Raw genomic sequence first — 57671 nt, 5'->3', positions numbered from 1 at the left:
GGGACCCGGATGGGGAATGGGACTAGGAGGTGGGTTTTGGTTGTTGATCATTTTACTAATAATAGTGGGCATCGGTATTTACTTTATTATGAAAAACAATAATAATAACAATTTTAGTCAATCACAGAAAGATTCCAGTGCAGACGCAATGGAAATCGCCAAGAACCGGCTTGCTAAAGGTGAGATTACTACTGAAGAATTTGAAGAAATCAAGAAAAAGCTTTTATAATAAAGGAAGAAAACCGCGATTTGGGTTACCTGGCCAAATCGCGGTTTTTCTATGATCACAAGCATGAAGGTGTCTTCTTATTGTTAAAAAATAAAGGGGATCATGAAATCGAATTTCATCCAATCAATCGGACTGCTTCACACTAAGCACAGTAATGGTCATTAAGATAATGACCATCCCAAGAAATTGAATAAGCGTCAGATCGACTCCAAGAAGCAAAACCCCCAGCAAGGAAGCTGTGACCGGTTCAACCATCGCCACCATCGAAGCCGTTGCGGCAGTCGTCGATCGGATGCCGATTACATATAAGATAAATGAGATGCCTGCTCCTATGATGCCTAACAGTAAAAACCAGCCGATATCAGCAGAAGACAGCACAGCCGCCGATTCCTTGTAGTCTAAAAGAATGGACAGGACAAGGCAAAACGATAAAAAAGCAATTGTTAAGGTGAGCTGCGGCTTTCCGTGCTCCGAAGCTTTTTTAAAAGAGAAGATAAACAGGGCATAGGAAAGGGCAGAAGCAAGTCCTGTAACAGCCCCTAAAAAACTTACTGAAATGGAGTCAAGGTTATATGCGCCTGTCAGCAGGACAATCCCCAAAAGAACTCCCGCAATGCTTCCCCATTTAAACCAAGTAGAACGCTCCAGGCGCAATAGAAAAGAAGTTAATAGAACAAATATAGGGGCGGTGTACATTAAAGTCGCTGCTACGGCAACACTTGAAGCCTGGATGCTCAAAAAATAAAAAGTGAAGTTGCCGGCAACTCCTATCCCTGCAAGTAAAGACCATAGGAACAAGGGGCGAGAGGCCGCCCAATTTTTTTTGAAGTGAAGAAAGAACCAGATGAAAAAAACCAGCAGCCCGATCGCACCCCGGTAAAATGAAATCACGATAGGGCTCCAGCCTTTAGTCATGAGGATATCGGCAATCACTCCGCTGATTCCCCAGCTTATAGCCGCAAGCATGACTAATAGTACGCCTGTATGCTTCATCCAAATCCTCCCTTCACCTAGTTGCTGGGTAACGAGGTTGTTTGGAGTATAAGAAACTCCAGATCTTTCATGATACTTTTGTAATTCCTTTAATTTCTTATGGCTAAACTCGTTGGTTTGTTTTATTCATGAATAAGTTAAAGGGAAGCATTGTATAATGAATATTCAGATTATTATCTTGTGACATTTGAATAATTGAGGGAAACAATGAAAAAAAGGGGGAGAACGAGAATGGGCAGATTGGGCGGGAAAGTGGCTATTATCACTGGAGGGGCCAGAGGGATGGGGGCAGCACATGCGAAAAGGTTTTTAGAAGAAGGCGCAAAAGTCATGATCACTGACATCCTGGAAAACGAAGGCACAGCAATGGCCAGTGAGCTTGGCGGCAACATCAGGTTCCTGAAGCATGATGTCACGAAGGCTTCAGAATGGGAAAAGGTGGTTGCTGAGACGGAATCGACATTTGGACCGGTCAGCGTGTTGGTGAATAATGCAGGGATTGCTTTGCTCAACTCAATCGATAAAATGACAGAAGCACAATATCGAAGAGTCATTGATATCAACCAGGTTTCGGTATTTCTGGGGATGAAGTCCGTGCATCCGTCAATGAGCAAAGAGGGAAGTGGATCCATCATTAATATTTCTTCCGTCAGCGGGTTAAAAGGGAACATGGACTCAATCGCTTATAGCGCCTCAAAGTTTGCGGTAAGAGGCATGACGAAAAGTGCCGCAATTGAGTTTGCGCCAGAGGGAATCCGTGTGAATTCCGTTCATCCGGGACTTATCGAAACGCCGATGGTCAGGAGGAGCCGAGTCAGTAAGCTGGCCAAGGCAATTCCTTTGCAGCGTACAGCACAGCCGCTGGAAGTGAGCAATTTGGTCGTCTACTTAGCTTCAGATGAATCGGGCTATGCCACCGGGGCTGAGTTTGTGATTGATGGCGGCTTGACCGCGAAATTATAAACTGGAGACTGACTCTTTTATAAAAATGCTAAACGATTCCAATCATATACGACAATCTGAAATCCATATAAAAACAACCGCCGTTCCAAAAGGAAGGCGGTTGTTTTGGGTGTTAATCATCCCAGCCAAGTTCAATAATGGGATTGGCTGACAGCCTTAAAGCCCCGCTTCATCCCGGATGTCTTCCTCCGTGATGCTGCCTTGGGGTCCAGACCCTTTTACTGCCTCCAGATTGACTCCCAAATCTTTGGCGAGCCTCCGGAGCCTCGGCGAAACACGCACGAAACTGCTGGCTTCCTGTTTCTTAGGCTCTGTCTCTTTGGGCGTTTCCTGTGCGGGCGCTTCATCTTGGCCGGCTGCTCCTTTGCCGGGCACCCCGTCTGGATCGATGGTTGCCAGCACATCGCCAATTCTTGCGGAGTCGCCTCGTTTCACGGTAATTTCCTGGATGGTTCCGCTGCTTTCAGCAGTTATTTCAGAAACGGCTTTTTCCGTTTGGACTTCCACCAATGCTTGTCCTTTTTCCACGAAATCGCCAACTGACACAAACCAGAGAACCATCAGGCTTTCATCTACATCCTCATCCAACTTCGGCAATCGGACCTCAATCATTCCAGCACCTCCAGGGGCATTAAGCTTTATCCATCATCTTTTTCACTTGCTCATAGATTTTATTCGGCCCCGGAATCACGAAGTCTTCCAAGACGCCGCTGTAGGGAATCGGCACATCGGGAATAGCCAGCCGGCTGATCGGTGCTTCCATTTCGAAGAAGGCTTCTTCTGCGACAATCGCCGAGACTTCCGCTGTCATTCCGTAGGACAGGTAATCTTCATCGACCACGAGGAGGCGATGGGTTTTCTTGACGGACTCAATAATGGTGTCTTTATCGATCGGTGCCAGTGACCGCAAATCGATGACTTCCGCTTCGATGCCGTCTTTGGCCAGCCGCTCCGCCGCTTCGACCGCGTAATGGGTCATCATCTGGATGCCGACGATCGTCACGTCTTTTCCTTCCCGGACGACTTTTGCTTTATTCAACGGAACGGTATAGGATTCCTCAGGAACGTTGTCGACGGCGACATCCAACTGCTCCATCCAGCCCAGTCCTTGGAGTGACTTATGGAACATGAAGACAACGGGATTGTCATCGCGGATCGCTGACACCATCATCCCTTTCAAGTCATAGGGATTGGACGGCGCGACGACTTTCATGCCCGGCATATGGGCAAAGGTCGCATAAAGTGTCTGCGAATGCTGGGCAGCATCCCGGTAGCCGCCGCCGACCGAGGTCATCAGCACCATCGGCAGTTTGACGTTGCCGCCCGACATATAAGGGATCTTCGCCATGTGGTTATAGATCTGGTCCATGCAGACGCCAAAAAAGTCGACGAACATCAATTCTGCAATGGGCCGCATGCCTTCCGCGGCAGCGCCAATGGCAGCACCGATAAAGGCCGTTTCGGAAATCGGGGTATCCAATACTCGCTCCGGTCCGAACTTCTCAATCAATCCTTGCGTCGAACCAAAGATGCCTCCATATTTCCCGATATCCTCTCCCAATACAAAGACATTCGGATCGCGTTCCATTTCCTGTGAAATTGCTTCTGCCATCGCTTTATTGCCGGTCAACATCCGTTTTTTTGCTGTTTCCACAATAGATCGGCTCCTTTCCTGTTTTATGAATGGAAGACATCTTTCAATGCAGATTCCGGATCCGGATAGCTGCTGTCTCTTGCGAACTGGTAGGCTTCATCCACTTCTTGTTTGGCGCGCTTTTCCATGGTTTCCAGATCAGCTTCGCTGATGTTCTCGGATTCTGCCAACATCTTTCTGAGTTTATTGATCGGATCCAGCTGGCGAAGCCCGGGCACTTCCGTCTGGTCCCGGTATAATTCGGGATCTCCCTGGAAATGGCCCAGGTAGCGGTAGGTTTCGATTTCAATGATGGTCGGTCCTTGTCCGTTGCGTGCTCTGGCAACCGCTTCTTCGGCTGCTTTATACATGGCGATCGGGTCATTGTCTTTCACATAGGCGCCGGCAATGCCGTAAGCAGAAGCCCGTAAATCATTCGATTCGACGGAAGTGGACGCTTTTTTCGCCACAGAAATGCCGTATGAATTGTCTTCCACGACGACAATAAGCGGCAGATTCCAGACCGCTGCAAGATTCAACGATTCGTGGAAAGCACCGGCGTTTGCGGCACCTTCTCCGATAAAGGCCACAGCCACCCAGTCTTTTCCTTTCATTTTGCTGGTCATGGCCGCTCCGACTGCATGGGGGATGCCGGCACCGACAATGCCGCCGCAAGAGAATTTCACTTCCGGGTCGAACAGGTGCATATGTCCACCTTTCCCTTTGCCGAGCCCGGTTTCTTTTCCGAAAATTTCAGCGGTCATCTTCTTCAAATCGACGCCTTTGGCAATGGCATGGTGGTGGGGGCGGTGGGGAGCCGTCACCGTATCGTCTTTCGTCAAATGCACACAGATGCCCACTGCTGCCGGTTCTTGTCCTGTAGCCAAATGCATTTCACCCGGCACAGTCCCAGCCCCGATATTGAATACCGGCGTTTTGCCTTCCATATACGCTTCCGCCATCTGGTCTTCGTAGTAGCGGATCTTCACCATTTGTTCGTACATCCATTCCATCTTTTCCAAAGAAACTGCGGGTTGCTTTTCTTCAAACATAGTCACTGCGTTTCCTCCTTTCAACTAGATAAAGACTTGCTTCCAATGGCAGGCGGCATTTTTAAATGTATAGAAACATCTTCATGATAACACCTTTTTCTTAATTTATGTCAATATTCAGTTTATTTAATAGGGTGATGGAGGATTTGATTTTTATTTGATTGAATATAGCTGTTAGCGTAAGCGTGGAAGAATCAGTTCCAGGCTTTTTTATAGATTTTTTTGATTAAACAGAAATTTGCAAAAACTAATTTGGTGATGTGTTAATATGAAATGGGAGTAATAAATGCACTCATTTCTTGGAAATATATATAAAGAAATAAAGAGAATCGATGGCCGCCCTATGCCTGGCCATGTATTTTACCCAATGCATTTAACCTGGCCTTAACTCTGTTTGATTATCATAGTTTTAGAATCGATTCAACCTGCTAAATTTAGGTTTGCAGCTATTAAAGGAGGAAATACGAAATGACAGTTATGCCGACCTCGTTATTGTCTGATATTTTTTTCTTGCCGGAATGGGGCAAGTCTTATGCGAAACAGGAGATGGGGGAAAATGAGGTTTTTGAGTTTGTAACGGACTACGGCCATGTCTATTACCAATTTGTTGTGCGGCCGATTCCGATTGACTTAGGAGATATCACCTATTACGATACCATCACCCCTTTTGGCCCAGGCGGACCGGTGATCCTCAGCTGTGCTGAGGGCAGGAGAAAAGAGCTTGCGGCGTCATTCGATAGAGCGTTCCAAAAATACTGCATAGACAATTGGATCGTTTCTGAATACATCCGCTTCAATGAATGGGTGAAGAATGCCGAAGACTTTGAGGACATCTACGGCATCGACAACCGCGGAATCTCACTGTACATCGACTTGGGCGTAGACGATTATTTCATGGAAGAATTCAAATCTAGTACACGCCAACAAGTCCGGCGGGCCTTAAAAAACAATGTGGAAATTGAGTATGATTACACGGGTTCCACAATTGACGAGTTTCACCGGCTCTATGAGATCATGGCGAAACGGAATGACATCCCGGATCATTACCGTTTCTCAAAAGAGCTGCTGGCGGAATCGTTCACTTTGCTGAAAGGCAAGCAATTCATCGTCTACGCGAAATACGAAGGCCAATATATTTCAGGCTCTCTGTTTGTGCACCATGGGAATCTGCTGCATTACCACCTGGCAGCGAATGATCCTGAATTTTTCCATCTGGCGGGCAATAGCCTGTTGCTGAATGAAGGCTGCCGCTGGGGAGTCGAGCATGGCAAGAAACAATTGCATCTTGGCGGAGCCAATGGGGACGTGCTGTACCGCTTCAAGCGCGGGTTTACAAAAACCGAGCCGCTCGACATCCTGACTGGCAAGAAAATCCGCAACGAAACAATCTACAAGCTTCTGTCGGATAATCAGTTGAGCAGAGGCGCCATTGAAGATCCCCGATATTTTCCGCTCTACCGCGGTTGATGCAAGCAAAAGGCAGAAACGATGAAAATCGCTTCTGCCTTTTGGGATTTATGAAACTTTTTATTGAAATCGCGCCGCTGTGAATGGAGGGAATTACGTTAGACAAAAGGAATGCTTGGATCATCCAGTAATGGAAAGATTGCCATGCGTGACAGACTATATCTTTTACACTTAACAGATGAAGCATCATTTGAGTACAGGAACCAAGGGGCATTTCAAGAGGCTTGTACGGTGTAACACAACTATACGTGAAGGAGTTGGTTGGCTGTGAAAAAGAAACTATTGCCGGGTCTTATCGGAGGTATTATAGGTTTCGTAGCCGGAGTTATTGGGGGTGGATACCTGGGCTTAGTCGTGGGCGGAACTTTTTTAGGCGGCTTCGAAATCCATAAATATACCGGACTTGAAGGATATGAGTTAGCGGCATATATTGGAGCTGTAATTGGTGCCCTTGCTATGGCGGCAGTAGGAGCTAAACTTGCATGGAGGATGGCTGAGAAGAAGGGCAAGGAACTTTAGTATCAAAGGAAATACCCATCCGGCGACGCTTTAGAGTTGAAGAAACCAGCCTATCATCGCTTGGGCATCCCTAGGAATTCATTTCCATAAGAGACGAACTTCTCTTACTTTGTTTTCCAACCCATGAGCAAGCCATGCGATAACGAAAAGCAGCAGCGCCAGGCTGGTAATCAGCACAATAAAATTTGGCATACTTTTCGTATACAGATCATTGATATTCGCCACCATCAGCCATTGCGGAAAAGACGGATTGACGAAGCTTTGGTAAACGGCGACTACGTTATTAGCGCTGTGCAGTAAAATCGGCATCAGTAAATTGTCGGTTTTCAAATACAGGAGCGAAGCCACCACGGCGAACAGGAAGGCGCCAAAAAAGTTGATATGAAAAATGCCGAAAATCAGACTCGACAAGCCGATTCCTTTCCAGAAGCCGAATCCCGCCACCAGCCAATTGAGGATCAGCCCGCGGAACACGAACTCTTCCGCAATCGGCGCGATGACCGCCAAAATAAAGGCAATCGCCACCAAGTACCATACCGCGTCTGGAATCGGCTGTGGCATAAGCGCCAACTCTACCGCAGTGGGGGCGATAGACATGAGTCCCCGCAACTGCAGCCAGTAGATGGTCATGGAAAATGATGTCACCAGCACGGTGAGTCCAAGGACTGGCAGCAGCCAGCGCACAGTGCCATGAAAGAAGAAGACTTGGCGCAGTTTTACGCCGCGTCTTTTGAAATGGTAGTGGACGAACGGCACCGGCAAGGCAATATAGAAAACCAACAGCATGGCAACATCGAGAAGGAGCACGTTTTGTGTGGCCTGCAGCAGGATGAAAATGGACACGATAGATGCGCCCAACATCCAGCCGAACACACTTGATGATTTCTTTTCCTCAGACATCCCCCAGCACCGCCTTTCCTTTTAGACTTAATGAGGCCCCTGTGTAAAACACAATTCAAGATATGCGGGAATGCTGCATGCGAAAACCAGCAAAATCAACGGTTTAAAGGATTTCTATTGTATTTATATGGTGAGCAGTAAATAGTCATAATTGAGCGGAGCACAGGGACCAAATGGGAACTGCTGGTTAACTGTGAAATGATGTAAATAATATACCCACAATACCAATCCTGCGACGCTGTGGAATTCAAGCAAACAGGCCAGCCTCTCTTGTCGATTCCTGGGGATTCATTTCCAAACGCTGTGGCTTTCTTCCAGCTTATTTTCCATCCCCCGAGCCATCCGCGCAATGACAAACAGCAGCAGCACCAAGCTGCTGATCAGCACAATGAAGTTCGGCAGGCTTTTCGTATACAAGTCATTGATACTCGTCACCATCAGCGATTGCGGAAAAGACGAGTTGACGAAACTTTGGTAAACGGCGATGGTGTTATTGGCAATATGCAGCAAAATTGGCACCAGCAAATTGCCGGTTTTCAAATACAACAGCGACGCCACCACGGCAAACAGGAAGGCACCGAAAAAGTTGATGTGGAAGATGCCGAAAATCGCACTCGCTAAGCCGAGGCCATTCCAAAAGCCGAATTTTGCCATCAGCCGATTCAGGATCAGCCCGCGGAACACGAACTCTTCTGCGATCGGCGCGATGACCGCTATAATGAATCCGGTCGCAACCAAGTATCATAAGGCATCGGGGAGCGGCTGCGGCGTGAACACGAACTCGACGGCAGCGGGGGAGATGGACATGAGCGCCCGCAACAGCAGCCAAATCATGCTGATGGAAAATGCCATCAGCAGTGCGGTGAGCCCGAAGACCGGCAGCAGCCAGCGTGCGGTGCCGCGAAAGAAGAAGACTTGGCGCAGTTTTACGCCGCGTTTTTTGAAATGGTAACTGAGAACCCACGCCGGCAAGACGATGTAAAACATCAGCTGCAGCGCAATATCGATGACAAGCACGTTTTCCGTGGCCTGCAACAGGATGAAAACCGACACGATGGACGCGCCAAACATCGAGCCAAATACAAACCGTGACCTCATTTCCTCGAACATGCTCAGCGCCGCCTTTCGTTATAGACTGATCACAGAACTGAGAGGGGCTGTTTTATTCACTCATATTTAGATTTCGCTGCCTCGGGACCCATCCATACCTCGTCGATAAAAAGAGTGATTTCTTCAGCAAGGTTTTTGGGGTCTTCCCAGTACAGCATATGGCCAAGTTGCGGAAAAATGGTGAGGCGGGCATCAGAAATGGCGTTCGCGAGTTCTTCCTGCTCCTTGCGTGATGTGATGGTGTCCTGTCCGCCGCAGATTATGAGGGTGACGGCTTTCACTTGCTGCAGCTGATCTGGAAATTTTTCTTTCAGCAAGGCTTCGCTGGTTTTTTTCCAGACGCGTGCCGGCACTTTTTGGGATTCACGGTTCACCATGTCCAGGAAATCAGAAGAAACCGGCTTAGCGAAAAGGCCTTCAGTGAAACTCTTGATAAAATCCAGGCTGATGGGATCGGTTAACTGGGACAACGTGGATTCCTGCACTTTGACGATATCGGGTTTGTCGCCGAGCGCGGAAGGCGCACCGACCAGAATGAGCCCGAGAACCCGCTTTGGATGATGGATTGCGAATTTCCTTGCAGTAAAACCGCCGCTCGATGCCCCTAAGATAAAGGCTTTTTGAATAGCTGCTGCATTCATGAACTGCAGTAAATCCGTTTCGAAATCCCGTGTCCTGTATGAGGTTTCAGGCAGATCGTTGCCATCATGCCCGCGCTGGGTAAAAGCGAGGGCACGGATTCGGCCAGGGAAATGGCGAAGCAGCAGCTCGAATGTCCGGCAGGAATCCCCGATGCCGTGCAGCAAAATGAGCGGGATGCCGAGCGGGTCACCAGCTTCTATATACGAAAACTCCCTGTTATCCGAAAATCGTATTCCTTTGAGTTTCATTTCCAATAGGGTCCTCTCCTTTCACTCCACAACAATGCGGCCATTATTTGAAACAAGATTGATCAGCACGCTGCCGCTTCCGAAACTGACTTCTCCGGAATCTTGTCCGTACACATCAATGCTTCCGTTATCAACGCGCGCCTCGATGCGGGCATTGGTTGGTTCGTTTTCGGTATGGATTTCAATACGCCCATTATTTGTTTCAAAGTCGATCGGAAAATCCAGCGTATCGGCAGTCAAATCGATGCGGCCATTATTGGCCTTCGCCTGTAATTCGCCTGACACGTCCGTGAACATGATCCGGCCGTTCGACGCGCGGACGGTCATGTCAGCTTCCATGTTTGTCAGCTTAATGCGGCCATTGGCTGTTTCGACATCGACCTTGTCGCTTTCGACCGCTTCCACTTCGATGCGGCCATTATTCGCTTTAAGCGACAGTTCAGCGGCTTGGATATCTTTTGCATCAATGGCGCCGTTAATGCTGTCTGCGACAAGCGACGCAAGCCCGTTTGCGGGAACATAGACTTGCAGGGTGGAAGAGCGGTTAATGCCGAACACGAAAAATCCGGATCGGTCTTCGACTTCAATGGCCAAGCGGCCGCCTGACACATCTGTTTCCAACGTGAAATCATCGCTATTGCCTGTCAGCACGATGCGGGAAGAGCCGTCATCACTCGGCAGAAAATCCACGCGGGAATTTTCCACGGTGATTTCCATGCTTTCAATTTCCTCATTGAAAGTCTTTTCTTCCAAAACCTCCTGCTGTGCCGGATCTGAGCTGTAGAGGGCATATAAGACAGCAACCACACCGATTAGGAATAGTGCCGTTACGATGATCAAAATCCTCACAAATATTTTCATAGCTGGATTCTCCTTTCGTCGCTAAACATTCCACTCCAGTATAAGGTCGTATATTCCATCGGAAGTTTCAATCACCCAGCCGCGCCACTGCACGCCAGAAATGGTAGAGTACGCCGTCATACCACAGCAATGCCTCTACTTTTTTCAGCACCAGATCCAGCTCGTCGCTGGATTTTGCGGCACGTACAAAATATTCGTCGCGGCGGATTTTACGGTGGTTGGCCATGGCTGCTGATGCATCGCTGAGTTCTGCCAGCAATACCGGCATCGCCTCATCATCGGAAATGCGTTGTTCGGCATTTTTCATCAATGGCATCCAACGTTCGGCAAGCCCTGGATGGAGCCGGTTTGCGCCTTTGGCAGCCGGTTCACTGAGCACCTGCAGCAGCCGGTCGATATGGTCGAGTGCATGCAGAATTTGTACATGGCGGTTGAAAACGTCAGGCGACATCGTCTCGATTTTTGCAAGAAACGTCCGCACCTGCATCGCTGCATTATGCAATAAAGCAATCTCTTCCGGGGTGGCATCGCCGCCAGCAAGCACCTTGTGGGCCAGTCCGAAAAGTTTTGCCAGGATCAGCTGGATGGTGCGGTGCACCGCTTCGACGGCGACTTCCGGGATACCTGCCACTGACGCATCCAAATGATGCAGCAGGGGGTCGCCTTTTTCAGGCAGCAGCCATTCCAGCAACCGAACGAACCATGGCATCACCGCTGCAAATGCCAGCACGCCAAGCACATTGAACAATGTGTGGAAAATTGCGATGCCGACAGCTGCGTCAAATGTGCCGAAGAGGGCCGTGCTTAGGCTGCGCGTCGCCCACAACAAAAGGGGAGCGAGCAGCACAGCGAGAAACGCCGTACCCAGATTGAACAGCACGTGTGTCAGCCCGGCCCGTTTTGCCGCTGTGCCTGCGCCGATTGCGGCCAGTGCCGCGGTTAATGTGGTACCGATGTTCTGGCCGATAACCAGATAGGCGGCTTGTTCAAAACCGATGATGCCAGAGAACAGCGCCGCCAATGTCGTTGCCACAGCGACGGAAGATGATTGCATAATGACAGTCATGATGGCACCGACAGCAATCAGCAAAAAGATGTTCGTCAGTCCTTCGAGTGATGCCACTGCCTGCAGATCCGCCATGCCTGTCTGCAGCACCCCGACGCCAAGGAACAACATGCCGAACCCGACAAAGGCCTTGGCGTATGCGGTCTTGTGCTTTGGGAGGACCATCTGTGCCAGCACCCCAATTCCGACGATCGGCAGCGCCCACGCCATTAGGTCCACCTTGAAACCGATGAGCGACACCAGCCAGCCGGTACTCGTGCTGCCGATATTGGCTCCCATGATGACGCCAATCGATTGCCGGAAAGGCAGCAAGCCTGCGCTGACAAAGCCAATCGTCAGCAGCGTCACTGCCGTCGACGACTGGATGATCGCCGTGATCAAAGCGCCGGAAAATATGGCGCGGCCGGTTCTGCCGGCAATGCGGTTCATCCAGTCTTTGATAAACTCACCTGCCAGCTCTTTCAATGCTCCGGTCATCATCTGCATGCCAAGCAGAAACAAGCCGATGCCCCCGATGAGCGCCGCAGCCATCTCCATGGTCTTCGCCTCCCACCGTTCTCTTTTCTTAAGTGTAAAGCAAATCATTGATAAAATAACGTTTTTTGACTGAATATTCTTTCTTTTATGTATAAATTGCGTCCTATTGCATGGGATAGATAAGCAGAAACCGCCACATGACTCCGAGTTTCATCCAAAAAATATTCCGGCATGTTCTAAACCAGACTTTCTTTTAGAGGTGAACGGATAGGAGATGAGCCACATATCTCAGGCGCATAAAAAACAGCCGCTCTCTACGATGGAATCCATCAGAGCGGCTGTTATAAATTGATGATTGTAAGGGTTCATCAGTTGGTTTTTAAAAAGGAACTCTCATCCATTCACTTCATGCTGTAGGTGTCAGAAGTTTCACAAACAGCCTTCAAGTTGTTCAAGGTCTGCTCCATGGAGTTATCCATCAGTTTTTTGATGATGAGCGTATTCGCTACTTTCCCAATCAATTTTCCTGGCAGTTCATAATTCATGTCGAGAGAGATTTCTACGCCTTCTCCTTCAGGAACGTATGTCCAGAATTGTTGGGAAGTGATCGCCCCTTTGACGGTGCCTTTCCATGAATAGCTGTCTCCATTTTTGGACGTATCGAGCACTTCGACTTTAATTGGAAAATGCATCCCCAGCATGGTGTATTTCAGGTCTACAACAGTCCCGGTTTCTCCTTTGCCGACTAAATTTTCGGGCTCTGAAAGGCCCACATACCATTGAAACCAGTTAGTCGGATCGATTGCGAAATGATAAACCTCGTCAATCGGCCGATCAATATAAATACTCTTTTTGATATTCCACATACCATGTTCCTCCTCAGTGGGTGAACGAATAGCTTTTGATCCGGGTACGGGATTGTGATTTTCGGATCCGGTTCTTAGCTCAAGCTTCAGTGGCACCGGGAAAACCTTTGCTCTTTGGGACAGGCAGTGAGACAGGTCTGTTTTCTCTCCAACTGATGGCAATAAGCTTTACAACCATCAACCTTACCCTTTTATACAAGATCGCATCTCCACAAATAGCAGACTTTCTTGCTTTGGCTCTGTCTGTTTTTTTATGTTTTTGCATTCATTAGCCTGTGGAACATTAGATTTTTTGGTAGGCTAAGATTCTCTGTTCTTTAATATGCACTACTATTATATAGGAAGTCTAATCAAATATCAAGTTATTTTCTTAAAATTCAGTTTTTTTGAAGAGCCTTTAACAGAAGATAAAGTTATCCGTGTAAAATGGTGATTTCCTTACTAAAGATTTCTTTTGGGGCAATTCCAGTCCCTATCCGGTCGCAGGGAACGTCTTGGGTAGCTGGGAAATTGTGAAATAGAGTAAGATGGGACTAGCAAGCTGTATCCGGAAGTAACAATTCCAAAAGTATATGAATTACTATCTTTTCTCACGAAAGTAAAATTCAAAGAAGGTTTATTCAACTATAGAAGGAGGCTAACCATGAATATTGGAATCATAGGCACGGGAAATATTGCTGCGTATTTATTGGAACAGGTGAACATCAATCATATGGCCGGCGGAAGAATTACCGCCGTATTCGGGCGCAACCGGGAAGTGGGCCCCCGTTTAGGTGAGCAGTTTGACGCCGATTTTTATACGGATATCCAGGAATTCCTGAAGACGCCGCTCGATATCGTCGTGGAGGCAGCTACTGTGGAAGCGGCTGCCGTTTATCTGCAGGATGTCGTCGCCCATAAGAAAGACCTTGTTGTCGGCAGCATCGGTGTGTTCAAAGATGCGGATTTCTTGAATAAAGTCAAAAATCAGGCGGAATCTGCAGGCACGCAGATTTTCCTGCCGTCCGGTGCCATCGGTGGATTGGACGTCTTGAAGTCAGCGAAAGCGGCTGGCGGCTTGGAACGGGTGCAGCTGACAACCAGAAAATCACCGGCGTCACTCGGGATCGAAGCACACGAAGAAATGGTAATCTTTGAAGGTTCCGCATCCGAGGCAGTCGGACAATTCCCGAAGAACGTCAACGTGGCGATGACGTTGGCGCTTGCGGGAATCGGTATGGAGAAAACAACCGTGCGCATCATCGTCGATCCAGCGGTTGAACGGAATACCCATACCATCGTAGCGGAAGGGAGTTTCGGAAAGCTGCAGCTGCAGGTCGAAAACAATCCGATGCCGAGCAACCCGAAGACGAGCCTGCTCGCCGCAATGAGTATTCTGGCCGTGCTGCAGAACAAAGATGGGGCTTTGAGGATCGGGAACTGAGTTTTCAATGAAACAGGATTGATAATTGGTTTGGCGGCTTTCTCCATTTAGGCAAAGACTTAAAGCAGAACTAGAGCAGCCACATACAAAAATAACCGCCATTCCTTTGTTGGGAATGGCGGTTATTTCTATTCTCCGTATTGATTTTTTACCAGTTCGAATAAATCAGCTTTTCTCAGATACTGTTCAGGGGCCAGGAAAGTCACGGTCACGACGCCGGGGTGGCGGCCAATTTCAATAGCTCCGGTGATGGTGGAGCGGTTCATGATTTCCGGAACCGTCACACCGAAAAGATCTGCGGCGCGCTGGAGTCCATTTTCCGTGGCGTCATTCAAGTTCGGTCCGGAGCCGATAAAGGATACCGGATAGGATTTCTCGATTTTGGTGACGTTCCAGGTGTCTGCGATTTGTTGTGCAGATTGTTTTTCTTCCGCAGTGAAAGGCTTGGCTGTATAAGGAAGATCTTCAACATTCGGCAGCAAGATCGGCCCTTTGATCGTCAAGCCTTTGAGAACATGGACCTGCAGATGGGCAATGCCCGAAACATCAGCCGTGTGCCCGGCGATTTCACCATCGCCTTGCATGGCGTGCATATCGCCGAGGTAAATGCCGCCACCGGCAACTTTCACCGGACAAATCAATACAGCACCGGCGCGCACCCGGTTGACATCCAAGTGGCCGTCTGTCCGGTGGGTCTCCAATTCTTCCTGTGTGCTCTTGTAATCATGGGCAGCACCGACCAGGAAGGAACCAAAGTCACCTGCATTATGGGAATCTGGCGTCGGACGGGATGGAGTTGTCCCCAACTGGCCAAGAAACGGCCGCATGCGGGCCATCGTGCCGACCAGGTCGTGCGGCGCAAAGGTCACCACCGGATTCTGTACTGAAGCTTCCGGGGTTTTCATAAAAGCACGCCCATCACGAGCAATCGTCTCGGCAGCTTCCTGCGGCAAGGTCAGGCCGACATCGCCTTTTTCACCGAAGAAGATGGTATAGCCGTTGGTGAAGACAAAAGGTGTCGCGTCTGCTCCGCAATTCGCACAGCGTATCGCTTCCATGCCGATGCCTTTAATGACGGTTTCGGGATTCTTGGTGCCGCATTCCGGACATTTGGCGGCTACGTAACCGTCGCCATCTGCACGGTCTTCAATCATTTTATCGTTGCCGGAAGCGGTGGCCTGGGAAGTCACGGTAACGGATTGGATCCGGATGGCGATGGCATCTCCCGGTTCCGCTCCTTCTACGTAAACCGGCTTTGTCACTTCATGTCCGCCTTTGATGCTTGGGGTGATCATAGGTCCCCAGCAACCAGGAGCCGTATTGGCGATAATCGTTCCGCCGTCTTTCACGGGCCCCAGCATTTCTTTCCCGGGATCCAAGATGCCATCTACAAAATGATTAACGAATAATGTCTCAACTGCTGTTTTATTCACAAATATCCTCCTCATTTCCTGAAATTTTCTGACTACTTGAATTATAGTCTGTTGAAAACAGCTTTAATAGTTTTTAGCTCCGGATGGATAAATCGGTCTGAGGGACGTTCTGTGACCGCATCTTCTTAAGATATTCGGAAATAATGATTTATTTAATGATTTATTTAGTCTGCCGAGTAAGGCGCGGGAACCTAAGGAAACAAAGGGTTTTCTTAGGTTTTTTTATTCAGAACCACCGGGTGCATTCAGCTGAATTTGTCTAATTCTGCTGAAATTTTGAGGAAAATCGTGTATAATTGATTGTTGACTCAGAAAAATAAAGTGACACGGAAGTGGAAGCGGACGGTTTTGGCTGACAAAATACCGCTCGTTCCCAGAATGAAAAAGCTTAGGAATAGGCCAGTTTGACAAGGTTTTAAAAACAACTAGTTAAGTGGAAGACGGTCCAGGTCAGTTAGCAGATTTGAACAGTTTAATGGGTTAAATGCGATTGCTTCATAAAAAAATAAGAGTTATATTGGTTTTTGCATGTTTACATATGTTGTCCAATGGAAGTAAACCCGCCGCTAATAATTTTAGACGGGAGCTATACATTAAGATGAAAAAAGTTTCAGGAGTATTTTTTAGTTCAGTGTCTATCATGTTGGTACTTGTTTTGTTCGGTATCACCATGCCCGATACGCTGGAAAAAGTAACCGGCAATATGCAGGCGTTTATCACCACGCATTTTGGCTGGTATTATTTATTGGTTGTCACGTTTTTTGTAGCAGTTTGTGCGTATTTCTTATTCAGCCCAGTTGGCCGGATCAGACTTGGAAAACAGGATGAAAAGCCTGAGTTTTCACGCCCGACTTGGGTTGCGATGATTTTCAGTGCCGGTGTCGGCATTGGATTGATTTTTTACGGAACGGCTGAACCACTTAGCCATTTTGCGATTAGTTCACCAACAGGCATCACGGGAACCGACGAGGCAGCAAAAGACGCCATGCGGTACACGTTTTTCCATTGGGGCATCCACGCATGGGCCATTTATGGGATTGTCGGACTGACCGTTGCTTACTTTACATTCAGAAAAGGCGAGCTCGGGTTAATCAGCAAGACATTGCGTCCGCTGCTGGGCGATCGGGTTGACGGCCTTCTCGGAAAAGCGATCGATGTCATTGCGGTTGTTTCAACAGTCATTGGAGTGGCCACCACACTTGGGTTCGGTACCGCGCAAATCAACGGCGGCTTGACTTACCTGTTTGGCATTCCAGCGAGTTTCTTGATGCAGCTCGTCATCGTTCTTGTGCTGACGGTTTTGTTTTTGGTTTCAGCATCAACCGGCCTAAGCAAAGGGATCAAGATTTTAAGCAACGCCAATATGGGGTTGACGGCTGTCCTGTTCATTTGTGTGCTGATCTTCGGACCGACTTTGTTGATAATGAACTTGTTCACTGACACTCTCGGTGCTTATGTCCAGACATTCGTCAATATGAGTTTCCGTTTGGCTCCATTTAATGAACAAGGCCGCGAATGGATCAATGGCTGGACCATCTTTTACTGGTCTTGGTGGATTGCCTGGTCGCCGTTTGTCGGTATTTTCATTGCCCGAGTTTCAAGAGGCAGAACCATCCGGGAATTTGTCGTTTACGTCTTGTTGATTCCTTCGCTTATCGGGTTTATTTGGTTCTCGACACTTGGGACTGCGGCGATTTCAGGAGAAAATACAGGTGCTGTGGCACTTTCCGCATTACCGCTGGAAGCCTCGCTCTTCGGATTGCTGGAGCAGTATCCATTCAGTTTAGCCTTGTCGATTTTGACCATTCTGATCATCATCACTTTCTTCGTCACATCTGCCGATTCAGGCACGTATGTTCTTGGGATGATGACATCGAATGGGTCACTTTTCCCAAGCGTACGGATAAAAATGATCTGGGGCTTTTTCCTATCCACTACAGCGCTGGTCCTTCTTTATTCAGGCGGACTGCAGGCGCTGCAGAATACCATGATTATCGTGGCATTTCCATTTTCCCTGGTGATTGTTTTGATGACTTTCAGTTTAATTAAAGCGGTCAACCTGGAAGCGAAAGAAATGGGCATTGGCGTGCTTAAAAAGACAGAAGCCAAAAAAGCAGTAAGAGCTCGATAAGACAGGATCGACGTTGAATTATCCACTCTCCTAACAGACATACTTTCGAGATAAACGTTTTTTCTTTTCTGCTCCTTCATTTTTCGCCAGTGTATTTAAAAGGCGGCACCAACAACTCGATGAGTTGTCGGTGCCGCCTTTTTTTGATACACACAGTTTGGATATTCTTCGTGTATGCAATTACTAATGATTTGTCCATTTACTAGCTGACAGTGTGTCTATTAAAGAAACCTGCAGAATCATCGAACGGGTAAAGGCTTGTCAATTAAAGCCTTACATCGCTATAGCTATTACTTGCCCTCATAGGTGGCCCTCATTCCAGAAGAGCGGGCTAACAGCTGAAGCAATTGGTCCACCACTCTTTTTCTCGTATCGAAGTCGAAGGGTTCACCGCATGACCGTCCCATTTTAAAGGGGACATGGAGTGTGCGCGGAGCACCGACTTTTTCCGTGATTTCCGGAAACAAGGTGACCATGGCTGTTGGAATGTTTGAAGCTTCTAAAGCCCGGGCATACAGCCCCAGCACATTATGGCAGGATCCTCAGCCAGGCACCAATAGCGCAGCATCGATTCCTTCGTTGTGGAACAGCTTAACCACTTCAGGGATAAAGTCCTTCTCGGCTATAGTCGTGTCCAAAATCCCGCCGTTCAATCCGATGTGGATCCCCGAAACCTGCCCGATTACGCCTTCCGCGGCTGCGTCTTTCAACTGTTGGAGCGGAAAGACGATGGACGGATCGGTTTTGGCGAACTTCGTATCGAAATAGAGATGCGTCACCGTCAACTCCTGTTCCGTGACGTCTGCCGGTATGATCCGGAACGAAGGATCGCCAGCCGGGTTGTCGACATCAAATGGCTTGTCCGACTCTAAGTGGACACCCGCGGTCGAAACCAGTGCCACTTTGCACTGTTCCAACGGTTTTGGCAAAAAGGCTTCGGGCAAGTTTTTGTTTTCCTTCATATGGCTCATGGTGAATTTTTGGTAAGCCTTCGTGAAGTTACTGGAAAACGTCCGCGACAGCTTCGATTTGAGTTTTGTCTTCATTTTCATGATCTGCTATTCCTCCAGTCCAAGTAGGATAGTGGATAGTATTCGCTGGCGATGTGAAAATTCCTGTATGGATTTCTTTTATTCTAGCTGAAATTTAATAGAATCAGCTGCCATGCCCAGCAGGGACAAAAAGTTTATGGAGAAATGAAAAAACCATAAAAAAGTTGCCGATAGCCAACTGGTGATATGTTACTATTGGTTTATAGTTTTTAGGTCTTATTGTTCAGTGTAAGCAGATTGAGAAAAAATAACCGGAAGGAGCGTCTTTATGCCAAAATTAGCCGAAAACCTGAAATTGCTTAGAGAAAAGAACAAGTTAACCCAGCAAGTGGTGGCGCAGCATTTGAACATAACAAAACCGGCCTACAGTAAGTTGGAGACCACGGGTGCTGAACCAACGCTCAAATTATTGATGAAAATAGCCGACTTATATAATGTCTCTATGGATGAGTTGGTTGGCAGACAATTTACGCCTAATGGCAAAGTGATTGATCAGCTTCTCATGAAGAAAGAAATGACGAAAGAAATCAATATGATGGTTAAGCAAATGGCTAATGAATTTATTCAAAGCAAAGAAGCGGATATCGTTAAGCGATTGAAACTCAAATTCGATTTGAATTAACTATAAAAAATAGAAGAACAAATGATTATACGGAAGATAACAGGAAATAGAGTGGCAGAAAAGGAGTGACTCTGACAGGTGGAGTTCAATTACAATTTAACTGAAAAGGCATATCTGGAATTTAATGAATACTACGCAAAAAACTCGAAGACAGTGAAGAAATCGTTAACAATTCAACGAATAACAGTTCCGATAGTTTATCTGTTGCTGGCATTTTTTTTATCATTTATATTGGATATTCCGCTTCCATTTTTATTAATTCCGTTGCTTATCCTTGGGATTTTGTGGGCCATATTTTATCCCGCTTATTTCTATCGCCTGATCCGGCGTAATGCCCAGAAGATGGTTCGTGAAGGCAAGGGTGAAGGAATATTGGGAGATCATACAATGATTTTTACCGAAGAAGGTCTTAGGGAGATCAGTTCTACGGGTGAAAAATCCCAATCATGGTCTGGTATTGAAAAAATAGGCGAAGACCCGTCTAATTTTTATTTGTTCAACAGCGGAATGTCTGCGTATATTGTTTCAAAACAACATATGGCTGACGTGGAAGGCGTGAGAAATTTCCTGCTTAGCAAGACCGGGAAATCAGTTTAATCCTACTGCCGGCAATAGCCTGTTTTAAAAAGCCGTAATCCTGTGCAGAGTACTGAAGGCAGTTTCTATGGATATAGCTGCATAAATGGAATAAGATTTTAATCCGAACAGCCGGTCACGTCTTCGTGTGCCCGGCTGTTTTGTTTTGTTTAATCAAGCCCTTCAATGTGGACATTCAGACAATTCTGCTTCTATAATAATATGTGTATAAAAATTATACAAAAACTATATAAAAAAAGTTTTTAAAACTTTCAGCTGGGGAATTCTAAAAACATGACTAGGTTTTGAAATGTTTAACAGATCTGATTAAATGCACATATTTTAGAGAAGAAGGGCGGTACATATATGAGGAATGCGACTAAATCCGTAATCGTGATCGGTGGAGGACTCGGCGGCTTGTCTGCGGCGATTTCCCTTGCGCAAAAGGGGTACGCGGTTTCTTTATACGAGAAAAATGACCATATCGGCGGAAAAGTGAATCGCCTGGAGCAGGACGGTTTTGGTTTTGACTTGGGCCCGTCTATTTTGACGATGCCTCACATTTTCGATAAATTGTTCCAAGGAAGCGGCAAGCGGATGGCGGATTATGTGCCCATCAAGCGGCTGGAGCGGGAATGGCGTTCCTTCTTTCCGGACGGCACAGTGCTGGATTTATACCATGACCTGGATCTGATGGAGCGGGCAAATCCTGCGCTTTCCCGCAAGGACATGTCAGAGTACTACGCGTTATTGAAATACGCGCGGCGGATCTACAAGACGACGGAGCACAGCTATTTAAAAGAAGGCTTTGAATCGCCGAAAGAGGCCGTTGCACAAAACGGAATCTTTGCAACCTTGGTTGGGTTCGACTTGACCTCGACCATGTACAGCGCGATTTCCAAACGCATCAGCAATCCGCATTTGCGTGACATGCTGTCCTATTATGTGAAATACGTCGGTTCTTCTCCTTACAGTGCACCTGCAGTCCTCAATATGATGATTTATATGCAGCATGCGCAAGGCTGCTGGTATGTAGAAGGCGGGACGCATAAACTGGCGGAAGGCCTGGAGCGGCTGGCAAGAGAAGAAGGCGTTCAAATCCATACCGGCATGGGTGTGGTCCGGGCGCATACGAATGAAAACAAACAGATTGCGGGCATTGAACTCGAAGACGGTTCATTCAAGACCGCCGATTATTACGTGTCCAACATGGAAGTCATTCCATTCTATAAAAAAATGGTGGATGCCGATGAGAAGTATGTCACGAAATTGGTGAAGAAGTATGAGCCATCAAGTTCGGGCCTCGTGCTGCATCTTGGGGTCAAGAAAACCTATCCATTCCTGAATCACCACAACTTCTTCTTTTCGGAGAATTTACATGAACAGATGGACAAAGTGTTTGAGAAGCATGAGTTGCCGGACGATCCGACCATCTACCTGGTCAATGTCAATAAAACGGATCCAACCCAGGCACCGGCAGGACACGAAAACATCAAAATTTTGCCGCATATTCCGTATATCCAGGACAAGCCGTTTACGCCAGAAGAGTACCGGCAGTTTGAAGAACGGGTGCTCGACAAGCTGGAACGCATGGGCTTGGAAGGGTTGCGGGAAAATATCGTGACCCGTGATGTCTGGACGCCGCATGACATTGAACGCACTTACGGATCCGACCGCGGAGCGATTTACGGCACCGTTTCCGATAAGAAAAGAAACGGCGGCTTTAAACACAAGAAACAAAGCGAACTTTACGACAACCTTTACTTTGTCGGGGGTACCGTCAATCCCGGCGGCGGCATGCCGATGGTGACGCTCAGCGGCCAGCAAGTGAGTGATAAGATTGTGAAACGCGATCAAGCGAAGAAGTAATAGCTAAAAAAATCATTAGTAAAAAGCGCCAGCTCTGAAATCATCCGATTTCAGAGCTGGCGCTTTTGTGGTTAAGGTGAAAAATAAGCATACATGGATCAACGGAGTCCGTATCGAACTACTGTGTAAAAACGACCTGTTTTTTCAACGGAGTGCAGGGTATTTCAAGCGGACGAGGCGGTACAGATTCTGTACGATGGCTTTGCCGACGGCGTAAATAGGGATGACAAGAATCATGCCGATAATGCCAGCAAAGCTTCCCCCAATATATAGAAGGAAAATGATGGTTACCGGGTGCACCTCGAGTTTATGGCCCATGACATTCGGCGATATGAGGTTGCTTTCCAATTGCTGGATGATCAAGATGGCAACGGCCGTCCAGAATGCCAGAAGCGGATCTTGGAAAAAAGCCACAACCAGCACCGGTATAGCCCCGATGAATGGCCCTAGAAATGGAATCAGGTTGGTGAACATGGAAACGAGTGCCAGGATGACGGCGTATTCCAAACCGAGCAGCATATAGGCGATCAGGCTGAGCACACCGACAAACAGGCTGACAATCGCCTGGCCCTGAATATAGGCACTCAAGTTTTCATCCATATCCTGCAGGATTTTCCGTCCTTCCTCACGGGAATCCTGAGGAAGGATTTTCAGGACGCGGTCTGGCAGGCGTTCCCCGTCTTTCAGCAGAAAAAACAAGACGAACGGCACGATGACCAGTTTGGCTATTGTGCCCATAAAACTGGCCAGAAAACTGATGATTCCAGCACCAAGCCCAGTAAAGGCAGCAGAGAAATTATCCGCCAGCGTGGATGGCTGGAGTGCCGGCATGACGTTTTGTTCTTCAATATATTGCCACCAGTCACTTTGCAGAGCCCAATTGATCCAACTTTGCACACGCCCGACAATAAAGGGGAAATTATTGACTAATGTCGTTATCTGACTCACCAATAACGGACCAAGCCAGCTGCCGAGGAGGAAGATGGCGATGGTGAAAAGAAAGAAAATCGACAGGATTGCCGTTACCCGCCCCATCCGTTTTTCCAGCAAACCGACGAGCGGCCGGAATATATAATAGAGGATTCCCCCAACGATGACAGTGGGGGCGATTGTTGAGAAAATGACACGGAACGGATAAAGAAGAAATGGCATACGGGCAGCCAGATACAGAATGATCAGAATGAGAACGACACTGTACAGGAATAAAAACCATTTGGTATTCGGCATGCGCAGCCCTCCAGTTTCCAGCTGCTGGATTTCGCAAGAGCAGCCTTTAGTCCCTTATTGCCCGTAAGCTGCCGCATTAAACACGGATTGGCTTTTGTGTAATTTGCACTTAACCAAAAAGAGTTCCTGTGCTGTCTATTCGAATTCTGTCATTGCGTGTCGGCTCATTTACTCCTGTCGACCTCTGGCAAAAGAATACGAGCCCAGTTGGTAGCTCCAATTTTCATCAACTTTTCTGCTGCTTCTCCCGGACTGGAGTTGAAGCCTTCCCTGACCCAGGAACTTAAATACCCGATGGTGCCGTAGCTGGCGAAAATCGCATAATCCTGATCTTGAAACGCCTGGAACAGGCAGATGGTCAGTCGATTGGATAAATGATAGGTGGCATTGGCATCTGAAAATTCGCGGCTGTAGAACGACCTGTACATGAATACATGTCGGCAAATACACGCTGTGACAGGAGCCGGCCACATTTGATCCGTATAAAACGACAGGAATTGATCATTTAACGTTTTTCTTACGTCTTCCATCAATTCGTACTTGTCCATAAAATGAAGGTAAAAAGTTGAACGGGAAACTTTTGCCTGCAGCACAATATCCTTCACAGTCAACTCCTCGAAACTCTTGCCGTAAAGCAGGTTCAGAAACGCTTCTATCATTGTTTCTTTAGCTGTTGCCATATGTGGCTCCTGACTGGACATTTCAATGGAAAATGTCTCGTGATTTTTTTGTGAATACGCTTACACTTAGTATAATAAATGATTGGGGGAATAGCTCATGACAAATGATGTTTACGTAATCACAGGTGGATCGGGTGGAATGGGAAAAGCGGCAGCTGAACTGGTCGGCAAAAAAGGAATAGTGCTGCTGGCGGATATTTCAGAAGAGCGCTTGATGCAGACAAAAGAAGAACTTGCCGGCAAAGGCATTACGGATGTTCATTTTCAAACAGTGGACATCACGTCAAAAGAAGATGTTGCAAGCCTTGCACAAAAGACTGCAGAATTGGGTACGTTAAAAGGTTTGGTGCACACAGCTGGATTGTCACCGACAATGGCTGATTCCAAACGCATCACAGCAGTCAATCTGGTCGGTACGGGATTAATCTTAGAAGCATTTCTCCCACTCGCAACGGCCGGTACATCTGCGGTTATGGTTTCTTCGATGAGTGCTTATATGGTGCCGCGTGAAGGTCCCTTCATCGATGTTTTAAAACAGCCGCTGGCAGAAAATACGGTGGAGACGATGGAACAATTCACACGCGGTGATTCAGGGGCCGCCTACAGCATGTCAAAGCTGGGCGTCATCTTGAATGTTGAAGATCAGGCATGGGCATGGGGCGAAAAGGGTGCCCGGCTGAATTCACTTTCGCCAGGAACGATTAATACCCCAATGGGCCGCCAGGAAGCTTCCCAGCAACAGCAGATGAAAGTCCTGCTCGATTACACACCGCTTCGCCGTGAAGGGGAGCCATCGGAAATTGCTTCCGCGCTGGAGTTCCTCTTGAGCGATGCCGCTTCGTATATCACGGGAATCGATCTTCGTGTTGATGGCGGAACAATCGCTAACTTTCCACGTATGAGAGCGGCTATGTCGTAAGGTGACCGCCTTTAATTAGTTGCAGAGTGTTTTTTTAGTCATTATGGTGAAAAAATTTAAGGAGTCCCCAAAGGCGGAGCTATCGCTTTTGGGGACTCTTTTGTCAAAGCGAAAGACTCACTTCTTTTGATTGCCAAGGCAAAAACCACCTGTATGGAAAGGGAGTTTGTTTTCATTAATAAATAAAAATTTAAAATGTTTATTTCAAAATAATAAAAAAAGAGCGAAAACTTAGTCTAGTCATTGCACAAAGTATGAAAGTATTGATACAATACTGGTAACGCTTACAAACTGAGAGGAGGAGAGAGCAGTAAAGTGATTCTGCTTTCGCCAGAGAAATGAAGAATTCTAAGCTTTTGTACATCGTTGGGATTACCTTAGTAGCAACATTGGGAGGTCTTTTGTTCGGTTATGACACGGCCGTCATCTCTGGTGCAGAAAGCTCGCTGCAGACCTATTTTACAGATAGCCTGGGACTCAGTTCCTTTATCCACGGGTTGACGGTTTCCAGCGCGCTGATCGGCTGTATCATTGGTGGAGTTTTATCAGGATATATTTCTGCAAGCATTGGACGCAAATACGCATTGATTATAGCGGCATTTTTATTCCTTGTATCTGCGCTTGGCTCTGCTTATCCGGAATTCTTATTTTTTACACCAGGTGAGCCGTCTATTGCCTTGCTGGCAATGTTCAACTTTTACCGGATCATCGGTGGAATCGGGGTAGGATTGGCTTCAGCCGTCGCTCCGATGTACATCGGAGAAATCGCTCCTCCAAAATTGAGAGGGCGCCTCGTTTCCTTGAATCAATTCGCCATCATTTTCGGCATGCTGGTTGTTTACTTTGTGAACTGGGGAATCGCAAAAGGCCAGACATTGGAATGGATCAATGACCTGGGCTGGAGATACATGTTCGCATCTGAAACGATTCCGGCTCTCCTGTTTCTCCTGCTGCTGTTTTTCGTTCCGGAAACGCCGAGATATCTCGTGTCTCAGCACAAAGACGACAAAGCAATGGGTGTGTTGCTGAAAACCTACGATACGACCATGGCAAAAGCCACTTTATATGAAATAAAAAATTCCTTTGACGACAAGAAGGAAAGACTCTTTGCTTACGGGCGGGGGATTATCGTAATTGGAATTCTGCTGTCTGTATTCCAGCAATTTGTCGGCATCAACGTAGCGCTGTATTATGCGCCGCGAATCTTTGAAAGCATGGGCGCCGGGCGCGATACTTCGCTATTCCAAACCATCGTCATGGGCTTAGTCAATGTCATCTTCACCGTTATCGCGATTTTGACCGTAGACAAAGTCGGCCGCAAGCCGCTGTTGATCATCGGTTCAATCGGAATGACCGTGGGGATGTTCGGAGTGGCGGGCTTAGCGTACTTTGAACAGATCGGCACCGCCACTTTGGTCTTTATCATCATTTACACAGCTTCGTTCATGATGTCTTGGGGGCCGGTCGTCTGGGTGTTGCTGTCTGAAATCTTCCCGAACAAAATCAGAGGGCAGGCATTGGCGCTTGCCGTTGCATTCCAATGGGCTGCCAACTATTTCGTTTCATCGACGTATCCATCAATGATGGAAGTAAGCGGCGCGATGACTTACGGAATCTATGGCCTCATGAGTATCCTTTCCGCCCTGTTTGTCTGGAAGTTCATTCCTGAAACAAAAGGCAAATCGTTGGAAGAACTTGAAATGCTTTTGAAAAAATCACAAAACGCAAAAGCAGCAATAGAAAAATAAAAAGGCAACGAGCCGCTCTGGCCAGGAATGATCTGGATGGAGTGGCTCGTTTTTTTATCACAGTAGAAACAATGCAGTTGAAATAAGAACGGTTTAAGTTGAACTACAGAAATCAGCTCTTATCCAATGCTCCAGCCGATTTGGGCAGAGCAAAAACGAGTGCTCCTGCGCAAGCCCTGGGCAGTTGTCTCGACAACTGCATGACCCACATCCTATAGGCCCGAAAGCGGAGTTGATTTTTGGAATATCAGGAGGCAAAAATCATTAGAGCAAGTAATATTTTGGATTCTTAGCCCGCTTCAAACACTTTGCTGTAGAAGGGCGTTTAGAAAACCTGGTTATCTCTCTTGTTCAGAATAATATGTCAGCAGAGTTGATTTTGAAAAAGCTGTAGACTATACTCTTACTAAACCGGTTTATCAAATAGAAGGACGATTTAGGGGAGATCATAAGTATGGCAGAGAACTATAAGATTTTTACATTGGGAGATGCATTGATTACGTTCAATCCATCGGAAACGGGGCCGCTTCGCTACGTTCCGGCCTTTACGCGGAAAGTGGGAGGGGCCGAACTGAACTTTGCGATTGGCAGTGCACGTCTTGGCATGGACACAAAATGGGTAAGCAGGCTGGGCGGAGACGAATTCGGCCGTGTTATTTACAATTTTGCCCGAGGTGAAGGCATCGACATGTCAGATGTCAGCTTTGTAGAAAATTACCCCACATCGCTCAATTTCAAAGAAATTCGGGAAGATGGTTCAGGGAAAACGTTCTACTACCGCTACCAATCACCAATTCTGACAATGACAGCGGAAGATATTACGAAAGAGATGTTCGAAGGGATTGATCTTATCCATTTGACGGGTGTCTTCCTGGCAATTGATCCGAAAAATTTGTCCATCGTTAAACAAGTGCTGAAAATAGCTGTTGAGCAAGGCATCCGTGTTTCATTTGATCCGAACATCCGCTTGAAATTGTGGACATTGGATCAGGCAAAAGCAGCGTACAAGGAAATTCTGCCTTCAGTGGATATCCTGTTGACGGGGTTGGATGAGATAGAAATGCTTAATGGCACAGCATCAGACCAAGATTTAGAAGACTTTGCTGCGCATTATGGCATCAGCCAGCTTGTCATCAAAGACGGTGGAAATGGTTCGAGAGTATTGCAAGACGGACAATGGCATTCGAAAGCTGCCTTCAAAGTGACAGTAGTGGATACCGTAGGTGCTGGGGATGGCTTTGATGCAGGGTATATTTATGCTGTTCTTCATGGCTATACACTTGAAGACGCACTGGAATTTGCCAACGGTGTCGGAGCATTGGTGACGACTGTGTCCGGGGACAATGAAGGACTGCCGTATCTCCAAGAGGTTCTGGCATTGGTCCGAAAAGAAAAGCAGATCGAACGTTAAAGGGGGAAGCAAGTTATGTTGAAGCATGAAATTTTATCAACCATCACAGAAACAAAAGTCGTCGCGGTCATTCGCGGAAGCAGTGCAGAAGAAGCCATTGAATTATCAAAAGCTGCGGTTGAAGGGGGGATTCGTGTGATCGAATTGACGTATACAACTCCTAATGTGCAAAAAGCATTTGAAGCTTTGCAGGGTGAAGACGTGTTGCTTGGAGCCGGTTCTGTATTGGATGCCGAAACTGCACGCCATGCTATTTTGGCAGGAGCCAAATTTATCGTCAGCCCCCATTTTGAGGAAACCATTGCGCCCATCTGCAACCGATACGGCATCCCATATTTGCCAGGCTGCATGACGATCCGGGAGATGGTCAAAGCCTTGGAGGCGGGATGTGACGTTATCAAATTATTCCCGGCGAATAATTTCACGCCTTCATTCATTAAATCAGTCAATGGGCCGCTTCCGCACGTGCGGATTATGCCGACAGGCGGCATCAATCTGGACAATATCCAGGAATGGGTGGCAAATGGAGCTGTTGCAGCAGGAATTGGCAGCGACTTGAACAAAGCCCATGCAGCAGGCGGATATAATGCGGCAGTGGAATTGAGCCGGAAATACGTGCAGAAAATCAAACAATAAAGGAGCATCATTCATGAATATGACATTTCGCTGGTATGGCCAAGGCAACGACACGGTCACACTCGGACACATCAAACAAATTCCAGGTGTTAAAGGAATTGTCTGGGCACTTCACGATAAACCTGCTGGAGAAGTTTGGTCAAAAGAAGAAATCGCACAAGAAGTGGCCTATATCAAATCGCACGGCTTTCACGCGGATGTCGTGGAAAGCGTCAACGTCCATGAATCCATCAAGTTGGGCAACGCTGATAGCGCCGGCTATATAGAGAATTATAAGGAGTCCATACGGAATTTAGCGGAAGCAGGTGTTAAAGTCATCTGCTATAATTTCATGCCGATTTTTGACTGGACAAGGACAGAAATGTTTCATCCATTGGAAGATGGATCAACGGCATTATTTTTTGAAAATGCCAAAGTGCAAAATGCCGACCCGAAAGAATTGATTCGCACCGTCAGTGAAGCATCGGATTTAACTTTACCAGGTTGGGAACCGGAAAAAATGGAACGCATCACGGAATTGTTTGAAGCTTACAAAGAAATCGATGAAGCAAAGTTATGGGCAAACTTGGAAATTTTCTTGAAAGAGATTTTGCCAGTAGCCGAAAAAGCCGGCATTAAAATGGCTATCCATCCGGATGATCCGCCATTCTCAATTTTTGGCTTGCCGCGCATCATCACAGGCGAACACAGTTATGAAAAACTTATTGAAATTTCGGATTCGCCATCAAATGCGTTTACGATGTGCACAGGTTCAATGGGCGCCAGCAAATCGAACGACATGGTGGCAGTTGCCAAGAAATATGCCAGCCGTTCGCCTTTTGCGCATATCCGCAACGTGAAAATCTACGATAACGGCGATTTCACCGAAACCTCTCATTACACGCAAGACGGTTCAATTGATATTAAAGGCGTCGTCAAGGAATTGCATGACCAAAACTTCTCAGGATACGTGCGTCCAGATCACGGGCGCCATATTTGGGGCGAAGTGTGCCGTCCAGGCTATGGTTTATATGACCGGGCACTGGGAATCATGTATTTGCTTGGGCTATGGGATGCGTACGAAACACAAAAAAACGCCAGTGCCCAAGACCTCTAATTTATTTACTCGGGAGTTTGATCAACGATGAAAAATGTAACGATGGCGGAAGTTGCTAAACATGCGAACATTTCCAAAAGCACGGTTTCACAGTATTTGAATAAGCGCTATGAATACATGAGTGAAAACACGAAAAAGAGAATTGAAGAAGCGATTGAAGAGCTGAACTATCACCCGAATACCGTGGCCAGAAGTTTGAAGCAAAAGACGACATATACAATCGGAATCATTGTTGCCAACATTCTTCATTCTTTTTCTACACATATCATCCGGACGTTGGAATCCGAATTCAACAAGCAAGGTTTTCACACGATTATTTGTAATGCAGACGATGATCCGGAGAAAGAACGGAATTACATCGAAATGCTGCTGGCAAAACAAATCGACGGCCTCATTGTTTTTCCGACGGGCGAAAATCTCGACCTGTATGAACAAATGAAGAAAAGAAACTTTCCAATTGTATTTATGGACCGGAAACTGGATGGCTATGATATCGCTACGGTGATGCTCGACAATCATCGGGCCGCTGAATTGGCTGTAGATAAGTTTGTGTCGCTGGGTTACACAAGAATCTCCATCGTTACGACGTCGGTGATCAGAAATATAAGTCCACGGGTAGAGCGCATTGAGGGATATAAGCAGGCGCTTGAAAAGCATGGACTTCCAGTTCGGGAAGAATACATCAAAACAGCGGATGCAGCACTTCTCCACGAAACACTGCACGCACTGTTCCAGTTGGAGTCCCCGCCTGAAGCCATTCTAGCGGGAAATGATATTGTGCTGGTCGAAGTTTTGAAGTATATCAAGGAACAGGCAATGTCCATTCCGCGTGACATTGCGTTGATCAGCATTGATGAAGTGACTTTTGCAAGTTTCTACACACCGCCGATTACCATAGTGGAGCAGCCGAAAATCGAGATGGCCAACCGGGCTGCCGAATTGCTGCTAAAGCAAATTAAAGGCGAAAAGGAGCTCGGAAAGCCGATAATCGAGCGGATGGTACCGGAGTTGATCGACCGCAGTTCTTGTTGAAGTTAAAGCAAATGAAGAAGGTAAGCCCAAAAACGTTGCTGTTAACAAAGTGGCGATTTTTTGGATTTGTACCGCTTTGATGCACCTTATTTTTCTGGAACTACATTACTTTTACAGGGGGAAAAGATATGTTTAATTTGGAAGGCAAAGTTGTCTGGATTACTGGAAGCAGTACAGGCATCGGCAGTGCGATGGCTGTTAAATTTGCAGAGAGCGGCGCATCAGTTGTTGTTCATGGAAATGCCAATAAAGCAGAAGCTGAAAAAACCTGGAAAGCAGTTCAAAGCAAGGGAGGAGACAGCCTTCTTGTGCTGGGCGATGTAACGGATAGAAGCCAAATAAACAAAATGGTGGAAGAAATCAACGATAAATTCGGGCGAATCGATATTTTAATCAACAATGCAGGAACGATGGTCAAGCGTGCGAAAGTGGAAGATATTGAACTCGAGACGCTGGAAAAAATTCTCGCTGTCAACTTCACATCTGTAGTGCAAGTCACACAGGCCGTCCTGCCATTGATGAAACAGCAAGAGAGCGGAGCCATCATCAATATGTCGTCTATTGCTGCCCGAAACGGCGGTGGGGGAGGTGCAGTAACATATGCTGCGGCTAAAGGTGCAGTTAGCACGCTGACAAGAGGGCTTGCTAAGGAGTTGGCGGAAAATGGCATCCGCGTCAATGGTATTGCTCCCGGAGTGATTGAGACGCCTTTTCATGAACGTTATTCAACACCTGAATTAGTAGGCAAAATGGTGGCAGCAGCACCTCTAGGCCGTGCGGGCACCGCTGAGGAAATTGCAGGCGCAGCCTTGTATTTGGCATCCGAATTGTCGAGTTATGTTACGGGAGAAATTATAGAAGTAAATGGCGGTATGTTAATGGATTAACGAGATAAGTTCAAAAAAGCTGCTGCGTTTCCCGGTATCGGAAAATCGCAGCAGCTTTTTTGATCCCTATTCCTGAATAGTCTTACTCCCGGCATGAGTGCAGGAACTTCTTTCTGTAATTACAGGAGTCAAGGTCTGGACAGCCGGAACAGATTGAGGATCTTTAATATACCGTGTCAAAGTCTGCACCATGCTTTGTGCAATTTCTTCCACGGGTACCCCAACGCTGGTCAGGGGTACTTCCATATTTGCCATTTGTGGAATATTATCGTAGCTGAGTACGGAAATATCGTTTGGAATGCTGTAATTTTCTTGCATTAAGGCGCGAATGAGGCCTGCGCTTATATCGTAACTGGCACTGACAATAGCGGTTGGACGATAAGATGAATGAATCAATCGGATGGTTGCCATGTAGCCGTCATACCAGCCTAAACCTTCAGTATCGAATAAGCTTTCGTTTTCGTAAATATCGAATTTTTCCATAGCTTTTTGAAAGCCGATTAATTTTTCGATTTGTCTCTCATCATCAGTTGTAAGGTTCCCGACAAAGGCGATTTTTCGATGCCCAAGTCCATACAAATAGCTGACAGCATCGTTCATGGCTTCTTGATAATTCACGTCGATTACTGGGAAGGGCTTGTCTTTGCTGACCCCATATGTGAGACAAGGCAAGGGAAAGGTTTCAGGCATGTCCTGCAAATATTCATTGAAGATAATTACGCCATCAACTTGAAAGCGCTTAAACATTTCGAGTGAGGTTTGAAGAGGGTTTACTGAAAGGATCATTGAATACGAACTTTTGGAAATTTCCTCGTTGATTTTTGTAACCAACACGGAAGGGGCTACGCGTTCCAATGTTGGCCAGATGAGGCCGATGACTTTGGACTCTTTGGAAACCAGTCGCTGAGCCGCGTAATTCGGTTCGTATCCCATTTCTTTCGCCAGTTTAATGATTTTGTCTTTTGTGTCGGGTTTAACAAGCGAACTGTCATTAAGCGCTTTTGAGACGGTAGAATAACTGACTCCAGCGATAAGAGCAAGATCTTTGATTGTTATTGTCATAGGAATCCTCCGTTAGTGTATAAAGCAAATTTTTATATTTAAGTATCACCATTTAATTCAGTTAGAGAAACAAGCAATGTAAAAAAATCCTTCCTGATCGGCAAGCATACCATTACTTGAATCTTATTAAAAAAAAGAAATTTCAAAAAACATACTTGATTATTTTATTATATTACTTTAAGATAAAAATTGTAATAACAACGTTGTTATTTTGTTCGTATCCTTAGTTTAATTTAAATTTTTATATTTTTCAACAAAATGAAAGCGTTTGCCTGAAACAGTGAAAAAGGTCAATTAGGGAAAGGAGAACTTTTTGTTTGTCGCCGATATGTGCTTGTAAGTTTTGTGATGGGCTAAGAAAATGAGTTTCTGACTTGATTGGATTGGATCTATAGACGAGTAAAATGTTCGAAAAGGGTTTATAAAAAAGGAGGAATTTTACATGGTGTTCAAAAAAAGATTTTCGGTAGCAACAGCGGGTGTCTTATCTTTATTGTTATTAACAGCTTGCGGAAATGATGACAGCACGGCAAGCAATGGTGCGGAAGGAGAAGCAGAACCGGTATCCCTTCGACTGGCGCATAATCAGCCTGAAGATCACCCTATTCATACTTCGTTAATTGAATTGACAGAGTTAGCTGCAGAAAAATCAGGAGATAATGTTGAAATTGAACTATTCCCGAATGGCCAGCTGGGGGATGAACGCGGCGTGATTGAACTTGTAAAGTCAGGAACGCTGGATATGGCGAAAGTCAGTGCAAGCGCTTTAGAATCTTTTGACAGCAACTATGCAATTTTTTCGCTTCCTTACGTATTCCAAAGTGAAGAGCATTACTTCCAGGTAATGGACAACAGCGAGGCTGTACAGGAAATTTTCCAGAATACACGAGATGAAGGATTTTTTGCAGCTGGTTGGTACACAGGCGGACAACGCAGTATTTACACAGCGGATAAAGAAGTTGCTTCTCCGGCAGATTTGAATGGGATGAAAATCAGAGTGCAGGAAAGTCCGACATCTATTTCTATGATTGAAGCAATGGGTGGAGCTCCAACTCCGATGTCGTTTGGTGAAGTGTATACTTCACTTCAGCAAGGCGTCATTGACGGGGCAGAAAATAACGAAACCGGTTTGACGAGCAACAAGCATGGCGAAGTAGCTAAAGCATACTCATACACAGAACACCAATACGTACCGGATGTTTTGATTGTAAGCACGAGCATGTGGGATGGGCTATCGGAAGAGCAGCAGCAAGCAATCTCGGATGCAGCAGTTGAATCTTCAGAAAGCCATAAAGCAGTATGGGCAGATGCAATCACACAGGCAATCACAGATGCAGAAGGCATGGGCGTCACTTTCTATGATATCGACAAACAGCCATTTATCGATGCTGCAACTCCTCTTCATGAAACGTACCAGTCAGAAAATGAAGACAGCAAACGTTACTTTGAAGATTTCCAAAGCTATAACGAGTAAATAATGATAAACAGGGTCTCAACTTTTAGCAAGAAACCCTTGCACAGTTGAGACCTTTAATCTATTCATGAATGGAGAGAATCCCAATGAGAGATATTGTGGATCGAGTAACCGCATTTTTAACCTGCTCGTTGATGGTAGCGATGGTTTTAGTTGCTTGTTGGCAAGTTTTTACACGGTTTGTATTAAATTCACCGAGCACGTTATCCGAGGAATTTCTTCGCTACTCCTTGATTTGGCTGACTATGATTGGCTCAGCCTATGCGTATGGCAAGAAAAAACATTTAGCAGTCGTATTTGTCGCACGTAAAATACCGAAGAAATATAAGTTCTATGTTGATATGCTCGTTGAGGTCATTGTACTGGCGTTCATCCTGGTTATCTTAATCTATGGCGGAACGCAAGCTTACCAGAATTCGGTAGGGCAAGTTTCTTCTGCTTTAAATATGCCCACACAATATTTGTATTTGAGTTTAATCATATCGGGCGTTCTGTTTTTATTTTACGCAGTGATCCATATAATTGAACATTTCCATAACAGAAATAAGTGGAAAACAGCGGATGCGAAGTTTGAATCTGATGAAATTCTAGAATAAGGAAGTGGATTTTATGGCCTTGGAGGCTGGAATCGTTTTAGCAATTGTATTTGCACTGATGCTTGTGATTAGTGTACCTATTTCAGTGAGTATCATTATCGCTTCGCTAGCTGCAATATTAATAGCATTGCCTTTGGATATGGCTATATTCACAGCCAGCCAAAAACTTGTTACGGGACTTGATAGTTTTACTTTACTGGCAGTTCCATTCTTCATCCTGGCAGGAATCTTAATGAATAATGGAGGCGTTGCAGAACGGCTCATTAACTTTGCCAAGGTTCTTGTCGGCCGGACACCGGGAGCATTGGCTCATACTAATATATTAGGCAATACTTTGTTTGGGTCTCTATCTGGTTCGTCTGTTGCAGCGGCCGCAGCAATTGGCGGCGTTATGGGACCATTGCAGAAAAAAGAAGGCTATGATCCAAAATTCTCTGCAGCAGTCAATGTGGCCTCTGCACCGATTGGATTGATCATTCCTCCAAGCGGTACCTTAATCATCTACTCGCTTGTCAGCGGGGGAACATCTGTCGCAGCTTTGTTTGTGGCAGGCTACTTGCCGGGCTTATTGTGGGCTTTTGCTTGTATGGTCGTCGCGTTCATTATCGCGAAAAGAAGAAATTACCCAACATCAGAAAGAGTCAGCTTGAAGGTAGCTTTTAAAACATTTCTCGATGCTATTCCCAGCTTGATGTTGATCGTAATCGTTATCGGTGGGATTCTGTCAGGTATTTTTACAGCGACAGAAGCAGCTGCAGTGGCAGTTGCTTATACGTTCATTCTGTCTTTAGCATATGGTGCAGTTAAATTTAAGCATATGCCAAGAATCATCATGGAATCGGTGGAAATCACAGCCGTTATCATGTTATTGGTATCAGCTTCAGCGGTCATGTCATGGGTGATGGCGTTTACGGGCATTCCTTCAGCCATCAGCGAGCTTATCATGGGAATTTCAGATAATCCGATTGTTTTGCTGTTGATTTTAAATGTGTTTTTATTGCTGATTGGAACGTTTATGGATATCACGCCTGCGGTTCTCATATTTACACCAATATTCCTGCCGATCGTGGTAGGTTTCGATATGGATCCCATTCACTTCGGAATCATGATGGTCATGAACTTGAGCATCGGGAACATCACACCTCCTGTGGGCAGTGCGTTATTTGTAGGCTCCAGTATTGCGAATTTGGACATGGAAGATGTTATAAAACCGCTCATTCCGTTTTATATCGCGATTATTGTGGTGCTCCTTTTAGTAACTTATATCCCGGGAATCAGTATGGTGCTGCCAAACTTGCTTGGTTATTAACAGCACTGCGCAAAGCTAATGAAAAGCGATGGTTAATGTATAGCGAAAGGATGGACGATGCATGTCTTTAAAAGAAAATTACTCCTTTAAACTTCAAAAAGAAGAAAACAATACCGTAACTTTCCAACTCGAAAACCCCTTAGTGATTGCCCGAGTCATGGTATTGGAAAATGACTTGATTCGAGTGCTGATGTCAAACGGCGAAAAGCTTGAAATTGACAACACCTGGCTTGTAGCTCCCGGAATGGATGACGTGCCATTCGAAGGCAGAAGCCGCTTTGATTTGTCACCTTTTTCACTTCCTGAATATCAATTGCATCAGGAAGGTGAGACGGTGACCATTGAAACGGAAATGGTCAAACTTCGCATTGATCTGGATGGCTTTAAAGCAACATGGTTTTTCAAAAGAAACGATGGCGAGACGATTCAAATTGCGGCAGATCGAAAAACCCAAGCTTATAATTTGGACGGATCGCTCGGAAAAGGAATTTATCATTACTTACAGAGAAACCATGACGAACAGTATTTTGGGCTCGGTGAAAAAAGCGGAGACATGGACCGCCATGGCAAACGTTACCGGATGTTGAGTGTAGATCCAATGGGATACGACGCGCAACATACGGATCCTCTCTATAAGCATATTCCTTTCTACATCACTCGGAATAAACAGTCAACTGTCTCATTTGGCATTTTCTATGACAATATGGCACAAAGTGTCTTTGATATGGGAAATGAAATGGATAATTACCATGGTTGGTACCGCTATTACCATTCATTCGCAGGGGATTTGGATTACTACATAATTGTGGGTCCAGAGTTGAAGGATGTCGTTAAAAAGTATTCCAGACTGACAGGGAAAACAATCTTTTCACCAAAATGGAGCTTAGGCTATTCCGGTTCAACAATGACTTACACCGATGCCCCGGACGCTCAAGAACAGCTAAAACAGTTTATTGAACTCTGTGAGAAAAACGACATTATTTGTGATTCGTTTCAATTGTCTTCGGGATATACTTCCATAGGCGACAAGCGTTACGTATTCAACTGGAATAGAGACAAGTTTCCTGATCCAAAAGGCTTTATCGATGAATATCACCAAAAGGGAGTTCAGTTGTGTGCAAACATAAAACCTGCTCTTTTGAAAAGCCATCCTCAATTTGAGGAGTTGGAAAAACAGGGAATCTTCATTCGGAATCGTTCGGGAAGAGTGGAAATGGTTCAGTTTTGGGACGAGGTAGGGGCTTACATTGATTTTACCAATGAAAAATCAATTCAATGGTGGAAAGAAAATGTTACCTCTCAATTGCTCGAGTATGGAATAGACTCTACTTGGAACGACAACAATGAATTTGAAATATGGTCGACCGACGCAGTTTCCCACGGTTTTGGCAAAGAGCTTCCGTTTGAAACAGTGCGTGCGATTCAACCGCTCCTTATGATGAAAGCTTCGTATGAAGCACAAAAAGAATATGCTCCGCATTTGCGGCCTTACTTGATTTCCCGGTCCGGCAGCCCAGGCATGCAGCGCTATGTCCAAACTTGGTCAGGAGACAATTACACAAGCTGGAAATCACTCAAATACAATATCAAAATGGGCTTGGGGCTAAGCATGTCCGGCATTTATAATGTAGGGCACGATATCGGTGGGTTTTCAGGTCCTGCTCCAGAGCCGGAGTTGTTGGTGCGCTGGGTACAAAACGGGATCTTCCATCCACGGTTTACTATCCACTCATGGAACGATGACCAAACAGTCAATGTGCCTTGGATGTATGAAGAAACTACAGACAAAATTCGTGAGCTGATGAAGTTTAGGCATCGGATTACCCCTTACTTATACACGTTACTTTATGAGGCACACACAAATTATGAGCCGATTATTCGTCCGACATTTTATGATTTCGGGCACGATACAAAAACATTTGATGAAAACGATGATTTCATGTTAGGCGAATCTATGCTTGTGGCTTCTGTCGTTGAAGAAGGAAAAACTGAAAGAGCCGTCTACTTGCCTGCAAATGATGGAGGCTGGTATAACTTCCATACTTCAGAGTGGCATGAAGGTGGAAAGCTTGTTACAGTGCCAGCTCCGTTGGATTACAATCCCCTTCTTATAAAAGCGGGAGGCATTATTCCCATCAATGACAACAATCCATCTTTTTCGACTAAAGACCAGGAAGACAGAGGATTTATCTTGTTCCCGCATCGCCGGGAGGGAAGTTCTAACTATCAGCTGTACGAAGACGATGGCGTCTCTGCGAACTATCAGGAAAATCATGCAACAATCAATGTTTCCATGGAATCGACCTCTCAGAAGATTAATGTGGGAATTGAAATTCAAGGAGAGTACACTTTGACTTACAGCAAAATCCGTTTTTATGTGAACGGTGAAGATCAACGGGAAATTCATGTTAATGGACAACAGCTAGTAAAGCAAAATGGAAGTTACGAATTCCAGATTTAACTAAAAGAGCGGGGAATGCCGTTTGAAAATAATGCCTTCATGGGAGTTGTACTGATGAAATTTATGGATGAAGACTTTCTACTAAACAGCAATAGCGCTAAAATTTTGTATCACCAGTATGCAAAGGACCTTCCTTTATATGACTTTCACTGTCATTTGAGCCCACAGCAAATCGCGGAAGATCACCGCTTTGAAAACATTACGGATGTATGGCTAAAGGGCGACCATTACAAATGGCGGGCTATGCGCGCATTTGGAATAGATGAAAATCTTATCACAGGAAATGCGGGCGACAAAGAAAAGTTTCATGCCTGGATCCAAACGGTTCCCTATACGATGGGCAATCCACTGTATCACTGGTCCCATCTTGAGCTGAAAAAGTATTTCAATTACGACGAAGTAATCAAGGAAGAAAACTGGGAAGCCATGTGGGAGCAGTTGAACCAAGTTGTTCAATCAGACTCTTTTTCAGTACAGACCTTGATTAGAGACAGCAAAGTTAAGGTTATTTGCACCACTGATGACCCGGCAGACAATCTTGAATACCACATTCAAATTGCCGGAGACAAAAATATTGAAGCTCAAGTTCTGCCGGCTTTCCGTCCGGACAAAGGTTTGGGCATTTCCGCAGCAGGATTTTCGGCATACATCCAGGACCTGGGCGCATCAGCGGAGCTGGAGATCCGGAACTACGGAGACTTTCTGAAAGTCTTGTCTGAGCGAGTGGATTATTTCCATGAACATGGCTGCCGTATATCAGATCATGGGTTTGAATATTTGCCGTATGCAGAAACTTCCTTCGAAGAAGTGGCGGGTATCTTCAATAAAGCATTATCTGGAGAACCGATATCTAAAGTTGAAGAAGAAAAACATAAGACGTTTACCATGCAATTTCTTGGAGAATTGTATGCCAAACACAATTGGGCGATGCAATTGCATATCGGTCCACTGCGCAATAACAATACGCGCATGTTTGAGCAGGCAGGTCCGGACAGCGGGTTTGACTCGATGAATGATTTTGAACTGGCAAAGCCACTCAATCAATTTTTAAACAGTCTGGACTGTAAAAATGCTTTGCCGAGAACGATTATTTATCCGCTTAACCCAGTTCACTTTGAAATGGTGGCAAGCACAATCGGTAATTTCCAGTCGAGCGAAATGAAAGGGAAAATTCAATTTGGTTCTGGCTGGTGGTATAACGACCAAAAAGACGGGATGATCCGACAAATGAAAGAACTGGCCAATGCCGGCTTGCTGAGCTTGTTTGTCGGCATGCTGACAGATTCCCGCAGCTTCCTTTCTTTTACACGCCATGATTACTTTAGAAGAATTCTTTGCCAATTGGTTGGGACCTGGATTGAGGAAGGTGAAGTTCCAGCTGATTATGAGTTTATTGGCAAGATGATACAAAATATTTCATACAATAATGCAACAAACTATTTTGATATTGAAATAGACTGAGTAAAAGACGTCAAAAAAGAATTCCAGAAATGAGGGTATTGAATGATTCCTATCCACAAAAATTTGCATGGGCGAGTAGCTGTCGTAACAGGGGGCAGCGGTGTCCTTTGTTCGGAAATGGCGCGTGAATTGTCACGCCAAGGAATGAAAGTCGCTATTTTAAACCGTACGGCGGCGAAAGGCGAGAGCGTAGCAAATGCTATCCTAAAGGCAGGTGGGGAAGCTATCGCATTACCTGCGGATGTTTTAGATCGTGCTTCACTAGAACATGCAAAACAACAAATCCTGGAGAAGTTTGGCCGCATCGATTTACTCATTAACGGTGCAGGCGGCAACCATCCGGATGCCATTACCGGTCCGGAAACGTTTGATGAAGAATCAGCTGGCCAGTCCTTTTTTGAACTGGATGAGAGCGGATTTTCTTCGGTCTTTTCATTAAATTTCACAGGGACTTTCCTGGCGTGTCAGGTATTTGGAAAAGAATTATTGAGAAGCGATTCGCCGGCGATTATCAATCTTTCTTCTATGAGCGCATATGCGCCGTTGACAAAAATCCCGGCATACAGTGCGGCAAAGGCTTCTATCAATAACTTTACGCAATGGCTGGCAGTGCATTTCGCTGAAACGGGTTTGCGCGTCAACGCAATTGCACCTGGATTTTTCCTGACAGATCAAAACCGTGATTTGCTGATGGATAAAGACGGGAATCCAACAGCCCGCACGAAAAAAATTCTGGAAGCCACTCCGATGAACAAGTTCGGCGAGCCAGAAAACCTGCTTGGCGCGTTGCTGTTCCTGGCAGATGAGTCATACTCTTCTTTTGTAACGGGAACGACAATGGCTGTTGATGGCGGTTTCATGGCCTATTCAGGTGTTTAAGCCATGGCTATAAATAATGAATCAGCTTTGAACCTTGTGAAGAGCAATTGTTAGTTGAATAATATGGGTACAAAAAACGGATTCTCAAATGAGAGTCCGTTTTTTATTGGTCGATTTTTCGGTATTTAAGACCGAAATCAATTTAAATCTTGAATCGATTCAACCGATTTCGAAGGAAAGGCATGTAGTGTCTACCCTTTTGAAGATTAATACTCCAATCGTTCGCAGAGGCTATTTGGAAAAAAATCCATAAACAAAAGCCATCAGTATTTCATTGATGGCTTTTGTTTATTATTTGTCTTTATTAAGATACATTTTCTTCATCTTTTTGTCTTTTTTTCGTTTTTTCTTACATTTGCTTTTATGCTCAGTCTGGTTGGAGGACATTATAAAAGCGAGCCCGACCACTGCAATCGGCAACAGAAGAAGCAGCTCTACAGGAACAATGGGCTTGTAAACCGTTTTTTCAGAGGTGATGCTATAAACACCGAGCGGTTTGATCAGGAAAGAACCACCTCCGCCTTCACCGCTGCCGCCTTCGGATTTTTCGGAGACAGGCTGCTTTTGCTCAGCATCTTTAATTTCATAGCCCACGCCAGCCCCAGCCCCAACGCGGTATTTCACTTTTGCAACCGGGAGAATGATCGTGTCTCCCATCTCAATTGGATCTCCATAGACAAGCGAGACATCCCGGACTTTGGAGAATTTTTCAAAAATCGGGCGAAGCGGTGACTCCTTAAATGGAACATGTTCATTTTGTGTCATGCTTTTCACTCCCTTTTTTTAGTAGCGTGTATACCTTTCGCCTTTAAAATGCAGTTTCCTCTATTTTTCGTAATTTAATAAAAATATGATGATTAGAGAGCTGCGGTTCATGCACCCGAAACGTAAAGCACTGTTGGATGACTTGTCGAAAATTTAATCCGGCGGTAATTGCGTTAATTCCCGGAAACGAAAAAATCTTGCCCGGTTTATATTTCAACAAACTGGGCAAGTTTTTCAAGTGTGGAGCCCAAACCCTCGTCATGATCTTCTTTCTGGATCCCTTCAGGAACATGTTCACAAACAATCGTGACCTTTGTGCCTTCCAACACCGCTTCCAAATACCAGGTCTGAATCATCTCACCGGAGAACGCCGGATCTTCAGAATCAAATTGGCCGGCCAGCACAATCTTCGTGTCGGGCACCAGTTCCAGAAATCTCCCCTCGGAAACGTCTGTATGGTCCGAGGTTTTGCCGGGATTTGAATGATCGATTTCGTACGTTAGCGTCAGCTTATAAGCTCCGCCTTCACGCGGCTCGAATACATCAACGTGGGCAGACATTCCTTTAGGCGGAAGCCAGGAACTTAATGCTTGCGGGTCGATAAAGGCCCGGTAGATGGCTTTTGGCGATGCCGCAATCACTCTTGAAGCAGAATCGATTCTGTTGCTGGGTGGATGTGCCATGATCAACAACCTCCTGGATTGAGTTTGGTATAGTATACCCATCTTGAGCCAGAAATCTTCTTTTCCTCAAAAACGAAAAAAGAAAAGCCGCCGCTAATCAGCGACGGCTTCTTCACCATTGACTATGAGGCGGTAGCGGACATCCGCTTTGAGTGAATGGGCGACCGGGCAATACTTTTCTCCACTTACTTCAATGGCGTGGAGCACTTTTTCCGCAGCAATATCCCCTTCAACGCGGAAGGTCACCACAATCGCCAGGAACTCTTTTGGTGGGTTGCGCCGTTTCTCGCCTTCGGTGATGATTTCAAGGGAACGGATTTCTTCCATTTTCGACCGCAAAATCATGATGACGTCCATGCCGACACATCCCGCAAGCGAGCCAAGCAATGCCTGCATCGGCAATAGGCCTTGTTCGTTGCCCACTCCCTTATGAGCATCCATCGTCAGCGTATGGCCGCCTTGTCCGACAGCTGAAAAAACAAAATCCCCTTGCCATTTTGTGGTGAGCATCAATTGATCTGTCTCCATCACACATCCGCCTCCTGCTTTTCTTTTAGTGTATCATCTATTGACTGAATAGTTCTTCGGAATTTATAGCTCTGCTAAAAAATTGAGGAAACAGATCTTATGTTTCATTTGATGTACAGGATAGTGTACGATCCTTTTTAAGTAAGGTGGTCATAGGGAAGCAATCAATTATTCTTCGTTGCGAAACAATCTGAAGCAATTTCTTCATCTCTTTGCTTCTTCATTTTCCATGGCGAAGAAAGAAGAGAACGTATATTCGCTGAAATTCATAACTTTTAAAGCTAATTTCCACTAATAGATGATATGATTAGATGAAAACAGATCAGGCGGAATGAGCCGGTTTGAAAATTCTACAGCTTTAAAAGAACAGGTGATTAGATGGTTAAAGCACATACAGCAACAATCAGAACTTCAATACGGTTGACCAAGACGGCTATGGAAAAAATGGGAGGGTTCGGCATCAGCGAACGCTCGTTTTTTGTTGCGGACAAAGCGTTCAAAGTATTTATCGAACGCTATCCGTCCAACGCGGATGGCGAGCTTTCGGTTGCGTTGATTTTGGACAGCGCAGAGAATGTCCGGCTGGCCGGCAAAGACCTGCAAGGGGCGATTGTCCTGCACGGCGTCTTCACCAACCACAATCTGCTGATCACCAACTTGACACTCCGGAAATCCCATCAGGCGCTCGGAACCAATTGGCAGCGCGAAGAATATATGGTGTTCGACCGCTCGCGTGATCCCGCTCCTGTTTCGTTGATCAACCTCATCAACCGGATGACACCGGCCAAAGACAGTTCGGAGTATGTCAAAAAGCGCATCGGCAGCTGGGAAGGCTATTTGAAGATCCAGGAACGCGGCATGGACATCCCGGATATCAAGACGAGTTATTCCAATCTGTCGTTCAGCCATGATTTCAGCCGCATCACTTTGAAAGGCTGCCAGCTGAAAGACACGGAATGGAAGTCGCTGAGGAACCTGTCAGTGCGGCTCACCGGGATTTTGGGAGACGTCGGCACGGTCATTAAAGCGGCAAACCGCACAGTGGAAGTGGAACTGCAAAGCTATATCGTCAAACAGCTCCGCGAAAAAGGGCTGTCACTGGATAAAAAGGAAGTCGTCTTCAGCAATTTTGCGGCTTTGAGCCAAATCAGGCGGCTGCGGCAGGGCTTTGCCAATCTGGAAAAAGGGCTTGCGGTCAATCCGAACCTCGACCGGATCCTATTCGAAGAAAAACCGCCGGTCAAACCACTCCAGCCTTTAGCGAAATTAACCTTCCATAACCGGTTGAATGAATTCCAGCAAAAAGCGGTTTCCGGTGCGATGGCAGCAGAGGATCTGTATGTCATCCAAGGACCGCCGGGGACGGGGAAAACCACGGTCATCTCGGAAATCTGCCTGCAGAATGCCAGGAAAGGTTTGCGGACGCTGGTTGCTTCGCAATCCAATCTGGCAGTCGATAACGCACTCGGGCGCCTGCTTGCCAATAAAGACATCCGCATCTTGCGCGTCGGTCGGACGGAAAGCATCGAAGAAGAAGGCAAGAAATTCATCGAAGAAAATGTCGGGCAGTACTGGAAAGACCATACGCTGGCAGAAATCACCGATCAATACGAAATGCGCGGAAAACGCGAACCGGAATTAAAAAACGAAATCTTGGCCAATGAACAGGCGACTTTAAAACTGCAGCCGGTCTATGAAAGCCTAGAACAGGCCGTTGAAGAGAAAAAAGAAGCGCAGAGCAAGCAGCAGGCCATCCAAAAGCTGCTTGAAAAAGAGCAGATGAAACTGGCCACAGGCGAACTCGAGAAGGAAAAGGCTAGAGCTGATAGCGGGGAAACACAGCAGCAGCTGCAAAGACTTGCGGATCGGATCGGCCAGGATTCCGCCTTTATTGCCAGCAAAGAAAGCAACGATTGGTTCCAGCAACAGCAGCAGCCTATCCAGCAGCGCCTCAACGTGCTTCAGCGCGCACTCGGGCTGAACCGGCTCCAGCAGGACCTGTCGGTAAAAAGGCAGGAACTTGCTGTGATCACGGAAAGACGTGACCAAATGGCGGACATCATTGAACAGAAGGAAGCGGCCGTCCAAAATATGGACAGCATCAAGAAAATCGATGGCTTGCTCGGCGTGATAAAAGAGCAGCGGGTTGAGGAAGTTCCTTCTTTGACGTACCTGATCAACCGGCTGGAAGCGAACCGTGAAAACATGGAAGAATGGGGCAAGCTCAACCAATACAACGAGCTTGTCACCGCTGCGATTTCCTATCTTGAGAAATTATTGGCGCCGATCGGCCTTTCTTTCGCCGATTTCAAGCAGCAGGCGCTAACACAGAATGGTGCCTATACGTCTGCAGAAATCGACGAATATTTGGAGAAGCTTCGGACGCTATTGAAAAGTGCGCAGCGGACGGATGCAGCGGTGCTGAAAAAAGCGCTCGCCGGTTTGTACAGACGGCAAAACAATCTGTGGAGCAGAGGCGCCAAGCTCAAGTCCTTGGATGTCTATGCAGCAGAATCAAAGCGGGCTTTCCAGGATTTGAAGCGAGTTTTGTGTGAGCAGCTCGTCAAGCAGCAGAAGCAATACCGCGTGTGGGACGAGAAGTGGCTCGAAAAGCAGGAAAAACACCAAGAAGAAATGGCCCCGCTTGAACAGCGCTACCGGGAAATGCCCGATGCGGCTGAGCTTCCGGACGATATCGAAGCGGCGATCCGCGGACTTAAAGAAGAACTTGCCGAACTGGAAAAACAGAGGGTTTCTTTTGATGAGGCAAAACAGCGGATAGCAGAACATCAGGCTGAGCAGGTCCAAAAGACAAAAGAACTTGAAAGGTCTGAAGCGAGAATCGCTGCTATCGACAATGAGATCAAGAAAGTGGAAGGGGCGATCGCGGACCGCGAACAAGAGCTGGCTGCCTTACGCGAAATCCTTTCTTCAGATGTGGAGCAGCAATTTGACGGGGCGGCGAAACAACTTGCCAGCCTGTCGTTCACCAAAGAATCGCTCAAACAGGAAATGAAGAATCTGCCGTTGCTGCAATCGGTACAGAAAAAATGGCTGGATTTATTGGCAGGGGCGAACGAACACGATCTGGACGAGATCCGGAAACTGTACATCAAGCATGCCAACGTCATCGGAACGACGTGTGTCGCTTCGGCGCGCAAAGATTTTATCGACAACTATCCGGAATTTGATGTAGTCATCATCGACGAAGTGTCCAAAGCCACGCCGCCGGAGTTGTTGCTGCCGATGCTGAAGGGCAAGAAAATCATTTTGGTCGGGGATCACCATCAACTGCCGCCGCTGCTCGGCAACGATACATTGGAAGAAACGCTGCAGGAAATGATCGATGAAGACAATGGCTTTGAAGAAAAGAAAGAACTCGAGAAGCTGTTGGAAGAGTCGCTGTTTGAACGGCTCTACAAAAATCTGCCGGCTGCCAACAAGACGATGCTCGCCATCCAATACCGGATGCACGAGGACATCATGGAAACCATTGCGCCGTTTTATAAACTGGAGAAAGACCAGCTGCAATGCGGCATTCTGGATTCTGACCGGGAGCGCGACCATCTGCTCGAATCGAACGCCGTGACACGCAGCAATCACCTCATGTGGCTGGATCTGCCGAATGAATCCGCTTATTTTGAAGAGCGGATGAACGGCGGGAAAAGTTTATACAATGCCGCGGAGCTTCAGGAGATCCGTACTTTATTAGTAGAGTTGAACGAAGCCACCGGCGAAGCAAAACGGGCCGGAAGAATCCATCCGGACCTGCAGAAGAGCATTGGCGTCATCAGCTTTTACGGCGAACAGGTCAAACGGCTGCAGCGCATGATCGATCAGGAACTGCGCCTGCCGCATCTGACTGTCCGGACTGGAACCGTTGACCGCTTCCAGGGAAGTGAACGGGACATCATCGTACTCAGCATGGTGCGCAACAACCAAAACAAGCATGGCGATATCGGCTTTGCGAAAGATTACCGGCGGTTGAACGTGGCATTGTCACGTGCCAAGGAATTGCTGGTTTTGGTCGGCAGTTCCAAGATGTTCACGGAACGCGCTAAGCAGCCGGAAACGAGAAAAATGTATCGGCACGTATTGGAAGTCGTGAAAAAGAAAAACGGCTTGAAGACCTTAGAGAAGAGCAGGGGGTGAGGAGTTGGACAAGCAGATGGAAGAGCTGCGGACAATTGTAGCGGGAGATCCGGATGTGGCGATCATCAACGAAGAACGGTGGAAACTGCCGGCCGTCTTATATGACGTCAGCTTTGACCGGGTCAAACGGCTGAAGATGGATATACTGATGAAGATGCTGCTGCTGGCTTTTCAAGAAGCCGATGTCCGCCGGGCCGCCACTTTAGCTGACATGCTGTTCGTGGAGGAACTGTTCATCAGCGATTTGATCGACAAGATGCAGCGCACCGGGTTGATTGGGCTGGAAAAGCAGGGCTATAAACTGACAGCCAAAGGCTATGACTACCTGGGCAAAGGGATTTTTGAAGAAGAGATGCCGGGCAGCGGGACCGTCATCGCCTATAGCGCCGTCCATGACGACTACTGGCTCGCAGCAGATGATGCATATCCGGAGGCAGAAGAAACGCTTTCGCTGTACCGCTATCCTGTCAAAGGCAGTTTGAACAAAGACCGCATGTATCAGCTGCTTTCCAAGAGCGGCGCGGATCTCGGGGAAGAAAGCTTTCAAACCATCATCACCGGCATCACGGGGTGCATCGAGCAGGACACGGTCCATATTCCATGCATCGAATTTCAACTGTATGACCAGAAACAGGACATTTTCTATGCCCGCGTCTGGAATACGCTGTCAGGCAGCTGGGACGAAACGCTGGAGAAGCAGATCGAAGCGCGCGAAGTTGTGAAATGGCGGAAGGCGATGGAAGAGCGGGAAGCGGCTTTGGAAATCGGTGTGTAGTTGATAAAACAGTATTCCATATAAAAAGCAGGCGCAAATTCGAATTTGCGCCTGCTTTTCCAATCATTTGAAACTGAATAATCGAAACTTTGCTAATTGCTGATTGTAAAAAAATAGGTGGTCTGCTACGCTATTCACTAGACGAACCATTATGAATTGAAGGAGACCGGATCATGTCGAATCTTTCGTTGGCAGAAGCTGTAAAATTGAAATCCGTATTAGCAAAACGCATTCATGAGTTGGAAGAAGAGATGGACCGGGTGGCCTTTGTAGAAATGGAAAAAGGCAGCAAAAAGCCGAAACAAGCTCGTTCGCTCTCACAGGTCGAAGAAGAAATCGACGACATTCGAAAAGATTTCCGGCTATTGGATAAATTGATGTACCGTGCCAATTTCGAAAATGAAGTGAGTTTCAACGGGGAGGAATTGGCGATAGTCGAAGCTATCGAATTGGCAACCCAACTGCGTGCCAAAGCGCGGAAGTTCAAGGAGTTTGGATCTGCTGTGAAAGAGGATCTTCAATTTGGCTACGGGGAAGGAACGCCGATCGTCAGACGGGCAATGTTTGACCCGGAGGAGTATCGCGTTAAAGCGGTTGAATTAGAGCGATTGGCCAACCGGTTATCGAATGCCATCAACACCAAAAACTATTCAATTGTTTTAGATTTCGACAGTGACAAATATTTCTGATCCTTGGAGCGGTGAGACTCCCCTCCAAGGCATGGAAGGAAACCTCTTTTGTACTTCGGTGCAACTAAATTCTAATGGCTACTGGCAAACCAATGACCCATACCCCATTACGATGTTACCTGTTACCGATTCCCAACCAAAAGCAAACGACGGTCGATGACCACATTCCTGTTTTAAAACTCCTTCCATGAAATCCTCTTGCTTTCGGGCAGGGGGTTTTTTAGTGCTATACAAAAATACTATGCTTCGTATTTTATATAGAAGAAAAAATTTCGCCACCCCTAAAATCGCCATCCGAATTTAAGAACGAAAGGAGCTTAATCTGAAATGGAAAACGCACCAGCTGCAGTTCAAACGGAATCGATCAAGTCTTTCCAATCGACCATCCAAAAATCCGAAAAAGCATTGGCACAGATGAAGGGAAAAGGCGCTAGTACAAGTTTGATTGAGAAACGGCTCGAAGCCCTTCGAGTCGGATTGGCCGCACTGGAAAAAGTCTGGCATGAAAAGCCTTATTCCTATCGGAAGGAAGAGATGGCAGAAGCCCGGGATGTTCTTGCGGGTTTATTGCCATCCCTTGAAAGCATGTATGCCAAGTCGAAGGCCCGCAGCCCTCAGGGGACACTTTTGGAGAAGAGAATTTCTTCAATAGAGTTGGCTATTGGAGCGATAGACGAATTTTTAAGTGAATAACCGGGAACTTAACGGGGTACTCACAACGTCCTATACGATAGGCCCCCTGCATCGCCGCAACCCTCTAGGGAATGTGGCTTTTTTATGCTGTATGGACCTGCTGTTGTTCGTTGAAATCAACACAGCCATCAAACTGAAAAAAACTTAAACTGTCATTTTTTGGGGCAGTGGAGTAAAATAGGATTTGTTGTTCTATTTACATAAACTTTACGTGAACTTAACAAGTTTACATTCCTTGAAATTCCATGTCCCCAAATCCTTGTGAATACCCATTATGAGAAGGTGCACTATGAAAAAAATTCAGTTGATGACTAATGACAAGTTCAATAAATTTATCCCGATCTTCCTGCTGGCAGTTTTCATGCTGTGGATGAAGACCTATGTATCCCAAAAAACGCAGTTTAAATTAGATGTCGAAGGACTGTTGCAGGAATTCCTGCTGTTGCTTAATCCTCTTGGCTCTGCATTGTTGCTCCTAAGCTTATCGCTGTTCTTTAAAGGAACACGGAAATACATATCACTTTTGCTGATCTATATCGGGATGTCTGTCCTGTTGTATGCGAATGTGGTGTACTACCGCTTTTTCAGTGATTTCATCACGTTGCCTACGTTGTTCCAAACGCAGAATTTCGGCGATTTAGGCGGCAGTGTAGCGACTTTGATCCAGCCGACCGATGCTTTTTTCTTCGTGGATGTGCTGTTGCTGGGAGCTTTGGTAGTTTCGAAACGGGTCAAAAAAGACCAGCGGAATTTCAAAACCAAAGCTGCGATTCCGGTAGTGACGATTGCCTTGGCTATTTCTTTCTTTAACCTGGCATTGGCAGAAGCGGATCGTCCGGAATTGCTGACCCGCGGATTTGACCGGAATTACATCGTCAAGTATTTGGGCATGTACAATTACGCGCTCTATGACACCGTTGAAACCGTGAAATCTTCTTCCCAGCGCGTACTCGCTGACAGCGATGAAGTGACGGAAGTATTGAACTATACTAAATCGAATAACGCGAGCGCCAATGAGGAGTACTTCGGTGCAGCCGAAGGCATGAATGTCGTTTATCTCCACTTGGAATCGTTCCAGACCTTTTTAATGGATTACGAATTAAATGGGGAAGAAGTCACGCCGTTCTTGAATTCCTTAATTGGAGGCGAGGAGACGATGTATTTCGATAATTTCTTCCATCAAACGGCACAAGGCAAAACCTCGGACGCCGAGTTCATGCTGGAAAATTCCTTGTTCGGCTTGCCGAAAGGTTCTGCATTCATTACCAAAGGGCAGAACACCTATCAGGCGGCACCCGCGATTTTGAAGGATAAAGGCTATACTTCTGCAGTGTTCCATGGCAACAATGGAACGTTCTGGAACCGCTCTGAAATCTATAAATCCTTCGGCTACGATCATTTCTACGATATTGAGTCGTACACGGATCTGGAAGAAGAGGACATGGCGGAGTACGGCGTAATGGATAAGCCGTTCTTCGAGCAGTCGGCACCACTCCTGGAGTCGTTGCCGGAACCTTTCTATACGAAATTCATCACGGTTTCACATCACTTTCCGTATAACATCGATCAAAATTTGACGACGATCGAAAAAGGGACAACGGGAGATGCGAGTGTCGATAATTATTTCCAGACTGCCCGCTATGCCGATGAAGCGATCGAGCAGTTCTTTACACAACTGGAAGAGTCCGGTTTAGCCGACAACACCATGATCGTCATGTACGGCGACCATTACGGAATTTCCGACAACCACAACCAGGCAATGGAACAAGTGCTTTCAAAAGAAATCACACCGGTTGAAAATGCCAAACTGCAGCGTGTGCCTTTGTTCATCCATGTGCCGGGCGTAGAAGGCGGCACCAATCATACTTACGGCGGCCAAATTGATCTGTTGCCGACGGTGATGCATTTGCTGGGCGTTGAAACGCAGAATAATATTCAATTCGGGACCGATTTATTGTCTGAAGAACACGAGGAACTGGTCACGTTCCGGAACGGGAATTATGTCAGTCCGGAGATTTACTCGATCGGCGAATCTTTCTATGATCCTGAAACGGGATTGCCGATAGATGAAAGCCTGATGGAGCAAGCGGAGAAATTCCAACAGCACGGAAGCTACGAATTGCAGCTGTCCGATCAGCTGGTTAACGGAGATTTGCTGAGGTTCTATACTCCAAGCGGATTTACACCCATCGATCCAGCAGATTACAGCTATCAAGGGATGTTGGATGAAGCAACTGAATAAACGATTAAAAGAAGAGTTATCCTGTGGGGCTGTTTGCCCTCTCGCAGGATAACTCTTTTTGCCTGTCCGATTCCTTAAACGAAAGCCTTTGAAATCAACACCAGAAAAACATCATTCTGGAAGAAGGTGGTTTTTGATTGATGGAGAATACTACCAGTAGGAAATAGAGCTACTCGAATGGAGGATATTTGATGAGCGAAGAGAAAATGATTCGGTCTTTCGATGGTACCCAGCTGTTCACCCGTAAAGATACGGCTGAAGAGCAAAAAGCGGTAGTAGTGATTGCCCACGGTTTAGCAGAACACTTGGGGCGTTATGATGCTTTGGCAGAAACCCTGCTGCGGCACAACTTTACGGTGTACCGCTACGAACAGCGCGGCCATGCCCGTTCGGAAGGCGAGCGGACTTTTTTCAAGGATTTTAACGAAATGCCCGATGATCTGAAAACGATTATGGATTTGGCAAAAGAAGAGAATAGGGAGCAGCGGGTCTTTCTGATCGGCCACAGCATGGGTGGTTTTACGGCTGCAGCATTTGGGACCAAATATCCGGAAGAAGCGGCTGGCATCGTATTATCGGGTGCGTTGACACGCTACAATAATGAACTTTTCGGTCCGCTGCCGATGGATTTGCCGCCGGATACCTATTTGGACAATGAGCTTGGAGAAGGAGTCTGCAGTGATCCGGAGGTTGTCAAAGCCTACGCGGAAGATCCCTTGGTGGAAAAAAAGATTTCTGTTGGCCTTATCAATGAATTTGCTCCAGGAATCGCCTGGCTGAAAGAAAATGCGGAAAGCTTTATCGATCCCGTGCTGGTGCTGCATGGCAATGAAGATGGGTTGGTTGCCGAAAAAGACTCGCGGGATTTTTATGGAGAAATCGGCTCGAAAGATAAAACCTTAAAAATTTACGCCAGCTTAATGCATGAAATCTTCAATGAACCATCCAAATACAAAATCTACGATGAAGTGATTGAGTGGATGGAGGATCGGCTGTAGGGTGCTATGTACAAAAAAGCTATAGCTAAGTATAGAATGAAAAAGCATTGCCGATCCCCTAGACGGGTTTCGGCAATGCTTTTTGTCTTTTGAATAACTCAGCCTATCATGGTGCTCAAACCCTCAACAACCCGCGGAATCCTCTAGCTGCGTAATAGGAATCCGCACCGTTATGGTACAGGAAGACGTGTCCATAGCGGGAATCACAGAACAGGGCGCCGCCGCGTTCCCTAATATCCGACGGTGTCTGCACCCAGCTGGATGTTTTGACATCAAATGTGCCGTGCTGCTGCAAGACGCGGTATTGGTCTTCTGACAATAGTTCGATGCCCATGTCGCTTGCCATCGCCACTGCACTGTTTTCAGGTTTGTTTTTCTTCCTTGAATCAAGTGCCAGCTGGTCAAAGCAAACACTTCTGCGGCCACTCGGGCTTTCCGCTGAACAATCGTAGAAGACGTACTCGTTGTTCGCTTCGTCGAACTCAAGGACATCCGGTTCTCCACCGGTCCGTTCCATTTCATGGAGCGACCACAGCTTATCGGGATGCGCTGCCAGTTTTTCCTGGATCTTGTCCCAGTGCATCCATTCGTGGCGATCGATGTGTTCCTCGAACCGCGCTTTCAAAGTGCCTAGGAGTTCTTCACGTTGTTCGGGTACTAAGTCGTTTTTCTGGGTCATGCGGTTTCCTCCTCCTTTTATGTGCTTGTATTCGTCATGCTTTAAGTATAGTGAAAAATTGGGGTGAATACGATTCCTTAGCTGCAGAATGGTCTTCAGATCTTCATTTTGCTTCAGGCAGCGGCGTTCGAGGGGGCTTTGATCTGTCTTCAGTTGGATGCATGATAGATTTTGGGCGTTCAAACCGATTTATGATCGCTCAGCTGGATTTGTGGTCGTTCAAATGAATTTGCAGTCGTTCAGAGAGATTTGCAGTCGTTCAAATGAATTTATAGTCGTTCAGAGAGATTTGCAACCGTTCAGCCAAAATTCCCACAATAAACATACGCTTGGACGAGAAATCGGACAGCAGGCTGCCCGGCGTCCTGCGGCACTTGCTCACTTGAGGGAATCGAATGCGATTTCCATACAAATTCCCGTAAGGAACGGGCAGAACTATTGATAAAATAAGAAAAAAGCCGGACGATAGCTCGCCCGGCTTTTTTGATTAGTTGAAAAAAATGTCCTGTAAATTCCTTACTTGATGCGCAACTCTGAGTCGATATCGAAGAAATGGGCTTTATTCATATCAAACGCCATGTCGATGGTTTGGCCAGCTTCTACATTAAAGCGGGCGTCCACACGGGCAACAAAATCCTGATTGTTCACTTTTGAATACAGCACGATTTCTGCTCCCATCAGTTCCGCTACTTCCACATAGGCCTTCAGCTTTGTATGTGGGGAATGCTCAAGGAACAAAGGCTCATCGTGGATGTCCTCCGGACGGATGCCAAGGATGATGTCCTTGCCTTCGTACCCTTGATCGCGCAGCATGGAGAGCTTGCTGTCAGGCACAAGAACTTTGAATTCTTCCATAACGAATGAATCCCCGACAATTTTTCCGCGCAGGAAGTTCATGGAAGGGGAACCGATAAATCCGCCGACAAACATATTATCCGGCTGGTCGTAGACTTCTTTTGGTGAACCGACTTGCTGAATAAAACCATCCTTCATGACAACCAGGCGAGTCGCCATCGTCATCGCTTCGGTTTGATCGTGGGTTACATAAACAGTTGTCGTCTGCAGGCGGCGATGCAACTTTTGGATTTCTGTCCGCATCTGCACACGCAGTTTGGCATCCAGGTTGGACAAAGGCTCATCCATCAGGAATACTTTGGCATCACGGACAATCGCACGGCCCAACGCGACACGCTGGCGCTGGCCACCGGATAAGGCTTTCGGTTTGCGGTTCAAATATTCATCAAGACCCAGGATTTTGGAAGCATTCGCTACGCGTGCCTTAATGTCTTCTTTTTTCATCTTGCGCAGTTTTAAACTAAAAGCCATATTGTCATAGACACTCATATGTGGGTAAAGGGCATAGTTTTGGAAAACCATAGCAATATCGCGGTCTTTTGGTGATACATCGTTTACTCGGCGGTCTCCTATGTACAGATCGCCTTCTGTGATATCTTCCAGGCCTGCAATCATCCGCAAGGTTGTGGACTTCCCGCAGCCTGAAGGCCCGACCAATACCAAGAATTCTTTGTCGCGGATCTCCAGGTTGAAATCCTGTACTGAAACCACACCTTTATCGTATTCTTTTCTGATATTCACTAAGTTTAAACTTGCCATTTAAATCCCTCCAATTCATGTAAGTGCTTTCATTTACTGATAAAAGCATACAGTTTAGTGTAGATTTTAGAAATGGCAAGTGTGCACAAAATTAGTGGCAGTCTTCGTGCATATTTGCCAAGCAGCTATTTAAATGACGGATTGTCATATTAAGTGCCACACCCTAAAAATAAAAATGCCATGACAGTTTCGTGTAAAATGTAAGTTACGACCCCAACACTACGCAGGGGTTCAAAAGCGTAGAAATTCATTTTCACGTGATATGTGAAACAATTGAAGCTTCCTTATTCGGCACCGGCAGGGAACCGGATAACCGTGGAGGTCTCCAAATTGTGGGAGATGCGGCACTGAACGGAGCTATCCCGCTGTTGCTGGTGGACGTTTTGAGTAGAGATAAAGAGATGGATGATTATTGATAGAGATTTATATAAATCAAGAGATTGAAAGGATGAAGAAGGAATGAACGTTACTGAAAAGGTTTTCGGACATAAAAACAATCAGCCAATCACGCTGTATACATTGAAGAATGAGCAAGGTTTCCAACTATCCTGCATCAATTATGGTTGCATCATCACCGAAATCATTGCCCCGGATCGCCGCGGAAAAATGGAGAATGTGGTACTCGGCTTTGACACGCTTGAAGAATATGAAAGCAATCCGCATTTTTTTGGAGCGGTGGTTGGACGTTTTGCCGGCCGGATAAAAGAAGGAACATTTACACTTGAAGAGACTGACTATCAACTGGCTAAAAACTCCAATGGCCATCATCTGCACGGAGGTCCCGAAGGTTTTCACTCGGTTCTTTGGGATTCGAAAGTGATCCAAAATGAAAAAGAAGCCATAGTCGAATTTACATATTCAAGTCCGGACGGGGAGGAAGGTTTTCCAGGGAATCTATCCATGACTGTCCGTTACATTTTTAAGAATGACAGCAATCAGTTAGTCATTTCCTATTCAGGAAAATCCGACAAGACTACGTTGCTGAATGTGACCAACCATTCGTATTTCAATTTGAGCGGAAATCTCAAGCGGACGACTCTGGACCATGAATTGACGATGAATAGTGGCCAGTACTTGGAATTGGATGAGGAATTGCTGCCGACAGGGGAGATGGTTCTAGTGGACGAGGATCCGCTTTTCGATTTTCGCAGCGGCAGAAGCATAAGAGAAGCTTCAGCTGCTGGCCATCCACAGACAAAGCTGGCTGGCAATGGCTATGATCATCCATTTTTGTTGAATGCCGGGGAACAGTCCGCCATTGAATTAACGGATGGGGAAAGTGGCCGGAAACTGCGGGTCGAAACAACTGAACCAGCGGTGGTATTATACACAGGAAACGGCGTAGGCGGTCCTTATTCAATCAGAGGAGCGGCAGCGCAGAACTATCTGGGACTTTGCCTCGAAACACAAAGTCCGCCGGATTCCATGCGCCATCCACATTTTCCGTCTGCTATTTTGAACGCTGAAGAAGAATTCAAGTCGGAAACAAGCTATTCTTTTTCGTTAAAGTAATGGCATTCGAGTGATGATTTACGGAACAACAAACAGTGAATCTTTTTGAAGAAAGAAGTGTTTTTATGATCGATCACCTGAAAAAAATTTACTCTTCTTTGATTGTATATGATGAAGGGATCCATGACTTCGATTACAGCTATAAATGGTTTATGGCACAAGACAATGAAATTATCGGCATCCTTAAAAGCCAATTAAACCCGAGAGATGTGTCTGTGCTGACTGCGTTCATGGAGCCTTATGATATTGAGTTTCCATTCCTTACGGAGGAAGAACAAAAGTGGAGACACGCGATTGGTTCGGATGGCACTAATGGAACGGAGATTATGGAAGCCAATCTTCCATATCGCTTTGTGTACTTTTCAATCAAGAAAAATCAAATCAGTCCGGTATTGTTTAAAGAAGCTATCCATGAATTGTTTCCAGGGAAAGTACCGATTCTTTGGGAAAACAGACATGAAGGAATTCTGATTGAATATGCTGCAGCAGGGCAAGAAAATATCCGTTATGAAGAAATTATCGATGTGTTGATGAGTGACTTGTACATGAAAATCAATTTTCTTGTAGGCCCTTTCCGGGAAACGACGGAAAATGTCGCTCACTATTATTCGATTATGAAAACAGCCGCAAAATCCATTTCTGCCTACTCCAAGAAGCCGGTAGCGAACTTCAGTGACACCGTCCCTTATTTGCTGATTGACCAAACAGAAAAAGACCGGTATCGGAGTATTCGTGAAATGGTCCTGCAAGGCTATGTGGATGACGAAGAAACCTTGAAAATGATTGAAATGTTTACGCTATGCAATTTGAATATATCGGAAACAGCAAAAGCGCTCCATCTGCACCGCAACAGCCTTCAATATCGGTTGGATCGTTTTACCGAAAATACAGGGATCGATATCCGGAAATTTCACAATGCGATGGCCGTTTATCTGGCGCTGCTCGTGAAACCGTGAGTTTCATCCGCAAATTAGTCAAATTAAGACATGGATTAATATGTCATAAAGCTGACTTTTTTTGGTGAATGCTCTCCTCCTTCTTACTTTATAATAGAAAAGTTGGAAGGGGTTTTTATTGATGGCAAAGTATTTATATCGGTTGGGCCAATGGTCGATTCGGCACGCAAAAGCTGTAATTTTCGCAGCTATCGCCTTGCTTCTCGTCATGGGTGGCCTGGTAGCGGGATTTGGATTTGAGTTTGATGAGGATTTATCGATTCCTGGTACTTCTTCGCAGGAGACCATTGAATTGTTGAAAGAAGAATTTCCGGAAGTAGGGAACGCCGGGGGACAGATTCACATCGTCTTCAAAGCTCCTGAAGGAAAAACACT

At 46.2% G+C, this 57671-nt stretch carries 54 protein-coding genes (2 of these 54 cut by a window edge); 32 read left to right on the top strand and 22 right to left on the bottom strand.

What is annotated here, in order from left to right; translation table 11 throughout:
* Positions 1-229 carry the 3' portion of an SHOCT domain-containing protein gene (locus AC1MEO_RS09545; RefSeq protein ID WP_480335909.1) on the top strand. 5 nt of this gene lie to the left of the window's left edge, so only the last 229 of its 234 coding nucleotides appear in the window; its start codon lies beyond the left edge, outside the window; the stop codon is at positions 227-229.
* Positions 230-352: 123 nt separating this feature from the next.
* Here the strand turns inward: AC1MEO_RS09545 and AC1MEO_RS09540 are convergent, their stop codons facing one another.
* Entirely contained in the window at positions 353-1222 is an 870-nt protein-coding gene (locus AC1MEO_RS09540; RefSeq protein ID WP_480335908.1) for a DMT family transporter, read from the bottom strand.
* Positions 1223-1453: 231 nt separating this feature from the next.
* Here AC1MEO_RS09540 and AC1MEO_RS09535 point away from each other — a divergent pair, with 231 nt between their 5' ends.
* Positions 1454-2185 (top strand): glucose 1-dehydrogenase, encoded by a 732-nt coding sequence (locus AC1MEO_RS09535; RefSeq protein ID WP_480335907.1) that lies wholly within the window; start codon positions 1454-1456, stop codon positions 2183-2185.
* Between the two features lie 156 nt (positions 2186-2341).
* Here AC1MEO_RS09535 and AC1MEO_RS09530 read toward each other — a convergent pair whose 3' ends face one another.
* From AC1MEO_RS09530 to AC1MEO_RS09520, 3 genes are read right to left on the bottom strand one after another with little or no spacing between them, the layout of a single operon-like run.
* On the bottom strand, positions 2342-2797 hold the full coding sequence (locus AC1MEO_RS09530) for a biotin/lipoyl-containing protein (RefSeq protein ID WP_480335906.1): 456 nt from the start codon (positions 2795-2797) through the stop codon (positions 2342-2344).
* Between the two features lie 19 nt (positions 2798-2816).
* Positions 2817-3818: an alpha-ketoacid dehydrogenase subunit beta gene (locus AC1MEO_RS09525; RefSeq protein WP_480336071.1), complete on the bottom strand. Its 1002-nt coding sequence runs from the start codon at positions 3816-3818 to the stop codon at positions 2817-2819.
* A 44-nt stretch (positions 3819-3862) separates the two neighbouring features.
* The gene (locus AC1MEO_RS09520; protein ID WP_480336069.1) at positions 3863-4870 is read right to left on the bottom strand and encodes a thiamine pyrophosphate-dependent dehydrogenase E1 component subunit alpha; all 1008 of its coding nucleotides are present in this window, start codon (positions 4868-4870) and stop codon (positions 3863-3865) included.
* A gap of 468 nt (positions 4871-5338) precedes the next feature.
* Between AC1MEO_RS09520 and AC1MEO_RS09515 the strand changes: the two genes are divergently transcribed.
* Both AC1MEO_RS09515 and AC1MEO_RS09510 read left to right on the top strand, forming a co-directional pair.
* Entirely contained in the window at positions 5339-6337 is a 999-nt protein-coding gene (locus AC1MEO_RS09515) for a GNAT family N-acetyltransferase (protein ID WP_480335904.1), read from the top strand.
* 267 nt (positions 6338-6604) lie between these two features.
* Positions 6605-6856 (top strand): hypothetical protein, encoded by a 252-nt coding sequence (locus tag AC1MEO_RS09510; protein ID WP_480335902.1) that lies wholly within the window; start codon positions 6605-6607, stop codon positions 6854-6856.
* A gap of 78 nt (positions 6857-6934) precedes the next feature.
* Here AC1MEO_RS09510 and AC1MEO_RS09505 read toward each other — a convergent pair whose 3' ends face one another.
* The 7 genes from AC1MEO_RS09505 to AC1MEO_RS09475 all read right to left on the bottom strand — a co-directional run bounded on the left by AC1MEO_RS09505 (position 6935) and on the right by AC1MEO_RS09475 (position 13026).
* Positions 6935-7756, bottom strand: coding sequence for a CPBP family intramembrane glutamic endopeptidase (locus tag AC1MEO_RS09505; protein ID WP_480335900.1), 822 nt, complete (start codon positions 7754-7756; stop codon positions 6935-6937).
* Between the two features lie 288 nt (positions 7757-8044).
* Positions 8045-8494 (bottom strand): CPBP family intramembrane glutamic endopeptidase, encoded by a 450-nt coding sequence (locus AC1MEO_RS09500; RefSeq protein WP_480335898.1) that lies wholly within the window; start codon positions 8492-8494, stop codon positions 8045-8047.
* 3 nt (positions 8495-8497) lie between these two features.
* Positions 8498-8866 (bottom strand): hypothetical protein, encoded by a 369-nt coding sequence (locus tag AC1MEO_RS09495; protein WP_480335896.1) that lies wholly within the window; start codon positions 8864-8866, stop codon positions 8498-8500.
* A gap of 56 nt (positions 8867-8922) precedes the next feature.
* Positions 8923-9756, bottom strand: a complete 834-nt coding sequence (locus tag AC1MEO_RS09490; protein WP_480336068.1) for an alpha/beta fold hydrolase — start codon at positions 9754-9756, stop codon at positions 8923-8925.
* Between the two features lie 21 nt (positions 9757-9777).
* Complete coding sequence (locus AC1MEO_RS09485) at positions 9778-10617, bottom strand: DUF4097 family beta strand repeat-containing protein (RefSeq protein ID WP_480335895.1); 840 nt, start codon at positions 10615-10617, stop codon at positions 9778-9780.
* Positions 10618-10684: 67 nt separating this feature from the next.
* A complete protein-coding gene (locus AC1MEO_RS09480) occupies positions 10685-12220 on the bottom strand; it encodes a Na/Pi cotransporter family protein (RefSeq protein WP_480335893.1) in 1536 nt (511 codons plus the stop codon).
* A gap of 341 nt (positions 12221-12561) precedes the next feature.
* A complete protein-coding gene (locus tag AC1MEO_RS09475) occupies positions 12562-13026 on the bottom strand; it encodes an SRPBCC family protein (RefSeq protein WP_480335891.1) in 465 nt (154 codons plus the stop codon).
* A 643-nt stretch (positions 13027-13669) separates the two neighbouring features.
* Between AC1MEO_RS09475 and nadX the strand changes: the two genes are divergently transcribed.
* Positions 13670-14449, top strand: coding sequence for an aspartate dehydrogenase (gene nadX / locus AC1MEO_RS09470; protein WP_480335890.1), 780 nt, complete (start codon positions 13670-13672; stop codon positions 14447-14449).
* A 128-nt stretch (positions 14450-14577) separates the two neighbouring features.
* Here the strand turns inward: nadX and AC1MEO_RS09465 are convergent, their stop codons facing one another.
* The gene (locus tag AC1MEO_RS09465; protein ID WP_480335889.1) at positions 14578-15882 is read right to left on the bottom strand and encodes an acetamidase/formamidase family protein; all 1305 of its coding nucleotides are present in this window, start codon (positions 15880-15882) and stop codon (positions 14578-14580) included.
* A 598-nt stretch (positions 15883-16480) separates the two neighbouring features.
* Here AC1MEO_RS09465 and AC1MEO_RS09460 point away from each other — a divergent pair.
* Positions 16481-18013, top strand: a complete 1533-nt coding sequence (locus AC1MEO_RS09460) for a BCCT family transporter (protein WP_480335888.1) — start codon at positions 16481-16483, stop codon at positions 18011-18013.
* 290 nt (positions 18014-18303) lie between these two features.
* On the opposite strand, the gene AC1MEO_RS09455 is transcribed toward AC1MEO_RS09460, so the two are convergent.
* Entirely contained in the window at positions 18304-18540 is a 237-nt protein-coding gene (locus AC1MEO_RS09455) for a hypothetical protein (protein WP_480335886.1), read from the bottom strand.
* A gap of 15 nt (positions 18541-18555) precedes the next feature.
* Positions 18556-19065, bottom strand: coding sequence for a glycine/sarcosine/betaine reductase selenoprotein B family protein (locus AC1MEO_RS09450; protein ID WP_480335884.1), 510 nt, complete (start codon positions 19063-19065; stop codon positions 18556-18558).
* A 268-nt stretch (positions 19066-19333) separates the two neighbouring features.
* Between AC1MEO_RS09450 and AC1MEO_RS09445 the strand changes: the two genes are divergently transcribed.
* The 3 genes from AC1MEO_RS09445 to AC1MEO_RS09435 all read left to right on the top strand — a co-directional run bounded on the left by AC1MEO_RS09445 (position 19334) and on the right by AC1MEO_RS09435 (position 22132).
* Complete coding sequence (locus AC1MEO_RS09445) at positions 19334-19687, top strand: helix-turn-helix domain-containing protein (RefSeq protein ID WP_480335882.1); 354 nt, start codon at positions 19334-19336, stop codon at positions 19685-19687.
* A gap of 78 nt (positions 19688-19765) precedes the next feature.
* Positions 19766-20284: a YcxB family protein gene (locus AC1MEO_RS09440; RefSeq protein WP_480335880.1), complete on the top strand. Its 519-nt coding sequence runs from the start codon at positions 19766-19768 to the stop codon at positions 20282-20284.
* 345 nt (positions 20285-20629) lie between these two features.
* Positions 20630-22132: a phytoene desaturase family protein gene (locus AC1MEO_RS09435; protein ID WP_480335878.1), complete on the top strand. Its 1503-nt coding sequence runs from the start codon at positions 20630-20632 to the stop codon at positions 22130-22132.
* 144 nt (positions 22133-22276) lie between these two features.
* On the opposite strand, the gene AC1MEO_RS09430 is transcribed toward AC1MEO_RS09435, so the two are convergent.
* Complete coding sequence (locus tag AC1MEO_RS09430) at positions 22277-23359, bottom strand: AI-2E family transporter (protein WP_480335877.1); 1083 nt, start codon at positions 23357-23359, stop codon at positions 22277-22279.
* Positions 23360-23523: 164 nt separating this feature from the next.
* The gene (locus AC1MEO_RS09425) at positions 23524-24039 is read right to left on the bottom strand and encodes a TetR/AcrR family transcriptional regulator (RefSeq protein WP_480335876.1); all 516 of its coding nucleotides are present in this window, start codon (positions 24037-24039) and stop codon (positions 23524-23526) included.
* A gap of 97 nt (positions 24040-24136) precedes the next feature.
* Between AC1MEO_RS09425 and AC1MEO_RS09420 the strand changes: the two genes are divergently transcribed.
* From AC1MEO_RS09420 to AC1MEO_RS09390, 7 genes are all read left to right on the top strand, one after another.
* Positions 24137-24958, top strand: a complete 822-nt coding sequence (locus AC1MEO_RS09420) for an SDR family oxidoreductase (protein ID WP_480335874.1) — start codon at positions 24137-24139, stop codon at positions 24956-24958.
* Positions 24959-25296: 338 nt separating this feature from the next.
* Positions 25297-26706 carry a D-xylose transporter XylE gene (gene xylE, locus AC1MEO_RS09415; RefSeq protein WP_480335873.1) on the top strand — a complete coding sequence of 470 codons (1410 nt, stop codon included), beginning with the start codon at positions 25297-25299 and terminating at the stop codon, positions 26704-26706.
* Between the two features lie 454 nt (positions 26707-27160).
* Positions 27161-28117, top strand: coding sequence for a sugar kinase (locus AC1MEO_RS09410; protein ID WP_480335871.1), 957 nt, complete (start codon positions 27161-27163; stop codon positions 28115-28117).
* 15 nt (positions 28118-28132) lie between these two features.
* The gene (locus AC1MEO_RS09405) at positions 28133-28753 is read left to right on the top strand and encodes a bifunctional 2-keto-4-hydroxyglutarate aldolase/2-keto-3-deoxy-6-phosphogluconate aldolase (protein WP_480335870.1); all 621 of its coding nucleotides are present in this window, start codon (positions 28133-28135) and stop codon (positions 28751-28753) included.
* 13 nt (positions 28754-28766) lie between these two features.
* Positions 28767-29849, top strand: a complete 1083-nt coding sequence (gene uxuA / locus AC1MEO_RS09400; RefSeq protein WP_480335869.1) for a mannonate dehydratase — start codon at positions 28767-28769, stop codon at positions 29847-29849.
* A gap of 27 nt (positions 29850-29876) precedes the next feature.
* Positions 29877-30881: a LacI family DNA-binding transcriptional regulator gene (locus tag AC1MEO_RS09395; protein WP_480335867.1), complete on the top strand. Its 1005-nt coding sequence runs from the start codon at positions 29877-29879 to the stop codon at positions 30879-30881.
* Positions 30882-31009: 128 nt separating this feature from the next.
* Entirely contained in the window at positions 31010-31768 is a 759-nt protein-coding gene (locus tag AC1MEO_RS09390) for an SDR family NAD(P)-dependent oxidoreductase (RefSeq protein ID WP_480335865.1), read from the top strand.
* Positions 31769-31834: 66 nt separating this feature from the next.
* Here AC1MEO_RS09390 and AC1MEO_RS09385 read toward each other — a convergent pair whose 3' ends face one another.
* Complete coding sequence (locus AC1MEO_RS09385) at positions 31835-32830, bottom strand: LacI family DNA-binding transcriptional regulator (RefSeq protein ID WP_480335863.1); 996 nt, start codon at positions 32828-32830, stop codon at positions 31835-31837.
* Between the two features lie 442 nt (positions 32831-33272).
* On the opposite strand from AC1MEO_RS09385, the gene AC1MEO_RS09380 reads away from it, so the two are divergent.
* The 6 genes from AC1MEO_RS09380 (at position 33273) to AC1MEO_RS09355 (ending at position 41010) form a co-directional block, all read left to right on the top strand.
* On the top strand, positions 33273-34304 hold the full coding sequence (locus AC1MEO_RS09380) for a TRAP transporter substrate-binding protein (RefSeq protein WP_480335861.1): 1032 nt from the start codon (positions 33273-33275) through the stop codon (positions 34302-34304).
* Positions 34305-34390: 86 nt separating this feature from the next.
* Positions 34391-34900 (top strand): TRAP transporter small permease, encoded by a 510-nt coding sequence (locus tag AC1MEO_RS09375; RefSeq protein WP_480335859.1) that lies wholly within the window; start codon positions 34391-34393, stop codon positions 34898-34900.
* A 13-nt stretch (positions 34901-34913) separates the two neighbouring features.
* Complete coding sequence (locus AC1MEO_RS09370) at positions 34914-36209, top strand: TRAP transporter large permease (protein ID WP_480335858.1); 1296 nt, start codon at positions 34914-34916, stop codon at positions 36207-36209.
* 61 nt (positions 36210-36270) lie between these two features.
* Complete coding sequence (locus AC1MEO_RS09365) at positions 36271-38670, top strand: glycoside hydrolase family 31 protein (protein WP_480335856.1); 2400 nt, start codon at positions 36271-36273, stop codon at positions 38668-38670.
* Between the two features lie 54 nt (positions 38671-38724).
* Positions 38725-40131, top strand: coding sequence for a glucuronate isomerase (gene uxaC, locus AC1MEO_RS09360; protein WP_480335854.1), 1407 nt, complete (start codon positions 38725-38727; stop codon positions 40129-40131).
* A 42-nt stretch (positions 40132-40173) separates the two neighbouring features.
* A complete protein-coding gene (locus tag AC1MEO_RS09355) occupies positions 40174-41010 on the top strand; it encodes an SDR family oxidoreductase (protein WP_480335852.1) in 837 nt (278 codons plus the stop codon).
* Between the two features lie 291 nt (positions 41011-41301).
* Here the strand turns inward: AC1MEO_RS09355 and AC1MEO_RS09350 are convergent, their stop codons facing one another.
* The 3 genes from AC1MEO_RS09350 to AC1MEO_RS09340 all read right to left on the bottom strand — a co-directional run bounded on the left by AC1MEO_RS09350 (position 41302) and on the right by AC1MEO_RS09340 (position 42986).
* Positions 41302-41775 carry a GerW family sporulation protein gene (locus AC1MEO_RS09350; protein WP_480335850.1) on the bottom strand — a complete coding sequence of 158 codons (474 nt, stop codon included), beginning with the start codon at positions 41773-41775 and terminating at the stop codon, positions 41302-41304.
* 206 nt (positions 41776-41981) lie between these two features.
* The gene (locus tag AC1MEO_RS09345) at positions 41982-42458 is read right to left on the bottom strand and encodes an SRPBCC family protein (RefSeq protein ID WP_480335848.1); all 477 of its coding nucleotides are present in this window, start codon (positions 42456-42458) and stop codon (positions 41982-41984) included.
* Positions 42459-42551: 93 nt separating this feature from the next.
* Positions 42552-42986, bottom strand: a complete 435-nt coding sequence (locus tag AC1MEO_RS09340) for an OsmC family protein (RefSeq protein WP_480336067.1) — start codon at positions 42984-42986, stop codon at positions 42552-42554.
* 378 nt (positions 42987-43364) lie between these two features.
* Here AC1MEO_RS09340 and AC1MEO_RS09335 point away from each other — a divergent pair, with 378 nt between their 5' ends.
* The 6 genes from AC1MEO_RS09335 to AC1MEO_RS09310 all read left to right on the top strand — a co-directional run bounded on the left by AC1MEO_RS09335 (position 43365) and on the right by AC1MEO_RS09310 (position 52535).
* Complete coding sequence (locus AC1MEO_RS09335) at positions 43365-47138, top strand: DEAD/DEAH box helicase (protein ID WP_480335846.1); 3774 nt, start codon at positions 43365-43367, stop codon at positions 47136-47138.
* A gap of 4 nt (positions 47139-47142) precedes the next feature.
* The gene (locus AC1MEO_RS09330; RefSeq protein ID WP_480335844.1) at positions 47143-47913 is read left to right on the top strand and encodes a hypothetical protein; all 771 of its coding nucleotides are present in this window, start codon (positions 47143-47145) and stop codon (positions 47911-47913) included.
* Positions 47914-48086: 173 nt separating this feature from the next.
* The gene (locus AC1MEO_RS09325; protein ID WP_480335842.1) at positions 48087-48602 is read left to right on the top strand and encodes a hypothetical protein; all 516 of its coding nucleotides are present in this window, start codon (positions 48087-48089) and stop codon (positions 48600-48602) included.
* A 327-nt stretch (positions 48603-48929) separates the two neighbouring features.
* Complete coding sequence (locus tag AC1MEO_RS09320; RefSeq protein ID WP_480335840.1) at positions 48930-49295, top strand: hypothetical protein; 366 nt, start codon at positions 48930-48932, stop codon at positions 49293-49295.
* 289 nt (positions 49296-49584) lie between these two features.
* Positions 49585-51537: a lipoteichoic acid synthase gene (ltaS, locus tag AC1MEO_RS09315; RefSeq protein ID WP_480335839.1), complete on the top strand. Its 1953-nt coding sequence runs from the start codon at positions 49585-49587 to the stop codon at positions 51535-51537.
* Positions 51538-51728: 191 nt separating this feature from the next.
* Complete coding sequence (locus AC1MEO_RS09310) at positions 51729-52535, top strand: alpha/beta hydrolase (RefSeq protein WP_480335838.1); 807 nt, start codon at positions 51729-51731, stop codon at positions 52533-52535.
* 115 nt (positions 52536-52650) lie between these two features.
* Here the strand turns inward: AC1MEO_RS09310 and AC1MEO_RS09305 are convergent, their stop codons facing one another.
* Together AC1MEO_RS09305 and AC1MEO_RS09300 are read right to left on the bottom strand one after the other, a co-directional pair.
* Entirely contained in the window at positions 52651-53214 is a 564-nt protein-coding gene (locus AC1MEO_RS09305) for a DUF4256 domain-containing protein (RefSeq protein WP_480335837.1), read from the bottom strand.
* 516 nt (positions 53215-53730) lie between these two features.
* Positions 53731-54828, bottom strand: a complete 1098-nt coding sequence (locus tag AC1MEO_RS09300) for an ABC transporter ATP-binding protein (RefSeq protein WP_480335836.1) — start codon at positions 54826-54828, stop codon at positions 53731-53733.
* 257 nt (positions 54829-55085) lie between these two features.
* On the opposite strand from AC1MEO_RS09300, the gene AC1MEO_RS09295 reads away from it, so the two are divergent.
* The 4 genes from AC1MEO_RS09295 to AC1MEO_RS09280 form a co-directional block, all read left to right on the top strand.
* On the top strand, positions 55086-55244 hold the full coding sequence (locus AC1MEO_RS09295) for a hypothetical protein (protein WP_480335834.1): 159 nt from the start codon (positions 55086-55088) through the stop codon (positions 55242-55244).
* Between the two features lie 43 nt (positions 55245-55287).
* Positions 55288-56340, top strand: coding sequence for an aldose epimerase family protein (locus AC1MEO_RS09290; RefSeq protein ID WP_480335832.1), 1053 nt, complete (start codon positions 55288-55290; stop codon positions 56338-56340).
* A gap of 65 nt (positions 56341-56405) precedes the next feature.
* Complete coding sequence (locus tag AC1MEO_RS09285; protein WP_480335831.1) at positions 56406-57296, top strand: PucR family transcriptional regulator; 891 nt, start codon at positions 56406-56408, stop codon at positions 57294-57296.
* Between the two features lie 121 nt (positions 57297-57417).
* Positions 57418-57671: the 5' portion of an MMPL family transporter gene (locus tag AC1MEO_RS09280; protein ID WP_480335830.1), read on the top strand. Its footprint extends 1972 nt past the window's final position; the window shows 254 of its 2226 coding nt (coding positions 1-254); its start codon is at positions 57418-57420; the stop codon falls past the right edge of the window.

This window comes from Planococcus sp. BI3 (assembly GCF_056680115.1).
Note: the sequence above shows the minus strand (reverse complement) of the source record. Positions and strands in the feature narration are given on the sequence as shown.

Excerpts from the sequence above, each read along its gene's own strand:
- AC1MEO_RS09540 (WP_480335908.1), bottom strand. The coding sequence starts at position 1,222 with ATGAAGCATACAGGCGTACTATTAGTCATGCTTGCGGCTATAAGCTGG.
- AC1MEO_RS09535 (WP_480335907.1), top strand. The coding sequence starts at position 1,454 with ATGGGCAGATTGGGCGGGAAAGTGGCTATTATCACTGGAGGGGCCAGA.
- AC1MEO_RS09530 (WP_480335906.1), bottom strand. The coding sequence starts at position 2,797 with ATGATTGAGGTCCGATTGCCGAAGTTGGATGAGGATGTAGATGAAAGC.
- AC1MEO_RS09525 (WP_480336071.1), bottom strand. The coding sequence starts at position 3,818 with ATGTTGACCGGCAATAAAGCGATGGCAGAAGCAATTTCACAGGAAATG.
- AC1MEO_RS09520 (WP_480336069.1), bottom strand. The coding sequence starts at position 4,870 with ATGTTTGAAGAAAAGCAACCCGCAGTTTCTTTGGAAAAGATGGAATGG.
- AC1MEO_RS09515 (WP_480335904.1), top strand. The coding sequence starts at position 5,339 with ATGACAGTTATGCCGACCTCGTTATTGTCTGATATTTTTTTCTTGCCG.
- AC1MEO_RS09505 (WP_480335900.1), bottom strand. The coding sequence starts at position 7,756 with ATGTCTGAGGAAAAGAAATCATCAAGTGTGTTCGGCTGGATGTTGGGC.
- AC1MEO_RS09495 (WP_480335896.1), bottom strand. The coding sequence starts at position 8,866 with ATGTTCGAGGAAATGAGGTCACGGTTTGTATTTGGCTCGATGTTTGGC.
- AC1MEO_RS09490 (WP_480336068.1), bottom strand. The coding sequence starts at position 9,756 with ATGAAACTCAAAGGAATACGATTTTCGGATAACAGGGAGTTTTCGTAT.
- AC1MEO_RS09485 (WP_480335895.1), bottom strand. The coding sequence starts at position 10,617 with ATGAAAATATTTGTGAGGATTTTGATCATCGTAACGGCACTATTCCTA.
- AC1MEO_RS09480 (WP_480335893.1), bottom strand. The coding sequence starts at position 12,220 with ATGGAGATGGCTGCGGCGCTCATCGGGGGCATCGGCTTGTTTCTGCTT.
- AC1MEO_RS09475 (WP_480335891.1), bottom strand. The coding sequence starts at position 13,026 with ATGTGGAATATCAAAAAGAGTATTTATATTGATCGGCCGATTGACGAG.
- nadX (WP_480335890.1), top strand. The coding sequence starts at position 13,670 with ATGAATATTGGAATCATAGGCACGGGAAATATTGCTGCGTATTTATTG.
- AC1MEO_RS09460 (WP_480335888.1), top strand. The coding sequence starts at position 16,481 with ATGAAAAAAGTTTCAGGAGTATTTTTTAGTTCAGTGTCTATCATGTTG.
- AC1MEO_RS09450 (WP_480335884.1), bottom strand. The coding sequence starts at position 19,065 with ATGAAAATGAAGACAAAACTCAAATCGAAGCTGTCGCGGACGTTTTCC.
- AC1MEO_RS09445 (WP_480335882.1), top strand. The coding sequence starts at position 19,334 with ATGCCAAAATTAGCCGAAAACCTGAAATTGCTTAGAGAAAAGAACAAG.
- AC1MEO_RS09435 (WP_480335878.1), top strand. The coding sequence starts at position 20,630 with ATGAGGAATGCGACTAAATCCGTAATCGTGATCGGTGGAGGACTCGGC.
- AC1MEO_RS09430 (WP_480335877.1), bottom strand. The coding sequence starts at position 23,359 with ATGCCGAATACCAAATGGTTTTTATTCCTGTACAGTGTCGTTCTCATT.
- AC1MEO_RS09425 (WP_480335876.1), bottom strand. The coding sequence starts at position 24,039 with ATGGCAACAGCTAAAGAAACAATGATAGAAGCGTTTCTGAACCTGCTT.
- AC1MEO_RS09420 (WP_480335874.1), top strand. The coding sequence starts at position 24,137 with ATGACAAATGATGTTTACGTAATCACAGGTGGATCGGGTGGAATGGGA.
- xylE (WP_480335873.1), top strand. The coding sequence starts at position 25,297 with ATGAAGAATTCTAAGCTTTTGTACATCGTTGGGATTACCTTAGTAGCA.
- AC1MEO_RS09410 (WP_480335871.1), top strand. The coding sequence starts at position 27,161 with ATGGCAGAGAACTATAAGATTTTTACATTGGGAGATGCATTGATTACG.
- AC1MEO_RS09405 (WP_480335870.1), top strand. The coding sequence starts at position 28,133 with ATGTTGAAGCATGAAATTTTATCAACCATCACAGAAACAAAAGTCGTC.
- uxuA (WP_480335869.1), top strand. The coding sequence starts at position 28,767 with ATGAATATGACATTTCGCTGGTATGGCCAAGGCAACGACACGGTCACA.
- AC1MEO_RS09395 (WP_480335867.1), top strand. The coding sequence starts at position 29,877 with ATGAAAAATGTAACGATGGCGGAAGTTGCTAAACATGCGAACATTTCC.
- AC1MEO_RS09390 (WP_480335865.1), top strand. The coding sequence starts at position 31,010 with ATGTTTAATTTGGAAGGCAAAGTTGTCTGGATTACTGGAAGCAGTACA.
- AC1MEO_RS09385 (WP_480335863.1), bottom strand. The coding sequence starts at position 32,830 with ATGACAATAACAATCAAAGATCTTGCTCTTATCGCTGGAGTCAGTTAT.
- AC1MEO_RS09380 (WP_480335861.1), top strand. The coding sequence starts at position 33,273 with ATGGTGTTCAAAAAAAGATTTTCGGTAGCAACAGCGGGTGTCTTATCT.
- AC1MEO_RS09375 (WP_480335859.1), top strand. The coding sequence starts at position 34,391 with ATGAGAGATATTGTGGATCGAGTAACCGCATTTTTAACCTGCTCGTTG.
- AC1MEO_RS09370 (WP_480335858.1), top strand. The coding sequence starts at position 34,914 with ATGGCCTTGGAGGCTGGAATCGTTTTAGCAATTGTATTTGCACTGATG.
- AC1MEO_RS09365 (WP_480335856.1), top strand. The coding sequence starts at position 36,271 with ATGTCTTTAAAAGAAAATTACTCCTTTAAACTTCAAAAAGAAGAAAAC.
- uxaC (WP_480335854.1), top strand. The coding sequence starts at position 38,725 with ATGAAATTTATGGATGAAGACTTTCTACTAAACAGCAATAGCGCTAAA.
- AC1MEO_RS09355 (WP_480335852.1), top strand. The coding sequence starts at position 40,174 with ATGATTCCTATCCACAAAAATTTGCATGGGCGAGTAGCTGTCGTAACA.
- AC1MEO_RS09350 (WP_480335850.1), bottom strand. The coding sequence starts at position 41,775 with ATGACACAAAATGAACATGTTCCATTTAAGGAGTCACCGCTTCGCCCG.
- AC1MEO_RS09345 (WP_480335848.1), bottom strand. The coding sequence starts at position 42,458 with ATGGCACATCCACCCAGCAACAGAATCGATTCTGCTTCAAGAGTGATT.
- AC1MEO_RS09340 (WP_480336067.1), bottom strand. The coding sequence starts at position 42,986 with ATGGAGACAGATCAATTGATGCTCACCACAAAATGGCAAGGGGATTTT.
- AC1MEO_RS09335 (WP_480335846.1), top strand. The coding sequence starts at position 43,365 with ATGGTTAAAGCACATACAGCAACAATCAGAACTTCAATACGGTTGACC.
- AC1MEO_RS09325 (WP_480335842.1), top strand. The coding sequence starts at position 48,087 with ATGTCGAATCTTTCGTTGGCAGAAGCTGTAAAATTGAAATCCGTATTA.
- AC1MEO_RS09320 (WP_480335840.1), top strand. The coding sequence starts at position 48,930 with ATGGAAAACGCACCAGCTGCAGTTCAAACGGAATCGATCAAGTCTTTC.
- ltaS (WP_480335839.1), top strand. The coding sequence starts at position 49,585 with ATGAAAAAAATTCAGTTGATGACTAATGACAAGTTCAATAAATTTATC.
- AC1MEO_RS09310 (WP_480335838.1), top strand. The coding sequence starts at position 51,729 with ATGAGCGAAGAGAAAATGATTCGGTCTTTCGATGGTACCCAGCTGTTC.
- AC1MEO_RS09305 (WP_480335837.1), bottom strand. The coding sequence starts at position 53,214 with ATGACCCAGAAAAACGACTTAGTACCCGAACAACGTGAAGAACTCCTA.
- AC1MEO_RS09300 (WP_480335836.1), bottom strand. The coding sequence starts at position 54,828 with ATGGCAAGTTTAAACTTAGTGAATATCAGAAAAGAATACGATAAAGGT.
- AC1MEO_RS09290 (WP_480335832.1), top strand. The coding sequence starts at position 55,288 with ATGAACGTTACTGAAAAGGTTTTCGGACATAAAAACAATCAGCCAATC.
- AC1MEO_RS09285 (WP_480335831.1), top strand. The coding sequence starts at position 56,406 with ATGATCGATCACCTGAAAAAAATTTACTCTTCTTTGATTGTATATGAT.